Annotated in this window: 49 protein-coding genes and 1 riboswitch (1 of these 50 cut by a window edge); of the genes, 18 read left to right on the top strand and 31 right to left on the bottom strand. The window is 72.4% G+C overall.

The genetic code is table 11. From position 1 onward, the window contains the following. The 3 genes in view from ACFYOV_RS30905 to ACFYOV_RS30915 are tightly spaced (at most 18 nt apart) and all read right to left on the bottom strand, a layout consistent with a single transcriptional unit that may run on beyond the window. Positions 1 to 263: the 5' end (the start) of an SDR family oxidoreductase gene (locus ACFYOV_RS30905; protein ID WP_389093362.1), read on the bottom strand. 436 nt of this gene lie to the left of the window's left edge; only the first 263 of its 699 coding nucleotides appear in the window; its start codon is at positions 261 to 263; its stop codon lies beyond the left edge, outside the window. An 18-nt stretch (positions 264 to 281) separates the two neighbouring features. Further along, positions 282 to 821, bottom strand: a complete 540-nt coding sequence (locus ACFYOV_RS30910) for a TIGR00730 family Rossman fold protein (RefSeq protein WP_389093365.1) — start codon at positions 819 to 821, stop codon at positions 282 to 284. Then, a complete protein-coding gene (locus ACFYOV_RS30915) occupies positions 818 to 1,621 on the bottom strand; it encodes a class I SAM-dependent DNA methyltransferase (protein ID WP_389093367.1) in 804 nt (267 codons plus the stop codon). The genes ACFYOV_RS30910 and ACFYOV_RS30915 overlap by 4 nt, the downstream gene beginning before the upstream one ends. Positions 1,622 to 1,736: 115 nt before the next feature. Here ACFYOV_RS30915 and ACFYOV_RS30920 point away from each other — a divergent pair, with 115 nt between their 5' ends. Next, a complete protein-coding gene (locus tag ACFYOV_RS30920; RefSeq protein WP_389093369.1) occupies positions 1,737 to 2,060 on the top strand; it encodes a DUF427 domain-containing protein in 324 nt (107 codons plus the stop codon). A 100-nt stretch (positions 2,061 to 2,160) separates the two neighbouring features. Then, entirely contained in the window at positions 2,161 to 2,940 is a 780-nt protein-coding gene (locus ACFYOV_RS30925) for an alpha/beta fold hydrolase (RefSeq protein WP_389093372.1), read from the top strand. A 99-nt stretch (positions 2,941 to 3,039) separates the two neighbouring features. Here ACFYOV_RS30925 and ACFYOV_RS30930 read toward each other — a convergent pair whose 3' ends face one another. Both ACFYOV_RS30930 and mnmA read right to left on the bottom strand, forming a co-directional pair. Continuing rightward, positions 3,040 to 3,291: a hypothetical protein gene (locus tag ACFYOV_RS30930; protein WP_389093373.1), complete on the bottom strand. Its 252-nt coding sequence runs from the start codon at positions 3,289 to 3,291 to the stop codon at positions 3,040 to 3,042. Positions 3,292 to 3,776: 485 nt separating this feature from the next. Beyond that, positions 3,777 to 4,913 (bottom strand): tRNA 2-thiouridine(34) synthase MnmA, encoded by a 1,137-nt coding sequence (mnmA, locus tag ACFYOV_RS30935; RefSeq protein ID WP_389093376.1) that lies wholly within the window; start codon positions 4,911 to 4,913, stop codon positions 3,777 to 3,779. A gap of 60 nt (positions 4,914 to 4,973) precedes the next feature. Between mnmA and ACFYOV_RS30940 the strand changes: the two genes are divergently transcribed. Further along, entirely contained in the window at positions 4,974 to 5,642 is a 669-nt protein-coding gene (locus ACFYOV_RS30940; protein ID WP_389093378.1) for an N-acetylmuramoyl-L-alanine amidase, read from the top strand. A 17-nt stretch (positions 5,643 to 5,659) separates the two neighbouring features. On the opposite strand, the gene ACFYOV_RS30945 is transcribed toward ACFYOV_RS30940, so the two are convergent. From ACFYOV_RS30945 to ACFYOV_RS30960, 4 genes are all read right to left on the bottom strand, one after another. After that, entirely contained in the window at positions 5,660 to 6,034 is a 375-nt protein-coding gene (locus ACFYOV_RS30945) for a DUF1304 domain-containing protein (RefSeq protein ID WP_389093381.1), read from the bottom strand. 154 nt (positions 6,035 to 6,188) lie between these two features. Further along, the gene (locus ACFYOV_RS30950) at positions 6,189 to 7,358 is read right to left on the bottom strand and encodes a cysteine desulfurase family protein (RefSeq protein WP_389093382.1); all 1,170 of its coding nucleotides are present in this window, start codon (positions 7,356 to 7,358) and stop codon (positions 6,189 to 6,191) included. 67 nt (positions 7,359 to 7,425) lie between these two features. Next, a complete protein-coding gene (locus ACFYOV_RS30955) occupies positions 7,426 to 7,692 on the bottom strand; it encodes a DUF4190 domain-containing protein (protein WP_389093385.1) in 267 nt (88 codons plus the stop codon). 52 nt (positions 7,693 to 7,744) lie between these two features. Further along, positions 7,745 to 7,903: a hypothetical protein gene (locus tag ACFYOV_RS30960; protein WP_389093388.1), complete on the bottom strand. Its 159-nt coding sequence runs from the start codon at positions 7,901 to 7,903 to the stop codon at positions 7,745 to 7,747. 115 nt (positions 7,904 to 8,018) lie between these two features. On the opposite strand from ACFYOV_RS30960, the gene ACFYOV_RS30965 reads away from it, so the two are divergent. Continuing rightward, positions 8,019 to 8,657, top strand: coding sequence for a TetR family transcriptional regulator (locus tag ACFYOV_RS30965; RefSeq protein WP_389093389.1), 639 nt, complete (start codon positions 8,019 to 8,021; stop codon positions 8,655 to 8,657). Positions 8,658 to 8,742: 85 nt separating this feature from the next. Here ACFYOV_RS30965 and ACFYOV_RS30970 read toward each other — a convergent pair whose 3' ends face one another. From ACFYOV_RS30970 to ACFYOV_RS31020, 11 genes are all read right to left on the bottom strand, one after another. After that, positions 8,743 to 9,702 (bottom strand): helix-turn-helix transcriptional regulator, encoded by a 960-nt coding sequence (locus ACFYOV_RS30970; RefSeq protein WP_389093392.1) that lies wholly within the window; start codon positions 9,700 to 9,702, stop codon positions 8,743 to 8,745. Between the two features lie 133 nt (positions 9,703 to 9,835). Next, positions 9,836 to 10,696, bottom strand: a complete 861-nt coding sequence (locus ACFYOV_RS30975; RefSeq protein ID WP_389093393.1) for a thioesterase family protein — start codon at positions 10,694 to 10,696, stop codon at positions 9,836 to 9,838. A gap of 52 nt (positions 10,697 to 10,748) precedes the next feature. Further along, positions 10,749 to 11,405 carry a trimeric intracellular cation channel family protein gene (locus ACFYOV_RS30980; protein ID WP_389093396.1) on the bottom strand — a complete coding sequence of 219 codons (657 nt, stop codon included), beginning with the start codon at positions 11,403 to 11,405 and terminating at the stop codon, positions 10,749 to 10,751. Positions 11,406 to 11,468: 63 nt separating this feature from the next. Continuing rightward, positions 11,469 to 12,746, bottom strand: coding sequence for an ABC transporter ATP-binding protein (locus tag ACFYOV_RS30985; RefSeq protein ID WP_389093398.1), 1,278 nt, complete (start codon positions 12,744 to 12,746; stop codon positions 11,469 to 11,471). 23 nt (positions 12,747 to 12,769) lie between these two features. Continuing rightward, positions 12,770 to 13,867 (bottom strand): ABC transporter ATP-binding protein, encoded by a 1,098-nt coding sequence (locus tag ACFYOV_RS30990; RefSeq protein WP_389093400.1) that lies wholly within the window; start codon positions 13,865 to 13,867, stop codon positions 12,770 to 12,772. Then, entirely contained in the window at positions 13,864 to 14,862 is a 999-nt protein-coding gene (locus ACFYOV_RS30995) for an ABC transporter permease (RefSeq protein WP_389093403.1), read from the bottom strand. The genes ACFYOV_RS30990 and ACFYOV_RS30995 overlap by 4 nt, the downstream gene beginning before the upstream one ends. Positions 14,863 to 14,972: 110 nt before the next feature. After that, the gene (locus ACFYOV_RS31000; protein WP_389093405.1) at positions 14,973 to 16,766 is read right to left on the bottom strand and encodes an ABC transporter substrate-binding protein; all 1,794 of its coding nucleotides are present in this window, start codon (positions 16,764 to 16,766) and stop codon (positions 14,973 to 14,975) included. A gap of 66 nt (positions 16,767 to 16,832) precedes the next feature. Further along, positions 16,833 to 17,840, bottom strand: coding sequence for an ABC transporter permease (locus ACFYOV_RS31005; RefSeq protein WP_389093408.1), 1,008 nt, complete (start codon positions 17,838 to 17,840; stop codon positions 16,833 to 16,835). A gap of 313 nt (positions 17,841 to 18,153) precedes the next feature. Continuing rightward, positions 18,154 to 18,912, bottom strand: coding sequence for an enhanced serine sensitivity protein SseB C-terminal domain-containing protein (locus ACFYOV_RS31010; RefSeq protein ID WP_389093474.1), 759 nt, complete (start codon positions 18,910 to 18,912; stop codon positions 18,154 to 18,156). 186 nt (positions 18,913 to 19,098) lie between these two features. Then, positions 19,099 to 19,890, bottom strand: coding sequence for an enhanced serine sensitivity protein SseB (locus ACFYOV_RS31015; protein ID WP_389093410.1), 792 nt, complete (start codon positions 19,888 to 19,890; stop codon positions 19,099 to 19,101). A gap of 57 nt (positions 19,891 to 19,947) precedes the next feature. Further along, positions 19,948 to 20,637, bottom strand: a complete 690-nt coding sequence (locus ACFYOV_RS31020) for an AAA family ATPase (protein WP_389093413.1) — start codon at positions 20,635 to 20,637, stop codon at positions 19,948 to 19,950. 222 nt (positions 20,638 to 20,859) lie between these two features. After that, positions 20,860 to 20,959: riboswitch (glycine riboswitch) on the top strand. Between the two features lie 191 nt (positions 20,960 to 21,150). On the opposite strand from ACFYOV_RS31020, the gene gcvT reads away from it, so the two are divergent. From gcvT to ACFYOV_RS31045, 5 genes are all read left to right on the top strand, one after another. Then, positions 21,151 to 22,269, top strand: coding sequence for a glycine cleavage system aminomethyltransferase GcvT (gene gcvT, locus ACFYOV_RS31025; RefSeq protein WP_389093416.1), 1,119 nt, complete (start codon positions 21,151 to 21,153; stop codon positions 22,267 to 22,269). Between the two features lie 193 nt (positions 22,270 to 22,462). Beyond that, on the top strand, positions 22,463 to 22,840 hold the full coding sequence (gene gcvH / locus ACFYOV_RS31030; RefSeq protein ID WP_389093418.1) for a glycine cleavage system protein GcvH: 378 nt from the start codon (positions 22,463 to 22,465) through the stop codon (positions 22,838 to 22,840). Between the two features lie 14 nt (positions 22,841 to 22,854). Next, positions 22,855 to 24,114, top strand: coding sequence for a serine hydroxymethyltransferase (glyA, locus tag ACFYOV_RS31035; protein ID WP_389093421.1), 1,260 nt, complete (start codon positions 22,855 to 22,857; stop codon positions 24,112 to 24,114). A 184-nt stretch (positions 24,115 to 24,298) separates the two neighbouring features. Further along, positions 24,299 to 25,666 (top strand): L-serine ammonia-lyase, encoded by a 1,368-nt coding sequence (locus ACFYOV_RS31040; RefSeq protein ID WP_389093423.1) that lies wholly within the window; start codon positions 24,299 to 24,301, stop codon positions 25,664 to 25,666. A gap of 121 nt (positions 25,667 to 25,787) precedes the next feature. Continuing rightward, complete coding sequence (locus ACFYOV_RS31045; RefSeq protein ID WP_389093425.1) at positions 25,788 to 26,348, top strand: glycoside hydrolase family 25 protein; 561 nt, start codon at positions 25,788 to 25,790, stop codon at positions 26,346 to 26,348. Positions 26,349 to 26,376: 28 nt separating this feature from the next. Here the strand turns inward: ACFYOV_RS31045 and ACFYOV_RS31050 are convergent, their stop codons facing one another. Genes ACFYOV_RS31050 through ACFYOV_RS31060 form a run of 3 tightly spaced genes read right to left on the bottom strand, consistent with a single transcriptional unit; the run spans position 26,377 to position 28,851 of the window. After that, entirely contained in the window at positions 26,377 to 27,195 is an 819-nt protein-coding gene (locus ACFYOV_RS31050) for an ABC transporter permease (protein WP_389093428.1), read from the bottom strand. After that, positions 27,192 to 28,148 carry an ATP-binding cassette domain-containing protein gene (locus ACFYOV_RS31055; RefSeq protein WP_389093431.1) on the bottom strand — a complete coding sequence of 319 codons (957 nt, stop codon included), beginning with the start codon at positions 28,146 to 28,148 and terminating at the stop codon, positions 27,192 to 27,194. Before ACFYOV_RS31055 ends, ACFYOV_RS31050 begins: the two co-directional genes overlap by 4 nt. Before the next feature lie 34 nt (positions 28,149 to 28,182). Next, positions 28,183 to 28,851, bottom strand: coding sequence for a DUF4097 family beta strand repeat-containing protein (locus ACFYOV_RS31060; protein WP_389093433.1), 669 nt, complete (start codon positions 28,849 to 28,851; stop codon positions 28,183 to 28,185). Between the two features lie 221 nt (positions 28,852 to 29,072). Here ACFYOV_RS31060 and ACFYOV_RS31065 point away from each other — a divergent pair, with 221 nt between their 5' ends. After that, the gene (locus ACFYOV_RS31065; RefSeq protein WP_389093477.1) at positions 29,073 to 29,807 is read left to right on the top strand and encodes a helix-turn-helix domain-containing protein; all 735 of its coding nucleotides are present in this window, start codon (positions 29,073 to 29,075) and stop codon (positions 29,805 to 29,807) included. 18 nt (positions 29,808 to 29,825) lie between these two features. On the opposite strand, the gene ACFYOV_RS31070 is transcribed toward ACFYOV_RS31065, so the two are convergent. From ACFYOV_RS31070 to ACFYOV_RS31100, 7 genes are all read right to left on the bottom strand, one after another. Continuing rightward, entirely contained in the window at positions 29,826 to 30,509 is a 684-nt protein-coding gene (locus ACFYOV_RS31070; protein WP_389093479.1) for an NADPH-dependent F420 reductase, read from the bottom strand. Between the two features lie 181 nt (positions 30,510 to 30,690). After that, the gene (locus ACFYOV_RS31075) at positions 30,691 to 30,903 is read right to left on the bottom strand and encodes an EF-hand domain-containing protein (protein WP_389093436.1); all 213 of its coding nucleotides are present in this window, start codon (positions 30,901 to 30,903) and stop codon (positions 30,691 to 30,693) included. Positions 30,904 to 31,267: 364 nt separating this feature from the next. Beyond that, entirely contained in the window at positions 31,268 to 31,876 is a 609-nt protein-coding gene (locus ACFYOV_RS31080; protein ID WP_389093437.1) for an ATP-binding protein, read from the bottom strand. Between the two features lie 197 nt (positions 31,877 to 32,073). Next, positions 32,074 to 32,841, bottom strand: coding sequence for an enoyl-CoA hydratase/isomerase family protein (locus tag ACFYOV_RS31085; RefSeq protein ID WP_389093440.1), 768 nt, complete (start codon positions 32,839 to 32,841; stop codon positions 32,074 to 32,076). 79 nt (positions 32,842 to 32,920) lie between these two features. Continuing rightward, positions 32,921 to 34,162, bottom strand: coding sequence for an Ig-like domain-containing protein (locus ACFYOV_RS31090; protein WP_389093441.1), 1,242 nt, complete (start codon positions 34,160 to 34,162; stop codon positions 32,921 to 32,923). Between the two features lie 152 nt (positions 34,163 to 34,314). Beyond that, positions 34,315 to 34,914 carry a hypothetical protein gene (locus ACFYOV_RS31095; RefSeq protein WP_389093444.1) on the bottom strand — a complete coding sequence of 200 codons (600 nt, stop codon included), beginning with the start codon at positions 34,912 to 34,914 and terminating at the stop codon, positions 34,315 to 34,317. Positions 34,915 to 35,091: 177 nt separating this feature from the next. Beyond that, the gene (locus ACFYOV_RS31100; protein ID WP_389093446.1) at positions 35,092 to 36,312 is read right to left on the bottom strand and encodes an Ig-like domain-containing protein; all 1,221 of its coding nucleotides are present in this window, start codon (positions 36,310 to 36,312) and stop codon (positions 35,092 to 35,094) included. 186 nt (positions 36,313 to 36,498) lie between these two features. On the opposite strand from ACFYOV_RS31100, the gene glgX reads away from it, so the two are divergent. From glgX to ACFYOV_RS31135, 7 genes are all read left to right on the top strand, one after another. Next, positions 36,499 to 38,760, top strand: coding sequence for a glycogen debranching protein GlgX (glgX, locus tag ACFYOV_RS31105; RefSeq protein ID WP_389093449.1), 2,262 nt, complete (start codon positions 36,499 to 36,501; stop codon positions 38,758 to 38,760). A gap of 155 nt (positions 38,761 to 38,915) precedes the next feature. Continuing rightward, entirely contained in the window at positions 38,916 to 40,715 is a 1,800-nt protein-coding gene (locus ACFYOV_RS31110) for an ABC transporter ATP-binding protein (RefSeq protein ID WP_389093451.1), read from the top strand. Further along, complete coding sequence (locus ACFYOV_RS31115) at positions 40,712 to 42,562, top strand: ABC transporter ATP-binding protein (RefSeq protein ID WP_389093453.1); 1,851 nt, start codon at positions 40,712 to 40,714, stop codon at positions 42,560 to 42,562. Before ACFYOV_RS31110 ends, ACFYOV_RS31115 begins: the two co-directional genes overlap by 4 nt. Positions 42,563 to 42,602: 40 nt before the next feature. Continuing rightward, the gene (locus ACFYOV_RS31120) at positions 42,603 to 44,351 is read left to right on the top strand and encodes an ABC transporter transmembrane domain-containing protein (RefSeq protein WP_389093456.1); all 1,749 of its coding nucleotides are present in this window, start codon (positions 42,603 to 42,605) and stop codon (positions 44,349 to 44,351) included. Beyond that, positions 44,348 to 46,210 (top strand): ABC transporter ATP-binding protein, encoded by a 1,863-nt coding sequence (locus ACFYOV_RS31125; RefSeq protein WP_389093459.1) that lies wholly within the window; start codon positions 44,348 to 44,350, stop codon positions 46,208 to 46,210. The genes ACFYOV_RS31120 and ACFYOV_RS31125 overlap by 4 nt, the downstream gene beginning before the upstream one ends. 334 nt (positions 46,211 to 46,544) lie before the next feature. After that, positions 46,545 to 48,596 (top strand): M4 family metallopeptidase, encoded by a 2,052-nt coding sequence (locus ACFYOV_RS31130; RefSeq protein ID WP_389093461.1) that lies wholly within the window; start codon positions 46,545 to 46,547, stop codon positions 48,594 to 48,596. Between the two features lie 116 nt (positions 48,597 to 48,712). After that, positions 48,713 to 49,231 carry a DUF1990 domain-containing protein gene (locus ACFYOV_RS31135; RefSeq protein WP_389093464.1) on the top strand — a complete coding sequence of 173 codons (519 nt, stop codon included), beginning with the start codon at positions 48,713 to 48,715 and terminating at the stop codon, positions 49,229 to 49,231. A 126-nt stretch (positions 49,232 to 49,357) separates the two neighbouring features. Here ACFYOV_RS31135 and ACFYOV_RS31140 read toward each other — a convergent pair whose 3' ends face one another. Then, a complete protein-coding gene (locus ACFYOV_RS31140) occupies positions 49,358 to 51,976 on the bottom strand; it encodes a glycosyltransferase family 1 protein (protein ID WP_389093466.1) in 2,619 nt (872 codons plus the stop codon). Positions 51,977 to 52,413: 437 nt separating this feature from the next. Here ACFYOV_RS31140 and ACFYOV_RS31145 point away from each other — a divergent pair. After that, positions 52,414 to 53,118, top strand: a 705-nt coding sequence (locus ACFYOV_RS31145) for a maltotransferase domain-containing protein (protein WP_389093469.1), incomplete at its 3' end; no start/stop codon positions are given.

Here is a 53,118-nt window from a genome sequence, read left to right on the forward strand (position 1 = left end):
TCCACCACTCCGGCGACGTGCAGCAGGGAGTCCACCCGGTCCGGCAGCGACTGGTGGGAGAACGCCCAGCTGAGCCGGTCGGGATCGGCCAGGTCGCCGACGAGCGTCCGCGCCCCGGGGAACTCGGCCGCCAGTTCCTTCGCGCGGCCGGCGTCGCGCGCGTGCAGCACGAGGTCGTCCCCGCGCGCGTGCAGGCGGCGGGCGACGGCCGCGCCGATGCCGGAGCCCGCTCCGGTGATCACATGTGTAGCCATGCCCGCCATGCTCGCATCACCGCGCGGTCACGCCACGCCCCGGCTCTCCTCCAGGTACGCGAGCGCCCCCACCGGCTCCTCGGCGAAGAAGACCAGCTCGGTCAGCGGGCGGGGCAGGAATCCCTCGTCCTCCATGCGGCGGAACTGCTCCTTGAGCCCGTCGTAGAAGCCCGCGGTGTTGAGCAGGACCACCGGCTTGTCGGTGTGTCCGTGCTTCTTCAGCTCCAGGATCTCGGTCGCCTCGTCGAGGGTGCCGGTGCCGCCCACCATGATCACGACCGCGTCGGCCTTCTCCAGCAGCAGCTTCTTCCGCTCGGCGAGGTCCGTGGCGACCACCATCTCGTCGACGCCGGGGCGCGCCTTGGCCGCGAGGAACTCCACGGAGACGCCGCAGAGCCGGCCGCCCGCCTCGTGCACCCCGTCGGCGACCACCTTCATCAGACCGACGTCCGAGCCGCCCCACACCAGGGTGTGCCCGCCCTTGCCCAGCAGCCGGGCGAACTCCCGCGCGGGGCCCGTGTAGCGGTCGTCGAGGTCGGCGGCGGAGAGGAAGACGCAGATGTTCATGCGCCCACGGTACGGGCCCGGTCCGCCGTCGCCGTCAGCCGTATCTTCGACTGGCGGTGCGGCAGCCGCTCCCAGTCGTCCATGAACCGCGCCGTCAGGCCGTGCCCGGCCGCCAGGTCGACGAGCGTCTGCGTCCGGTAGTAGAAGTCCTCGTGCAGCACCTGGTGCTCCGCGCCCTCCGTGCGGTCGAAGGTGAAGTCGAAGAAACCGCCGGGCGCGAGGATCCGGCCGACGTGGGCGAAGCACTCCTCGATGACGTGCAGGGGCGAGTGGGAGAAGACGCTGTGCGCGTGCACCACGTCGAAGTGGCCGTCGGGCAGGAAGGCCAGGGTCAGGTCGTTCGTGAGCGTGAGGTACGGCATCTTGGCCTGGAGGCCCTCACGGACGAGGGTGTCCTGGGCGGCGATCAGGATGTGCGGCGAGATGTCGATGCCGTAGTAGTGACCGGGCTCCAGGTGGTCGATGAACAGGCGCCCCGCGCGGAGGTTGCCGCAGCCGATCTCCAGCATCCGGTGGTGCGGCTGGAGCCCGTGCCGCAGCAGGTAGTCGAACTGCATGCGGCCGATCCGCGCCCACTGCTCGCGCGAGGGGTTGTGGCCCACCGCCGCCTCGGCGCTGCGGGCCGCGTCGGAGGCCATCACGGCCCGGTAGTACGCGATGTGGTCGGGGTGCCGCAGCCGCAGCCAGCCGTCGCGCAGGGTGCGGCGGGCATGGGCGGGCACGCGCCGGGGGTGGCGCAGGGCGTAGCGGATCTGGTGGGCGAGACTGCTGCGGTTCCTGCCGGGTTCCCGGGCTGTCATGGGGGCCTCCTCCGGACGGGGTCCGCCGCGCGGAGGGCGAATCCCCGGCCGGCGGGAAGAACTCGGGTTCAGCGTGCGCTGTTACCGGGGAGTCCGCTACCTCGAGGAGACCGTCGTGACCGCAGGGCATCGCATCACCGTCGAGCCGAGCGACCGACACGTGCGCGTGGTGCGCGGCGAGCGCGTGCTGGCGGAGACCGACCGGGCGCTGCTGCTGCGTGAAACGGGCTGTCCCCCGCGCTACTACATCCCGCCGGAGGACGTACGGCTGGACCTGCTCACGCCCTCCGAGAGCCGCACGTACTGCCCCTTCAAGGGGACCGCGTCGTACTGGTCGCTGCCGGACGCCCCGGACCTGGTGTGGGCGTACCCGGATCCGAAGCCGGACGTGGCCGAGATCAAGGACCACCTGTGCTTCTACGAGACCGAGGTGGGCTGAGCGCGCGGACGCGCGGGGCATCGCGTAGACGGGTTGCGATCGGCGGACGCACGGCCCGCCTCACGGACGAATTCCGTGCCGTGCGGCAGTCTGCACTGGCATGGACAAGAAGATCCTTTCTCGGGACGGCACCTCCCTCGCCTACGAGAGCGCCGGGCGGGGTCCCGTGGTCGTCCTCGTGAGCGGCGCCATGTCGACGGGCGGCACGCTGGCGCCCCTGGCCGCGCCGCTCTCGGAGCGGTTCCGGGCCGTGGTGTACGACCGCCGGGGCCGCGGCGGCAGCGGGGACACCGCGCCGTACGCGGTGGAGCGGGAGGTCGAGGACCTGGCCGCGCTGATCGAGGCGCTGGGCGGGGAGGCGTCGCTGTTCGGCGTCTCCTCGGGCGGCGCGCTGGCGCTGCGGGCGGCGGCGAACGGGCTGCCGGTGCGGTCGGTCGCGGTCTACGAGACGCCGTACGCGATGTCCGAGCAGGCGCTCGCGGAGCGCGCGGAGTACACCGAGCGGCTGACCCGGGCGCTCGGTGAGGGCCGGCGCGGGGACGCGGTCGAGCTGTTCCTGCGGCTGACCGGTCTCGGGGACGCGGTGATCGAGGGCGCGCGGCAGTCCGCCATGTGGGCCGGGATGGAGTCGATCGCGCCGAGCCTCGCCCACGACGACGCGGTCATGGGCGACGGCCGGGTGCCCCGGGAACTGCTGTCGTCGATCCCGGTGCCGGTGCTGTCGATCGCGGGCGGGGCGAGCCCGGAGTGGATGCGCGAGGCCGCGCGGGCGATCGCGGAGGCGGCGCCGCGCGGCACGTACCGCTCGCTGGAGGACCAGACCCACATGGTGGAGCCGGACGTACTGGCGCCGGTGCTTGTGGAGTTCTTCAGCGCGTGAGGCCGGGGGCGGCGAGCCGGTCGGCGCGGAGCCGGTCGGCACGGGGTCGTGGCGGGCGCGGCCGGCGGCCGGGCCGGCCCCGGGGGTGGTGACCGGAGCTCATCGGCACACCTTCTCCGCGCAGCCGCCGCACGCCCCGCCGCTCGCGCAGGCGGTCGGGGCAGCGGCGGGCGGGCGCCCGGCCCGGGTCGCCGTGCGAGCCCGGCGTACGTGGTACACGGCCATGTTGGAGGTCAGTCCGGCCAGCAGGAGCCAGGCGAGCCCCATCCAGGTGCTCCGGGTGAACGACACCACGGCGGCGACCGTGGCCAGGACGCAGACGGCTGGGGCGAGGACGGCTGTACGGGACATCGAGGTGCTTCCTGTCGGCTCGTGACGTCGTACGCGCTCCGGCGGCCCGTGCGCATGCCGAACCGCCGCTCGGCGGCGGGCACAGGGCTCCGCCTCGCTCCGGCGGCACCGCCGGAAGAGGATGACCGCAGGACGCGTCCGCATCACACCAGCACCGGGGGCGGGAGGACAGCGGCCGAAGGATCCCGGCACCCCACCCCGGCCGGCCCTGCCCGCCGGGCCCTTCGGCCCTGTCGGCACGGGGCCACGACCGCCTCCGGCGGGGACCGCAGCGGTCGTCCGCGGGTCGGCGAGGACCCGATGGCGCGGTAGGACGCTGGGCGGTTTCTCGTGACCGGGCGTCCCGGGCGGGTCGGCGGCGGTGTCCGCACGTCCGCGAGCACGCGTCGGCCCGCGCCCGCGGGCCGGTCATCCGGTCGCGGGGCCCGTGACGGTGCTCCGCGTGGGCCTGCAGAACCCAGCGGGCAGCGCGGGCGGCGGTCGGTTCAGGTGGCGCCGGCGCCGGCCCGTGCCCGGACGGTGGACGCGATCGTCGCCGAGCCGACCACGCGGGTGCCGTCGTACAGGACGATCGCCTGGCCGGGAGCGACGCCGCGGACGGGTTCGGTGAAGCGCACGCGCAGCTCGCCGTCCACGACCTCCGCCGTGACCTCGGTCTCGCCGCCGTGGGCGCGCAGCTGGGCGGTGTAGGTACCGGGGCCGGTGGGTGCGGCGCCGCACCAGCGGGGCTTGATCGCGCGCAGTGCGCCGACGTCCAGCGCCTCGGCGGGGCCGACCGTGACCGTGTTGGTCACCGGGGAGATGTCGAGGACGTAGCGCGGCTTGCCGTCGGGCGCCGGGGTGCCGATCCGCAGGCCCTTGCGCTGGCCGATGGTGAAGCCGTAGGCGCCCTCGTGGGTGCCGATCCTGGTGCCGGACTCGTCGACGATGTCGCCCTCGGCCCTGCCCAGCCTGTCGGCCAGGAAGCCTTGCGTGTCGCCGTCGGCGATGAAGCAGATGTCGTGCGAGTCGGGCTTCTTGGCGACGGCGAGTCCGCGGCGCTCGGCCTCCGCCCGGATCTCGTCCTTGGTGGTGACCGTGTCGCCGAGCGGGAACAGCGCGTGGGCGAGCTGCCGGTCGTCGAGCACGCCGAGGACGTAGGACTGGTCCTTGGCCATGTCGGAGGCGCGGTGCAGCTCGCGCGTGCCGTCCTCCCGGACGATCACCTTGGCGTAGTGACCCGTGCACACGGCGTCGAAGCCGAGGGCGAGGGCCTTGTCCAGGAGCGCGGCGAACTTGATCTTCTCGTTGCAGCGCAGGCACGGGTTGGGCGTGCGCCCCGCCTCGTACTCGGCGACGAAGTCCTCGACGACGTCCTCGCGGAAGCGGTCGGCGAGGTCCCACACGTAGAACGGGATGCCGATGACGTCGGCGGCGCGCCGGGCGTCGCGCGAGTCCTCGATGGTGCAACAGCCCCGGGCGCCGGTGCGGAACGACTGCGGGTTCGCGGACAGCGCGAGGTGGACGCCTGTCACGTCGTGGCCCGCCTCGGCCGCCCGGGCGGCGGCGACGGCGGAGTCGACCCCACCGGACATGGCGGCCAGGACGCGGAGGGGGCGGGAGGGCTGCTGGGTGTCAGTCATAGCCCCTCCAGGGTACGGGGGCCCGGGAACCGGGGCGGACGGATATCCGTTCACGCTCACATGGGCGCGAGACGAGCATCCGAGGACGGGGACCGGCGCATCGGGCGGCGGGCCCTGATCGTGGGCGGGGTGGCCACCGCGGCGGGCACGGCGGTGCTCGCGCGGGACGAGCTGGCGCGCCTGTGGTGGCGTACGCCCGGGGTGGAGAAGCCGCGCAGGCCGGGCGAGGTCGACTTCGTGGGTGCCCGCTGGGTGGCGGCCTCGGACGCCAACTGGCGCCGCGCGGACCGCCCCGACGACTACGGCATCGACATGGTGGTCGTGCATGTCACGCAGGGCGACTTCGAGAGCGCGGTGAAGGCGTTCCAGGACCCCGGGCACAAGGCGGCCACGCACTACATCGTGGGGCAGGACGGGCACATCGCGCAGATGATCCGCGAGCTGGACGTGGCCTACCACGCGGGCAACCGCGACTACAACGAGCGCAGCGTCGGCATCGAGCACGAGGGGTTCGTGGACCGGCCGCAGGACTTCACGGACGCGATGTACGCGGCCTCCGCGCGGCTCACGGCCCGGATATGCGCCCGGTACAGCATCCCCGTGGACCGGGAGCACATCATCGGCCACGTCGAGGTTCCGGGCACGGACCACACCGACCCGGGCCCGCACTGGGACTGGGACCGCTACCTGCGGCTGGTGCGCCGGGCCCGGACGGCGCGGGCGGCCTGACCGGCAGCCGGCGAGGATCAGAACGGCGCGGCGGCGAGCGCCACGGCCGGTGGGAGCCCCTGACCGAGCGCACCGCGCCACAGGCGCGGGAACGAGAGGGCGAACAGCACCGCGGAGACGATCAGCAGCACGCACAGGAAGACCACGAGCGTGCGGCCCACGGTGGTGTCGCCGGTGTGCAGGGCCACCACCCCGGCGACCAGTCCCAGGGCGAGCAGGACGTTGTAGACGGCGACCCCGCAGCGCCACAGGGTCGCCTCGGCGGCGTCGGCCGTGGACGTGGTGAGGAAGCGCCGGACGGCCGGCCGCCCGTAGCAGAAGCGCTCCAGGGTGCCCACGACGAGGTGGATCAGGGCCGCGAGCAGGGCGAAGGTTTGCGTGACGGCGTTCACAGTCCGCAGTGTCGGCCGCGGCCCGGGGTCCGGCAACACCGGGACGCCGGAACACCCGTCACCCCGGACGCCCGAGCACCCCGGAACCATGGGGACCGCAGCCCCGGAGCCCCGGAACCGCGGAAACCGGACCCGGGCGCGCCGGGCGCGGCCGTCAGCTCAGGCCCGCAGCCCGGGCCCGTTCGACCGCCGGGCCGATGGCCTTGGCCAGGGCGTGCACGTCGGCCTCGGTGGAGGTGTGGCCGAGGGAGAAGCGCAGGGTGCCGCGGGCCAGGTCGGGGTCGGTGCCGGTGGCGAGCAGGACGTGGCTGGGCTGGGCGACGCCGGCGGTGCAGGCGGAGCCGGTGGAGCACTCGATGCCCTGGGCGTCGAGCAGCAGGAGCAGCGAGTCGCCCTCGCAGCCGGGGAAGGTGAAGTGGGCGTTGGCCGGCAGCCGTCCCTCCGGCGAGGGGTCGCCGCCCAGGACGGCGTCCGGGACGGCCTCGAGGACGGCGGCGACCAGGTCGTCGCGCAGGGCGCCGATCTCGCGGGCGAACCACTCGCGCTGTTCGGCGGCGAGGCGGGCGGCGACCGCGAAGGAGGCGATGGCGGGCACGTCGAGGGTGCCGGAGCGGACGTGGCGCTCCTGACCGCCGCCGTGCAGCACGGGCACCGGGGTGTACTCGCGGCCGAGGACCAGCGCGCCGATGCCGTACGGGCCGCCGATCTTGTGACCCGACACGGTCATCGCGGCGAGGCCGGACGCGGCGTAGTCCACGGGGACCTGACCGAACGCCTGGACCGCGTCGGAGTGCAGCGGCACCCCGTACTCGGCGGCGGCGTCGGCGAGTTCACGGACCGGAAGGACGGTGCCGATCTCGTTGTTGGCCCACATGACCGTGGCGAGGGCGACATCGTCGGGGTCGCGGGCGATGGCCTCGCGCAGGGCGTCGGGGTGGACCCGGCCGTGGGAGTCGACCGGAAGGTACTCGACGGTGGCGCCCTCGTGCTCGCCGAGCCAGTGGACGGCGTCGAGGACGGCATGGTGCTCGACGGGGCTGGCGAGCACCCGGGTCCGGGCCGGGTCGGCGTCGCGGCGGGCCCAGTACAGGCCCTTCACGGCGAGGTTGTCCGCCTCGGTGCCGCCGGAGGTGAAGACGACCTCGCTGGGCCGGGCGCCGAGCGCCTCGGCGAGGGTCTCGCGGGCCTCCTCGACGGTGCGGCGGGCGCGCCGGCCGGCCGCGTGCAGGGAGGAGGCGTTGCCGGTGACGCCCAGGTGCGCGTTGAGTGCCTCGACTGCCTCGGGAAGCATCGGGGTGGTCGCGGCGTGGTCGAGGTAAGCCATGGTGAGGCCGATTCTACGGGGCCTGCCTTCCGCGCCCCCGGGTGCCGGGGGCAAGGGCGACCTGGGCTCAGAAGCTCCAGGAGACGGTGTTGTCCGCCTGCATGAACGCCACCAGGACCAGCAGGTCGGCGACACCGAGGCCGAGACCCAGCAGGGCGCGGCCGCGCCGGGCGGTGCCGCGCCACAGCGCCACGCCCGCCAGCGCGATGGCGATCGGGCCGAGGAAGACGTTGAGGACCAGCAGGCCCAGCAGACCGAGGACGAACGACGCGACGGCCATGCCGTCGGTGTCGCGCAGGCCGGTGCGGCGGTTCGGCGGTGCGGTGAGGTGCATGGTGATCGGCTCCTTGCGTCGGTGCGACCGGGCGTGGGCGGCCCGGATCGGGTCAGTGCGCCGAGCCGCGGCGGTGGCGCTCCCGCAGGGCGAAGACGCCGAGCCACACGGCGATGACGACGCCCGCGGCGACGGAGAAGGACAGCGGCGCGTGGGCCACGGTGCCCAGCACGACGCCCAGCAGCAGCAGCGCGGCGACGAGGAACAGCATGAGTCGGATCCCCCAGATTTCGGTGAACGCTTGTAGGTACAGTTGTTCACTGACTACCCAGTCTAACGAGTCTCACTGCTTTCCCATCACGGGGAACAGTTGTTAACTGCATGGCATGAGTCACACCCTCGGCATCCGGCAGGCCCAGAAGCAGAAGACCCGGCAGGCGCTCCTCGACGCGGCGCTCGAGCTGCTCGAGGGACAGAGCCTGAGCAGCCTGGGCCTGCGCGAGGTCACCCGTGCCGTGGGGGTCGCCCCGACCGCCTTCTACCGGCACTTCCGCTCCACCGCGGACCTGGGTGTGGCACTGGTGGAGGAGGCGCTGGGCAGTCTCCACCCGATGATCCGGACGACGGTGTCCACGACCGGTGACGGCGAGGAACGCATCGCCCGCACCATCGAGTTGATCGCCGGTCATGTGGACGCGTACCCCGCTCACGTCCGTTTCATCGCCCGGGAGCGGCACGGCGGGGTGGGGCCGGTCCGGGACGCGATACGCGACCAACTCGCCCGGTTCGCCGAGGAGGTCGGCCAGGCCCTGGCCAAGGACCCGGTGTCCGCGGGCTGGAGCGAGGACGACCTGCTGATGCTGGCGCAGCTCTACGTCGACCAGATGCTCGGCACGGCCTCGCTGTTCCTGGAGGCGCTGGACGCCGGGGCGGAGGAGCGGGACCGGGTGACCCGGGTGGCGACCCGCCGGCTGCGGCTGATCGGCATCGGCCGCCGGTACTGGCTCGGCGGGACGACCCGGTGACGGTCACCCGCCGTACGGCACGGCCGCACGTGGGTCGTCCGCGGTACGGCCGCTCGACGGGCGTCCGCAGGAAGACCGGGGACGGTCACCCGTCGTACAGGCGGGTGACGGCCACCGCCGCGCGGGCCAGTTCCTCCCGTGCCTCCGGTGGGGCCAGTACCTCCACCCGGTCGGCGAACGAGAGCAGGTGGCGCACCTCGCCGAGGACGCCGTAGGACAGCCGCGCGGTCAGCCACTCGCTGCGGCCGTCGTCCCGCGGGAGGTCGGACAGCCAGGGCGCGTTGAGGCGCAGGAACAGGTCGAGGCGGTCGCGCCGGACCCGGACGGTGACGTCGATGCCGCCGGGACGTTCCTCGACCTGACGGCGCAATCGCTCCCAGACGTCGGCGAGTTCGACGCCCGGGCGGCGCCGCACGGGTGCGTCGAGGAGACGGGCCGCGTGCACCCGGTCGGCACGGAACAGCCGCGGTGCCCCCCGGTGATCGGCGACCAGGTACCAGACGCCCGCCTTGGCGACGAGGCCGTAGGGGTCGACGGTGTACGTCCGCGTCTCCCGTTCGCCGCCGTGCCGGTAGCGCAGTCGCAGCCGCCGGTCGGCGAAGACCGCGTCCCGCAGCGTGTCCAGGTCGGCCTCCGGACCGGGCCCGCGCTTCCACCGGGTGGCGTCCACCAGGACGCGGCGGGAGGTGGCCTCGGCCGCGGGCCGGTGCGGTGCGGGCAGCGCCGCCATCACCTTGCGCAGCGCGGAGCCGAGCGCCGCGTCGAGACCGAGGGCGGCGTGCGCGCCCCCGGCGGCGAGGACGAACAGCGCCCGGGACTCGTCGGCGGTCAGGCCCGTGACGTCCGTGCGGAACCCGGCGAGCAGTTCGATGCCGCCGTGCCGGCCGCGCTCCGCGAAGACCGGTACGCCGGCCGCCGACAGGGCGTCGACGTCGCGGTACACCGTGCGCACCGACACCTCAAGCCGCTTCGCGAGTTCACGCGCGGGCACCCGCCCCCGGGTCTGGAGGAGCAGCAGGATCGACAGCAGCCGGCCGGACTTCACGGCCCCAGGATGCTGCACCGCCGGGTTCCGCCACCACGCCCCTCACCCGGTCCGGGCCGGCGGCCGTCACGCCGGTGTCCACACCGGTGCGCGGGGGCGCGGTGGCGTGCCGTGCCCGCCCTCCGAGTGCCGCTCAGACCAGGCGTACGCGGGCGAGCTGGCGGGACTGGGCCACCAGGCGGTCCGCGCTGTCCCAGACCTCGGCGTCCTCCTCCAGGAAGCCGCCGGCCAGGTTGCGGGTGGTGATCGACACGCGCAGCGGGCCGGGTGCCGGGCGGCAGCGAACGTGCACGGTGAGCTCGACGGTGGGCACCCAGCCGGAGAGCCCGATCTCGAACGCGGTGGGCGGCAGGGCGTCCACCGCGAGCAGCAGCGAGAACGGGTCGTGGTCGCGGCCGTCGGCGAGGCCGAACCAGGCGCGCATCTCCCCCTTGCCGGAGGGGCGGCCCAGCGCCCAGCCCAGCGTCGACGGGTCGAGCTTGAGCATCAGGCGGTCGGCGATGGCGGAGCTGCCGTCGACGGGGGCGGGGCCGTCCTCGGGGCCGAGGCACCGGTCCATCGGCGGGATCGCGGGCGGCTCGGCGGTGGTACGGACGTCGTCGGGGAGAGAGCCCAGATCGCCGTACGAGGCGAGGACGCGGATCCGTTCCACTTCCCGCCCCTGTTCGTCGACCTGGATGAGGGACGCCTGCCCCGTCGACAGGGTGCGTCCGGTGCGCACGGTCTGCGTGCGGACGACCGCCGGGCCCGGCTGGGACGCGGTCAGGTAGTGCGCCGAGATGGTGAAGGGGTCCGCGTGCGGCAATGTGTCCGCGAGCGCGCGGCCCAGCACGGCCAGCAGATAGCCGCCGTTGACGGCGCTGATGATGGTCCAGCCGGCGGAGAGGTCGATGTCGTAGACGCCGGGCTCGCGCCGGGTGACGGCGGTGTCGCGGTCGAACTCGCTGTCGCCGATGAGGGCCCGGGCGGCCGGGGCGGAGGCTGCTTCTGGCATGGGTGAACAGTACAAGAACCAGCTACTAAGCGGTAGCTTTTTGCGTCGGCCGTTACTCCTCCCGGACGGTCGACCGCCGGTGCCACGCGCGGGGCGCACGCCAGTGGTAGCGCATCGCCAGCAGCCGCAGCACGAACGCCGTGACCACGGCGATTCCACTGGTCAGCGGAGTCAGCACGTCGTAGCGGATGCACAGGGCGACCAGGGTGGCGCCGACGATGGCCGGGACCGCGTACAGGTCACGGTCCCAGCGCAGCAGCGAGGGCACCTCGTTGGCCAGCACGTCGCGCAGCACACCGCCACCGACGGCGGTGGCCAGCCCCAGGCAGGCGGAGGCGGTGAGGCCGAGCCCGTGGTCGTACGCCTTGGTCGTCCCGGCGACGCAGAACAGGCCGAGTCCGGCCGCGTCGAAGACGTTCACCGCGGTCTGGATGCGCTCGACCTGCGGATGCAGGAAGAACACCAGGGTCGTGGCGAGCAGCGGGGTGACGAAGTACCCCAGGTCGGTGAAGGCGGCGGGCGGTACGGCGCCGATGACCAGGTCACGGAAGAGTCCTCCGCCCAGGGCGGTGACCTCGGCGAGGACGGCGAGGCCGAAGACGTCGAAGTTCTTGCGGACGGCCAGCAGGGCGCCGGAGATCGCGAAGACGAAGATGCCGATCAGGTCGAGCGTGTGCTGGACGGACGGGCTGAACAGTTGCTGAAGCACCCTTACATTCTTACCCAACACGAAGCCCCCGCCTTGCTTTGCAAGGCGGGGGCCAGGCGTGGCTTACTTGTTCGAGGGCCGCTCGGGTGACTCGGAGGACGTGCCGGTGACCTCGGGGGTCTCGGGGGCGTTGGTGTCCTCGGCCTGGGGCGTCGCGGCGGCGTCCTCCCGCGTGGGCTCGGCATGGCCGGAGACCTCGGCGGCCACCGCGGTCGACGTCTCCGCCGATTCCTCCAGGGCCGCCGCGCCCAGCAGCTCACCCGCCTCCTTCGCCGCCGTCAGCAGCACGGTGTCCTGCGGGGCCTGGTCCGCGAAGTTCTCCGGGTGGTGACAGGCGACACGCTGGCCGGGCCTGAGCTCCAGGAGCGGCGGCTCGGTCGTCCGGCAGATCTCCGTGGCCTTCCAGCACCGGGTGTGGAAACGGCAGCCGCTCGGCGGGGAGATCGGCGAGGGCACGTCGCCGTTGAGCAGGATGCGCTCGGTCCTGGCGGCCCTGCGCTTCGGGTCCGGGATGGGCACGGCCGACATCAGCGCCTTGGTGTACGGGTGCATCGGCTCCCGGTACAGCGCGTCGCGGTCGGCGAGTTCGACGATCTTGCCCAGGTACATCACCGCGATCCGGTCCGAGACGTGCCGGACCACCGACAGGTCGTGGGCGATGATCACGTACGTCAGGCCGAGTTCCTGCTGGAGGTCGTCGAGCAGGTTGACGACCTGGGCCTGGATGGACACGTCCAGCGCGGAGACCGGCTCGTCGGCCACGACCAGCTTGGGGCTGAGCGCGAGCGCGCGGGCGATGCCGATGCGCTGGCGCTGACCGCCGGAGAACTCGTGCGGATAGCGGTTGTAGTGCTCCGGGTTGAGGCCCACGACCGACAGGAGCCGCTGCACTTCCTTCTTGACGCCGCCCTCGGGTTCGACGCCCTGGAGCTTGAAGGGAGCGCCCACGATGGTGCCGATGGTGTGGCGCGGGTTCAGCGACGAGTAGGGGTCCTGGAAGATCATCTGCACGTCACGGCGCAGGGGCCGCATGCCGGCCACACCCAGGTGCGTGATGTCCCTGCCCTCGAACTCGATGGTGCCGCCGGTCGGTTCGAGCAGCCGGGTGATCAGTCGTCCCATGGTGGACTTGCCGCAGCCCGACTCCCCCACCACCCCGAGGGTCTCACCGGCGCGTACCTCGAAGTCGATGCCGTCGACGGCGTGCACCGCGCCCACCTGCCGCTGCAGCAGGCCCTTCTTGATCGGGAAGTGCTTCTGCAGCCCCGTCACCTTCAGAAGGACCTCGCCACCGGGGTTCCCGGCGGGGGCGGCGCCGTCGGTCTGCGCGGGAATCGTCACGGCTGCGTCCTTGGAGTTCTCGCTCACAGCTTCGGCGCAATCTCTTCGTTCCAGATACGCTCCCGCTGCTCGGCGGTCATGTGGCAGGCCGCCCAGTGGCGGCTGCCGACCTCGCTGAGCTCGGGGCGGACCGTGCGGGTGACGTTGTCCTTGGGGACGTCCGCGTAGGGGCAGCGCGGGTTGAAGGCGCACCCGGACGGGATGTTGATCAGCGAGGGCGGGGAGCCCTTGACCGGGATGAGCCGGTCCTGCTGTTCGCGGTCCAGCCGCGGCATCGAACCCAGCAGGCCCCAGGTGTAGGGGTGGCGGGGCTCGTAGAACACCTTCTCCGCCGGGCCCCGCTCGACGCAGCGGCCGCCGTACATCACCAGGATGTCGTCGGCCAGCTCGGCGACCACGCCCAGGTCGTGGGTGATGATGATGACCGCGGAACCGAACTCCTTCTGCAGGTCGCGGATCAGGTCCAGGATCTGGGCCTGGACCGTCACGTCGAGTGCGGTGGTCGGCTCGTCCGCGATGAGCAGCTCGGGGTTGTTCACCAGCGACATCGCGATCATCGCGCGCTGGCGCATGCCGCCGGAGAACTCGTGCGGGTAGCTGTCCACCCGCTTGTCCGGCTGCGGGATGCCCACCCGGTCGAGCATCTCGACCGCCCGCTTGCGGGCGGTCTTCTTGTCGACGTCGTGGTGGATCCGGTACGCCTCCACGATCTGCTGGCCGATCGTGTAGTACGGGTGCAGCGCGGACAGCGGATCCTGGAAGATCATCGCCATCTCGCGCCCGCGCAACCGCCGGACGTAGTCCGGGTCGGCGGAGAGCAGCTCGGTGCCGTCCAGCCAGATCTCGCCGGAGATGCGGGCCTTGCGCTTGCCGTACTGGCCGGCCGTGTGCAGGCCCATGATGCCGAGCGAGGTGACCGACTTGCCGGAGCCGGACTCGCCGACGATGCCGAGGGTCTTGCCCTTCTCCAGCTGGAAGCTGAGCCCGTCGACGGACTTCACCAGGCCGTCGTCGGTCGGGAAGTGCACCTTGAGGTCGCGGACCTCCAGGAAGGCGCTCGGGGCGGGCGAGGCGGCCGAGGGCTCGCCGAGGGCCGCACCGGTCTTGCTGAGTTCGGTCATGCGAGCCTCACTCGGGGATCGATCACGGCGTACAGGACGTCCACCACGAGGTTGGCGAGGAGCACCGCGAGAGAAGTGATCAGGGTGACACCCAGGATGATGGGCAGGTCCTGGTTCCTGATGGCGTTGAGCACGGCCTGGCCGAGCCCGGGCAGATTGAACGTGGACTCGGTCAGGATGGCGCCGCCGATGAGCGCGCCGAGGTCCATGCCGAGCATGGTGAGGATGGGCGTCATCGTCGAGCGCATGGCGTGCTTGCGGATGACCACCCCCTCACGCAGTCCCTTGGCGCGGGCGGTGCGGATGTAGTCCTCGCCGAGGATCTCCAGCATGGTGGCGCGGGTGATCCGGGCGTACATCGCCGCGTAGAGGAAGGCCAGGGTGATCCAGGGGAGGATCATGCCGCCGATCCAGCCGCTGAGGCTCTCCGCCAGCGGTACGTACTGGGCGTCGAGCAGGTCCAGTCCGAAGGCGAAGATCGCCAGGCTGAGCATGCCGGTGAAGTAGATGGGAAGGGACACGCCCGCGAGCGCGACGACCATCGCACCGCGGTCCCACAGCGTGCCCCGCTTCAGGGCGGAGAGCACACCCGCGGCGACACCGAAGAGCAGCCACAGCACGGCGGCGCCGAGCGCGAGTCCCAGGGTCACCGGGAACCGGTCGGTGAGCACCGGCCAGATGGCCTGCTCGCTGCGGAAGGAGTAGCCGAAGCACGGCGCGGAGCAGTTCGTGACGTCCCCTCCGGCCGCGTAGGTGCGGCCCGCGAAGATGCCCTTGAAGAACTCCCAGACCTGGACGTAGATCGGGTCGCCCAGTCCGAGCTTCTGCCGCACCGCCTCCACGGCGGCCGGGTCGGCCTGCTTGCCCACGAAGCTCGAGGCGATGTCGACGCCCGCCCACTTGGGGACGAGGAAGAAGATGCCGAAGACCACCATGATGATGACCACGAGCATCACAGCGGCGGCGAACAGCCGCCTGATGAGGTAAGCGAGCACAGCTTACGGCCCGCCGCGGGACCGCGGGCCGCCGGAGGTCGTCCGGGGCCCGCGGTCACGCCGCGCCGGCCTTCACCTGCCTTTCGTGCCGTTCGGCGGGTGTGCCGGGGTTACTTCGAGGACTTCAGGCCGAGGTTGACGAAGTCGTACATCCCGCTGTAGCCGTCCGAGGTGTAGACGTTGGCCAGCCGGTCGGAGCGCCAGTTGATGAACTTCTCGAAGACGAAGGGCAGGTAGTAGGCACCCTCCATCACCTTGTGGTTGATCTCCGTGGCGATCTTGGTCTTGCCCTCGTCGTCCAGCGTGTTGACGTAGTCGTCGAACAGGCCGTCGATGGCCTTGTCCTTGATCAGCGCGTAGTTGTTGTTGCCGCTCTCGAGGATGTACTTGCTGTTCCACAGCGGCAGGCCGTAGCCCTGGACGGACGGGAAGTCCGGGCCCCAGCCCATGATGATGATGCCGTAGCCCTTCTTCTTCACGTTGGAGGGGCTACCGATGATGCCGGAGGTCTGCGAGCCGTCGAACTGGTCGATCTCGGCCTTGATGCCGATCTTCTTCAGCGACGCCTGCAGGGACTGGGCGGTGGCCACCTCGACGGGCTTGTTGTTGCGCACCGCGATGGTGGTCTCGAAGCCGTTGGGCTGACCGCAGGCCTTCAGGGCCGCCTTCGCCTCGTCGACGTTGCCCTTCTTGTTCTCGCCGGCGATCTTGAACGGGTCGTACTTCTGGCCCTCGGCGCCCGGCACGGACGGCGGGAGCATGTTGGTGCCGATGTCACCGCCGGCGATGGGGCCGCCGCGCGCCGTCTGGAGCGAGACGTGGTCGGCGCCGAGGATGACGGCCTTGCGGCACTCGATGTTGTCGAACGGCTTCACGCTCTGCGGGAAGACCGCGTAACGGACGTAACCGGAGACCGGGTTGTCCAGGTTGGCCTTGTGCTGCTTCAGGGCGGCGGTGCGGCCCTGCGGCGACATGCCGGTCTGGTTGATGTCCAGGTCCAGGTCACCGTTGATCAGGCGCTGGTCGAGCTCGTTGGCGTTGGAGAAGAACTTGACCGTGATCTTGTCCGGGTAGGCCTTGCGGACCGGGTCCGAGGCCGGCTTCCACTCGGTGTTGCGGACCAGGGTGAGGTCCTTGCCCGGGTTGTACGACTCGAACTTGTACGGGCCCGAGGAGAAGGGGTGCAGGCCGTACTTGGACTTGGTGTCCTTGTCCTGACGGACCGGGGAGGCCGAGATGAGGGCCAGCATCTCCTCGAAGTCCGAGTTGGCCTTCGGCAGCTTGAAGACGATGGTCTTGTCGTCCGGCGTCTCGATGGCCTTCAGGCCCAGCTTGTCCGCGGACTTGTCCTTGTACGGGCCCTTGTACTCGCCCTTGGGGTCGAGCACCTCCTTGAGGTACGTCGGGCCGCCGGACAGCACGTCCTGCGCCCAGACGCGCTCGATGCCGTACTTGACGTCCTTGGAGGTGATCGGCTTGCCGTCCTCCCAGGTGACGCCGTCACGCAGGGTGTACGTGTAGGTCTTGCCGTCGTCGGAGACCTTGGCGAGACCGGTGGCGAGGTCCGGGGCGAGTTCGGCGCCGGCCTTGCCGGGCTCGGTCTTGTTCGTGACGAGCTGGCGGCTGTAGTAGCGCGCGAAGTTCCACATGAAGCCGTAGTAGCCGCGCGTGGTGTCCCACGAGTCGGCGTCCTGGGCACCACCGAACTTCAGCGTGCCGCCCTTCTTGGCCTGCGACGCCTGGGCGATCTTGTTGTTGGCGGCGTCGAAGCCGGCGGCGCCGTTCTTCGAACCGCCGTCACCGTCATCACCGCCGCCGCACGCCGCCGTGGTCAGCAGCGCCGCGACCACGGCGGCAGCGGCCATGGCCTGCTTGCGCCGCCCTGAGGTGCGTTGGGTAGTCACGATCTCGGATCCTCCGATTAGATGAATCCCCGTGTCGATGCCACGGGACGCTGTGGGTACGGCGGTTCAGCGGGAGCCCTTCGGGTCCAGCGCGTCGCGCACGCCGTCGCCGAAGAGGTTGAAAGCAAGAACGGTGATGAAGATCGCCACACCGGGGACCACCATGTACATGGGGTCCGCGTCGTAGTAGTCGATCGCGTTCGAAAGCATCTGCCCCCAGGAGGCCGTGGGCGGCTTCACGCCCACGCCCAGGAAGCTGAGTGCCGCCTCGGTGAGGATGTTGGTGGGGATCATCATCGTCGTGTACACGATGATCGGTGCGACGAGGTTCGGCAGCAGTTCCTTGAACAGGATGTAGAACCGACCGGCGCCCAGCGATCGGGCGGCCTCCACGTACTCCCGCTCACGCATCGAGAGGGTCTGGCCGCGCACCACGCGTCCGATGTACGGCCAGCCGAAGAAGCCGATGACGAGGATCATCACGAACACGCGCACGCCCGTGCCGTGCAGCCCCAGCATCTCGTTCGGCATGACGGAGACCAGGGCGATGATGAACAGCAGCTGGGGGAAGGCGAGCAGGCCGTCCATCACGCGGCTGATGAGCGAGTCGACCCAGCCGCCGAAGAAGCCGGCCAGGATGCCCAGGACGGTGCCGAGGATCACCGCCACGACAGCGGACAGGAAGCCGACCAGCAGGGAGATGCGCGCGCCGTAGAGGATGCGGGCGAGGATGTCACGGCCGTTGACCGGCTCGACACCCAGCAGGTGGTCACCGCTGATGCCGCCGAGCGATCCCGTGGGAGTGCCGAACAGCGGGTCGATGAGGTCCTCGTGATACTCGTTCGGGTCCTGACCGAGCAGGTTGGTGATCACCGGGGCCAGCAGCGCGATCACGATGAGCACGAGCACCACGACACCGCCCGAGAGGGCGAGTTTGTCCCGCTTCAGACGCTCCCAGGCGATCCGCCCCAGGGAGCGCCCCTGAACGGCCTTTCCGTCCGCGCTGGCTGCCTCGGCCTCCTCGGCCGCACTGGGGGCCGCTTCGGCGGTCGGCTCGTGCAATGGTGCCGTCATCTGGCAGGGACCCCTCTCAACCGGCGGTGACCGGCCCGGACTTGCCGCTGTAGCGGCGTCATCACTCCGTCGTACACAAGGGCGAACGCCCCTGGAGCGGGAGTCTTCAACGCTTCGACGGCGGCTTGCCAGACTTGACTGTGAATGGATGCGTAAACGTGATGCTGTCTGGGGGGTTCCGTTATGCGGACGACCGGTAACGCGGGCCGGACAGGGGCAAGTTACGACATTGCCTGCATGTCAGGATCTTTCCCGCGTTTCTACGCGTGCAGAGTCCGGTGACCGGCCGCCGAACGGACGGGGGAGGAACGACTCAGAAACGTCCCGGCGCCGGCGGGAAGCCGTAGCCCGCGGCCGGGGCCTGGGCGGAGGCGGGGGCGTGCGCCTCGCGGTCGTAGAAGGGCCGGGCGTTGGCGCGCAGCCACATGGCGACGGGGTCGTGCTCGTCGGACATCGCGACGGTGGACACCGGAAGACCGTCGGGGACGGCGCCGAGGGACTGCTGCATCATCGTGCGCACCGAGTCGACGGCCGGGGGCGAGGTGTCGTACACGTCCAGGCCGATGGCGAGGTACGGGGCGCCGAGCGCGGGCTGCACCCAGGCGCGGCGCAGCGAGCGGACGGCCGGGGTGCGGTGGGCGTTCTGCGCGAGCAGGGCGTAGAACTGCGGGATCTCGATGGCGGGTTCGGACAGCTTCAGCGGTCCGGCGGGCTGGCGGTCCAGGCCGGTGGCGATGCGCCGCAGATCGAGCCACGGGATGCCGACGCCGCCGCCGGGGGCGTGCGGGTTGAGCCAGAGGCCGTAGCGGTCGGGATACAGGGCGCGGGCGACCTCGAGGCCGTCGACGACCTCGTACGACCGGGTCCAGCCACTGGCCGAGAGTTCCTGGGCGGAGGTGACGCAGGGGGCGTAGCCGAAGCCCTCGACCTCCATGTTCCCGTACTGGGCGTCCGGGGAGCCGGCCTGGCCGTGCCAGAGCAGCATCCAGACCTGGCCGGAGGAAGGGGTCGCGAGCGCACGCAGCAACGCCTCGTAGGCGTCGTAACGCCCGGGCGTCACCTGGCGCAGCATGTGCTCGACCTGCCCGGCCGCCGCGGTGCCAGCGCTCACTTGTATCGCCCCTCCGTACAACGCCCTCGCCGAGCCAATGAACCTAGCTTAAGCCGCGCACCAGCGGGCGGACCGCTGCCGGCTCCGGGGCCGGGGCTGCGGGAGCCGCCGGGGCCGCCGGCGTCGGTCGGGGGTGCGGAGTGCCGGTCACGCGGCCCGCTGGTAGAAGGGCCGGATCCGTTCGCGCATCCACGTGGCCACCGGGTCCTGGGTGACGTCCAGGAGGACCAGGTTGACCGGCCAGGGCGCCGTGGTGCGGCCCAGGGCGCGGGAGAGGGCGTCCATGGGGGCGGCCCGGACGTCGCCCTCCAGCCGGGAGAGTTCGACGCCCACGAACAGCACCGGGTCGGCGGTCTCGATCGCGGCGAGGCAGCGGCGCGCGGTGGTCACCACGCCGATGGACTCGAACTCCGCGGAGGCCGCGGAGAGGAAGTCGACGGGGTCGTCCCTCCAGTCGGGTTCGAACAGGCGGACCCGGCCGCCGCTCGCGGCACCGTCCAGCGGGGTGCGTCCGGCCCGGCACAGCTCGGCCACGGCGGGGGGCGGCAGCGGGATGCCGACCACGCCGCCGGGGTTGACCGCGATCCCGGCCTGCGGAGGCAGCCCGCGGGCGAACTCCACGGCGGGCGCGACGGTGTACGCCATGTGGGAGCCGACGACCTGGTGGAACTGCTCCTCGGAGCTGAAGACGGGGACGTACGCCTGACCGTCGAGTTCCAGGGTGGGCAGGTCGAGCGGGCCGCTGTGCGGGCCGCCGCCGTTGGGCAGCGGTATCCACACGAAGCTGCGGCCCAGCACCTCGATGATCCGCCCGCCCGCGGTCGGGACGCCGAGGGAGGCCGAGAGGACCTCCTCCAGCTCGTTGCCGGGCCATCCGCCGTGCGGATGGGGGTGCGCCTGCGCCGGGAAGTCCACGGAATCGCCCGGGGGGAAGTCCATCTGCCTACCACCTGCCTGGAACCACTGCTGTGGCGGAAAGGCTATCGGGTGCCCGTGTCACCCTGTCCCGGCCGTACGGCCCGCGAAGGCGATCCTGCGCAACGCGTTCGCCGCCTCGCGGTCGATCAGGACCGCCGACCCGCAGGCCGCGGGCAGCTCCCCCCGCTCGACGGCCCGCAGCAGCCGGTCGCTCGCCGCGCGGTGGCGCAGGAAGGCGTAGCGCGAGACGCCGCGCCCCCGCTCGCGCTGCCCGGCGAGGGCCTCGGTCGGCGCGACGTCGAGCAGCAGCAGATGCAGCCGGGCGCCCCGGCGCCGGGCCTCGCGGGCCAGCCAGCGGCGCACCCACGCCTGCGTACCGCAGTCGTGCACGACGACGCCCTCGCCGGTGCGCAGGGCGCGGCGCAGACCGGCGTAGTGCGCGAGGCGGACGAGCGGGCGGTACACCCCGTACGGCAGGAGGCGCGGCACACGGCGCTCCCAGCGGTCGCGGGTGTCCTGGGAGTCGATCCGGGTGCCGCGCACGGTGCGCCGCATCAGGGTGGATTTGCCGCTGCCGGGCAGTCCGGTGACCACGACGACGTCGCGGGGCCCGAAGAGCAGGGCGTGCGGGCCGCGGCCGGCGCGCTCGCGCAGATCGCGGACGACGGGCGCCGGCCCGGCGCCGCGGGCCCCCCGCGCCGGGGCGGCCGGCTGCTCGGGCAGCGCCGCGCCCGTGGTGGTGGCGGCGTACGCCGGTGTCGTGTTCACCGTGATCGTCCTCCCCTGGGGCCAGGTCGTGGAGTCCCGTCCCCGCTGAGTGTAAAGAGAAGGTAATGCCGGGTGTCTCTCGTTTCGGTCCGTTTCCTGGCACAGGCCTGTCACAGCCCGCCGTGACCGACCGGGCACCCTGAGCATCCCCTGGAAAGGGTCCCCCTGCCGTGCCCCGGGAATGCGTGCAATGATGTCCGCGCCAACTGCATACCGGCCGTTTGAATCCGCGCGGGAGAGTCCCCGGCACTGTTGCCGCCGGGGCGCCGAAGGAGCAAGTCCCTCCCTTGAATCTCTCAGGCCCCGTTACCGCGCGGGCGAGGCACATCTGAAAAGCGGGCCGCTGCAGCAGTGCTCCAGCGGCCCCACCCAAGGTGCAAGCCGTGCCCCGTCCCCTGCGCGGACGGTCATGGCGAACCTCTCAGGTTCCGATGACAGATGGGGAGGAACGTCCTCGCCCTCCCCCGCCCGGCTTCCGCGCGGGGGTACCCCATCGCCTTGGGAGACCGACCGATGAGCAGTACCGAACTCCGCCGCACCGCGCTCGACGAGCTGCATCGTTCGCTCGGCGCGACGATGACCGACTTCGCCGGCTGGGACATGCCGCTGCGCTACGGCTCCGAGCGCGACGAGCACAACGCCGTGCGCACGAGGGCGGGCCTCTTCGACCTCTCGCACATGGGCGAGATCACCGTCACCGGCCCGCAGGCGGCCGCCCTGCTGGACTACGCGCTGGTGGGCAACATCGGCGGCGTCAAGCCCGGCCGCGCCCGCTACACCATGATCTGCCGCGAGGACGGCGGCATCCTGGACGACCTGATCGTCTACCGGCTCGCCGAGGCCGAGTTCATGGTGGTCGCCAACGCCTCCAACGCCCAGGTGGTGCTGGACGCGCTGCGCGAGCGCTCGGGCGGCTTCGACGCCGAGGTCCGCGACGACCGCGACGCCTACGCGCTGCTCGCCGTGCAGGGCCCCGAGGCCCCCGGCATCGTCGCCTCGCTGACCGACGCCGACCTGGACGACCTGAAGTACTACGCCGGTCTGCCCGGCACGGTCGCCGGCGTGCCCGCCCTCGTCGCCCGTACCGGCTACACCGGCGAGGACGGCTTCGAGCTGTTCGTGAAGCCCGAGCACGCGGTGGAGCTGTGGCAGGCGCTGACCAAGGCGGGCGAGGGCGTCGGCCTGGTGCCGTGCGGGCTGTCCTGCCGGGACACGCTGCGCCTGGAGGCGGGCATGCCGCTGTACGGGCACGAGCTGACCACCTCCCTGACGCCCTTCGACGCCGGTCTGGGCCGGGTGGTCAAGTTCGAGAAGGAGGGCGACTTCGTGGGCCGCGCCGCCCTCACCGAGGCCGCCGCCCGGGCCGAGCAGAACCCGCCGCGCGTCCTGGTCGGCCTGGTCGCCGAGGGCCGCCGGGTCCCGCGCGCCGGCTACGCGGTCGTCGCCGGCGGCGAGGTCGTGGGCGAGGTGACCTCCGGTGCCCCCTCCCCGACGCTGGGCCGGCCGATCGCGATGGCCTACGTCGACGCGGCGCACGCGGCGCCGGGCACGCCCGGTGTGGGCGTGGACATCCGGGGCAGTCACGAGCCGTACGAGGTCGTGGCGCTGCCCTTCTACAAGCGGCAGAAGTGACACCGTCGTAGGCGGTAAATCGACGGCCGCGGGCCGTCGGCGGCCCTGAGCGGTCGTAGGCGGCCCGTGCGCCGTCACCGGCCGTCCCGGGACACCTCCCACCCGTGAGTCGGGGCACGTCGTGCCTGCTCACATGCGCTTCCCGCAGTCCCCCATTCATCAGCAGTCCCCCGCGTACAGGAGAATTCTGGCCATGAGCAACCCCCAGCAGCTGCGTTACAGCAAGGAGCACGAGTGGCTGTCGGCCGCCGAGGACGGCGTGTCGACGGTCGGCATCACGGAGCACGCGGCCAACGCGCTCGGCGACGTCGTCTTCGTCCAGCTCCCCGAGGTCGGCGACACGGTGACCGCGGGCGAGACCTGCGGCGAACTGGAGTCGACCAAGTCGGTCAGTGACCTGTACTCCCCGGTCAGCGGTGAGATCACCGAGGTCAACGAGGACGTGGTGAACGACCCGTCGCTGGTCAACTCCGCCCCGTTCGAGGGTGGCTGGCTGTTCAAGGTGCGGGTCACCGAGGAGCCGGCCGACCTGCTGTCCGCGGACGAGTACGACGCCGAGATCGCCGGCTGAGGAGTCGTAGCAGCATGTCGCTTCTGAACACACCCCTGCACGAGCTCGACCCGGCGGTGGCCGCCGCGGTCGACGCCGAGCTGCACCGTCAGCAGTCCACCCTCGAGATGATCGCCTCGGAGAACTTCGCTCCCGTGGCGGTCATGGAGGCCCAGGGCTCGGTCCTCACCAACAAGTACGCCGAGGGCTACCCCGGCCGCCGCTACTACGGCGGCTGCGAGCACGTCGACGTGGTCGAGCAGATCGCCATCGACCGCGTCAAGGAACTCTTCGGCGCCGAGCACGCCAACGTCCAGCCGCACTCGGGCGCGCAGGCCAACGCCGCCGCGATGTTCGCGCTGCTCAAGCCGGGCGACACGATCATGGGCCTGAACCTCGCGCACGGCGGGCACCTGACCCACGGAATGAAGATCAACTTCTCCGGCAAGCTCTACGACGTCGTCGCCTACCACGTCGGCGACGACGGCCAGGTCGACATGGCCGAGGTCGAGCGGCTCGCCAAGGAGAACAAGCCGAAGCTGATCGTCGCCGGCTGGTCTGCCTACCCGCGGCAGCTGGACTTCGCCGCGTTCCGCCGGATCGCGGACGAGGTGGGCGCGTACCTCATGGTCGACATGGCGCACTTCGCCGGTCTGGTCGCGGCGGGTCTGCACCCGAACCCGGTGCCGCACGCCCACGTGGTGACGACCACCACCCACAAGACGCTGGGCGGCCCGCGCGGCGGTGTGATCCTCTCCACGGCCGAGCTGGCCAAGAAGATCAACTCCGCGGTGTTCCCCGGCCAGCAGGGCGGTCCGCTGGAGCACGTGATCGCCGCCAAGGCGGTGGCCTTCAAGGTCTGCGCCTCGGAGGAGTTCAAGGAGCGCCAGCGCCGCACCCTGGAGGGTGCCCGCATCCTGGCCGAGCGCCTGGTCGAGGACGACGTCAAGGCCGTGGGCGTGGACGTGCTGTCCGGCGGCACGGACGTGCACCTGGTCCTGGTCGACCTGCGCAACTCCGAGCTGGACGGGCAGCAGGCCGAGGACCGTCTCCACGAGGTCGGCATCACGGTCAACCGCAACGCGATCCCGAACGACCCGCGCCCGCCGATGGTCACCTCGGGCCTGCGCATCGGCACGCCCGCGCTGGCCACCCGCGGCTTCCGGGCCGAGGACTTCGCCGAGGTGGCGGACGTCATCGCCGAGACGCTCAAGCCGTCCTACGACGCGACGGCGCTCCGGGCCCGGGTCACGGCACTCGCCGAGAAGCACCCGCTGTACCCCGGTCTGAAGTAATTTCGTACGCTTTTCGTCGTACGGATGTCCGGGGCACCGCGCACACTGGACCAGTGTGCGCGGTGCCCCGCACCGTGAGCCGCGCGAGCGGCACCCCACATGTGAACCGCGTCAGCGACACCCCCTGTGAACCACCCTCCCGCCGGTGGACAGCGCCGTCCGCCGAACCCCTAGGAGTCCCCCCGTGGCCATCTCGGTCTTCGACCTGTTCTCGGTCGGCATCGGCCCGTCCAGCTCGCACACCGTCGGCCCCATGCGGGCGGCCCGCATGTTCTCCCGGCGGCTGCGCAACGAGGACCTGCTGGCCTCCGTCGCCTCCGTGCGCGCCGAGCTGTACGGCTCCCTGGGCGCCACCGGCCACGGCCACGGCACCCCCAAGGCGGTGCTGCTCGGCCTGGAGGGCGACTCGCCCCGCACGGTGGACGTGGAGACGGCCGACGAGCGCGTGGAGAGGATCAAGGCCAACGGCCGGCTGAGCCTCCTGGGCGAGCACGAGATCGCCTTCCGCTTCGACGACGACATGGTGCTGCACCGCCGCAAAGCGCTGCCGTACCACGCCAACGGCATGACCCTGTGGGCGCACGACGCCTCCGGTACGGAGCTGCTGTCCAAGACGTACTACTCGGTGGGCGGCGGATTCGTCGTCGACGAGGAGGCCGTGGGCGCGGACCGCATCAAGCTCGACGACACCGTCCTGAAGTACCCCTTCCGCACGGGCGACGAACTGCTGCGCCTCACCCGGGAGACCGGCCTGTCCATCTCCTCCCTGATGCTGGAGAACGAGCGCGCCTGGCGGACCGAGGAGGAGATCCGCGAGGGCCTGCTGGAGATCTGGCGGGTGATGCGCGAGTGCGTGGCGCGCGGCATGTCCCGCGAGGGCATCCTGCCGGGCGGCCTGAAGGTCCGCCGCCGCGCCGCGAACACCGCGCGCAAGCTGCGCTCGGAGGGCGACCCGCAGGCCCTGGCCATGGAGTGGATCACCCTGTATGCCATGGCCGTGAACGAGGAGAACGCGGCCGGCGGCCGGGTCGTCACCGCCCCGACCAACGGCGCGGCGGGCATCATCCCGGCGGTGCTGCACTACTACATCAACTTCGTGCCCGGCGCCGACGAGGACGGTGTGGTCCGCTTCCTTCTCGCGGCCGGCGCGATCGGCATGCTCTTCAAGGAGAACGCCTCCATCTCCGGCGCCGAGGTCGGCTGCCAGGGCGAGGTCGGCTCCGCCTGCTCGATGGCCGCGGGCGCCCTGGCCGAGGTCCTGGGCGGCACTCCGGAGCAGGTGGAGAACGCCGCGGAGATCGGCATGGAGCACAACCTCGGCCTGACCTGCGACCCGGTCGGGGGGCTGGTCCAGATCCCGTGCATCGAGCGCAACGGCATGGCCGCGGTGAAGGCGGTCACGGCCGCGAGGATGGCGATGCGTGGCGACGGCTCGCACAAGGTCTCCCTGGACAAGGTCATCAAGACCATGAAGGACACCGGTGCGGACATGTCGGTGAAGTACAAGGAGACGGCCCGGGGCGGACTGGCCGTGAACATCATTGAGTGCTGAATGACCGGTGCTGAGTGCCGGCTGACGATTGTTGAGCACTCAACGGGCTTTGGGGTCAAGTCCGTTGCGTCGGGGGAATAACACCAACTCCCGTCCCCACGGCACTTCACGGGAGACCCCCATGCTGCGCGGCATCGACGTGAGCTCGTACCAGCCCTCCTCGTACGACACCGACGGCCTGTCCTTCGTCTTCGTCAAGGCGACGGAGGGCCGTTCGTACACCAACCCCCGGCTCTCCGCCCAGACGAGGACCGCCCGCGAGGCCGGGCTGGCCGTCGGCTTCTACCACTTCCTCTGGCCGGGCCACCTCACGGCCCAGGCGGAGCACTTCGTGAGCGAGGTACCGGGGAAGCGGGGCGACATCCTCGCCGTCGACTGGGAGACGACGGGCGAGGGCACCCACGCGAGCAACGCGGAGAAGGACCGGTTCATCCGGAAGGTGAAGGAGCTGCGGCCGCACCACAGGGTGATCCTCTACTGCAACCGGGACTTCTGGCTCAACGTCGACACCACGTCCTACGCGGGTGACGGCCTGTGGATCGCCGACTACGTCACCGCGGGCAAGCCGCGCATCAAGGCCGCATGGCGCTTCCACCAGTACACCGACGACCCCCTCGACAAGAACGTCGCCGCCTTCTCCAGCAAGGCGGCGCTCAAGGAGTGGGCCACCCCCGGCGCCTGAGCGCGGGGGGTGGCCGTCGGTCACGCGCCTACTTCGGGTCGCGGTTGAACGTGGAGGTCGACCAGAGGTGGCCGAGCACCGCGAGACCCAGGCACCAGGCGACCGCGAGCCACCCGTTGTGGCCGATCGGGCTGTCGAGCAGCAGCCCGCGCAGCGTCTCGATGGCCGGCGTGAACGGCTGGTACTCGGCGATCGGCCGGAACCAGCCGGGCATGGTGTCGACCGGGATGAAGGCGCTGGACAGGAGCGGCAGCAGGATCATCGGCATCGCGTTGTTGCTCGCGGCCTCGGCGTTCGGGCTGACCAGGCCCATGCCGACCGCGATCCAGGTGAGTGCCAGGGCGAAGAGCACGAGCAGCCCGAGCGCCGCCAGCCACTCCAGGACCGTGGCGTCGGTGGACCGGAAGCCGATGGCCACGGCGACGGCTCCCACGAGGACCACGCTCATGACCGACTGGAGCACACTGCCGAGGACGTGCCCGACCAGCACCGACCCGCGGTGGATCGCCATCGTGCGGAAGCGGGCGACGATGCCCTCGGTCATGTCGTTGGCGACGGACACCGCGGTCCCGATCACGGTGCTGCCGATGGTCATCAGCAGCAGGCCCGGGACGATGTACGCGATGTAGTCGGAGCGGTCCGCGCCCCCGCCGCCGATGCCCGAGCCCATCACGTCGCCGAAGATGTAGACGAACAGCAACAGCAGCGTGATCGGCGTGAGCAGCAGGTTCAGGGTGAGGGACGGGTAGCGCCGGGCATGCAGCAGGTTGCGGCGCAGCATCGTCGACGAGTCGCGTACCGCGAGGGGGATCCGGCTGGGGCGGGCGGGAGCCAGGGGGGAGCTCATCGGGCAGCCTCCTCGGGCTGGTGGGCGGGGGTGGCGTCGCCGGTCAGGGCGAAGAACACGTCGTCGAGGTCGGGGGTGTGCACGGTCAGCCGGTCAGCCTCGGCTCGGGCCGCGTCGAGCCGGTCGATCAGGGAGCGCAAAGCCCGCTGGCTGCCGTCGCCGGGGACCTGGAGTACCAGCGCCTCGTCGTCACGGACGGCCTCCTGCAGGGCGGACGCGGCCGACCGGTAGACCGCCGGGTCGGTGAACCCGAGCCGGACGTGCCCGCCGGGGACCAGCCGCTTCAGCTCCTCGGCGGTGCCCGAGGCGGCGATGCTCCCGTCGTGGAGCACGGCGATGCGGTCGGCGAGCTGGTCGGCCTCCTCCAGGTACTGGGTGGTGAGGAAGACGGTGACGCCGCCCGTGACGAGTTCACGGATGATCTGCCACATGGTGTGGCGGCTGCGTGGGTCCAGACCGGTGGTCGGCTCGTCGAGGAAGATGATCCGCGGGCTGCCGACCAGGGTCATGGCGATGTCGAGGCGGCGCTTCATGCCGCCGGAGTAGGTGGAGGCGGGCTTCTTCGCGGCCGCGGTGAGGTCGAAACGCTCCAGCAGCTCGGCCGCGACCCGCCGTCCCTCACGCCGAGAGAGGTGGTGCAGGTCCGCCATCAGGAGCATGTTCTCCTCACCGGTGATCAGGCCGTCGACGGCGGAGAACTGCCCGGTGACGCCGATCGCGGCGCGCACCGCCTGCGGATCGGTGGCCAGGTCGTGGCCGCCGACGCGCAGCTCGCCGGCGTCGGCGGTGACGAGGGTGGAGAGGATCTTCACGGCGGTGGTCTTGCCGGCGCCGTTGGGGCCGAGCAGCGCGAAGACGGTGCCCTCGGGGACGGCCAGGTCGACGCCGTCGAGGACAGTCTTGTCGCCGTAGGACTTGCGCAGCCCGTGCGCCGCGATGGCCAGGTCGGTCATGACAGGTACTGCTCCTTGTCGAGGCTGGGTGGTCTCAGAGGCTGCGGGCGGTGATGTCGCCGTGGTCGGTGGTCGCCCGGATGCTCAGGCCGGCGGCGGCGCCCTCACTGTTGGCGAGCGCGTTGTGGATCCGGCCGTAGCCGGTGCCGGCGTCCAGGGAGGCGGAGACCCCGGCGGCGGCGCCGACCGACACATCGCCCATCCGGGTGCGCAGCACGACCGTGCCGCGCCCGGCCTCGGCGATGCGGATGTCGCCCTTCTGGGTGCTGATCTCAGCGGGGCCGCCCAGGCGGCCGACCGTGATGTCACCGGCATGGGCGGTGAGCCGCACGCTCGCCGCCTCGTCGAGCTTGGTCGCGCCGTACGCCCCGTCGAAGACGATGTCGCCGAACCGCCCGACGGCGCGCAGTTCGGCACCGTCCGCCCTCCCCTCGACATGGGAGCCGGTGGGCAGCCGGACGGTCACCTCGACCGATCCGGAGGGGCCCAGCAGCGTGTCCTCCGCCGAGAGCTGGATCCGCAGGACACCGTCGCCGTACTCGACCGCGGTCCGCTCGGCCGCCTTCGCGTCGCGGCCCTTGGCGGAGTTCGCGGGCAGGACCTCCACCGTGGTGTCGGCCCGGTCGGCGGCGATCAGCCGGATGCGTCCCGCGGGGACGGCGACGATGGCGGAGATCGGGGTGGGGGTGTCGAACTTCTGCATGGCGCGCTCCTTCGGTCCGGTGTTTCCGACGAGAGAAACGCTATGTTGCATTCACGGATTGGGCAACAGTGTCGTTGCATCCTATCATCATAAGCGCAGGTCACAGGCTTGAAATCGTTGCAACCGTCGGAGTTCTAACGCAACAACTCCCTCGCCATTCGTTGCAATGAGAGGAGCTGAACGCTATGGTGGAGACATCACGGACCGAGAAGGAGGCCGCAGTGCCGGGAGGCAGGCTCACCCAGCAGGAACGCCAGCAGATCGCGCTGGGACTGGCCGACGGCCTCGCCTACGCGGAGATCGCGCGGCGCCTCGACCGCCCCACTTCCACGGTCACGCGCGAGGTGATGCGCAACGGCGGCCCCACCGGTTACCGCGCCGACCTGGCGCACCGCGCCACCGAGCGCCGCGCCCACCGGCGCAGGCAGGCCGTGCCCCGGGACCCGAGCACTCCCCCGCACGCCCCCGGGCGGGACGCCGAGGCGGTGCGCGAGTACGAGGAGATGCTCACCACCGTCCTCATGGAGTCCGGCCTGACCAAGATGACGGCCCGGCTGCTGACCTGCCTCTACACCACCGACGCGGGCAGCCTCACCGCGGCCGAACTCGCCGAGCGCCTCCAGGTCAGCCGGGCGTCCGTCTCCAAGGCGGTCGGGTTCCTGGAGAGCCAGGGCCTCATCCGCCGCGAACGCGACGAACGCCGCCGTGAGCGCTACGCCGTCGACGACGACGTCATGTACCAGTCGATGATGGCCAGCGCCCGCTCCACCGCCCAACTGGGGGAGGTCGCCCGGCAGGGCGTCGGCATCCTGGGCTCCGACACCCCGGCCGCCGCACGCCTGGAGAACATCGCCCGCTTCGTCGATTTCGTCTCCGAGAGCATCATCCGCGCGGCGGACCAGGCGCGCGAGGTGCTCCACACGAAACCCGGCACGCCCTCCGGCGACTCCGCCTGAGGACGTTCCGGGACACCGCTACGCCCGGAACTCCGGCGTGCGTTCCGGGGATGCCTCGGCGAGGGCCTCGACGACGGCCCCGACCCCCGCGCGCAGGCCGTAGACGGGAGTGCCGGGCTGCTGGCGCCAGGACGCGTCGAGACCGCCGGCGTCGACCGTGTCGAAGCCGAGCTCGTCGATCAGGGCCCGGACCCTGCCCTTGGCCGCCTCGTCGTCACCGGCCACCGGGAGCGCCAGGCGGCCGGGATCACCGGCCGGGCGGGGACGGGTCAGGATGTCCTGGGCGTAGGTGCCGCTGAAGGCCTTGATCACCGGGTGACCCAGCTGGCGTTCCGTCCAGCGGCTCTCGGTGATGCCGTCGTCCTCGATCGGCGCGATCCTCCCGTCCCGCTGGGGGTAGTAGTTGCCGGTGTCGATGACGGCGACGTCCCGCGCGGCGTCGTCGAGGAGGCCGGCGGGCAGGTTCGGCACGGCCCTCAGCGGGACTGCGACGACCACGACATCCGCTCCGCGCGCCGCATCCTCGGCCCGCACCGGCGTCGCGCCGGTCTCCTCGGCCAGGTCCGTCAGCGTGTGGGGGCCGCGCGAGTTGGCGACGGAGACGTCGTGGCCGAGGGCGGTGAGCCGCCGTGTCAGGTTGCCGCCGATGTTCCCCGCGCCGATGATGCCGATCCTCATGTCCCGCTCGCCTCGCCCTTCCAGTGGTCGATGTCCGCCGCGGCTCCGTGCGCGGCCGCCGTGGTCGGCACCAACATCCTCGTGCGGTGGGCTATTCCGGGTCGGGCGGCGACCGGACGGGTCCCGGCCGTGGTGGTGGCGGGGCCGGCCGGCATGGCGAAGGGCCCGGTCCGCCGTGTGCCGACCGGGCCCCCTCGACGTGTCCCTACTTGTTCAGGTGGGCCCAGAACTCGTCGAAGGACAGGACCTTGTCGCCGTTCAGGTCGCGGGAGGCGATGACGGCCTCCGCGACCGCCTCGGTCACGTTCCAGTCACCGCCCTGGGCCAGGGCGGTCTTGAACTCGGCAGCGGTGATGACCCCGTCCCCGTCCGTATCGATCCGCTCGAACTGCTTGCGCGCTTCCTCGATGTCCGCCACCGATCCGCCCCTTTGTGTCTAGTCTTCCGGTGTTCTGCCGGACTCCCCTGGAGTCCTGATGACGCAGGTCAGATTAACCGCCCCTACGAGCCGCCCGTACGGCGGCCGGGCGGCGTCCGCGACAGGCGTGCGCAGGACGTCGGCCGGGCGCCCGGGTGGGACGGGTGGCCGAAGGTGTGCACGCACGGGTTCGGTGGCGCTCACCGGCACGTGCCGTCGTCCCTCGGCGGCCGATTCGCACTGCCGGACGGGCCTCCCGCCCACCGTGGAGGGGGCCGTGACCCGGGCCGTCCCGGGACGGTGAGGGCCCGCGTGCGGCGGGAGGAGGTGCGGGTGTGGAGACCCCGCGGAGGCGGGCGGAGCCTCAGCGGTCCGCCACGCGCATCTCGAACCACGTGGTCTTGCCGCGCGGAAGCAGGTCGACGCCCCAGCGGTCGGCGAGGGTGTCGACGAGGAAGAGGCCCCGGCCGCTGATGTCGAGTTCCTGTACCGGCATCAGACAGGGCAGGGCCCGGGAGGGGTCGCGGACCTCGACGCGGATCCAGCCGCGGCGGCGGCGCAGCCGGAGGCCGAAGACCCGGGCACCGGTGTGACGCACGGCGTTGCCGACGAGCTCGGAGACGAGCAGGACGGCGTCCTCGGTGGTCTTGGGGGTGAGGCCCCAGTGACGCAGGACGACGACCTGGGTCAGTCGGCGGGCCGTGGCGGCGGACTCGGGGCGGGACGGCAGCGGCACCTCCGACTCCGCCGGGTCACCGTACAACTCCAGTACCTTCAGGGCGCGTTCGTCCTCGACCGTCGGCGACCAGCGCGACGCGGTCGCCCGTCCGACTCCCCGCGGCTGTTCCATGCCCTCCAGCCCCGCCATGGCCCCATCATGGCTGCCGGAAGGGTTCTCCGGGGTCGTTCCAAGGGAATGCGCCCCCCTCGCGCCCCCCTTCCGCATCAGGCGTCCGGCATATGCCGACGGCACTTCGGAGCCGTCTACGGACCATCTGAGCTGCGGCAACGGCTCACGGGAAGGCAATCGACGGGCTCCCTCGACACGGCAGGCTTAAGGGTGCGTTAAGGCTCCCATAAACTGCCCCATCGAGGGACCCTGATCAGACATCGCGTCAATTGCAAGGGCCGGAGACAGAAAAATCACCGGACCCGCCACGACCCGTGGAATCAGAGGAACTTCGCCTTGCCGGGGCCCTCCTCGACGAAGCTGCGCATCCCCCGCTCACGGTCCTCGGTGGCGAACAGGCCCGCGAACCAGTTGCGTTCGACGGCGAGGCCGGTGTCGATGTCCGTCTCCAGACCCGTGTCGATCGACTCCTTGGCCGCACGCAGCGCGATCGCCGGTCCCTGCGCCAGCTTCGCGGCCCAGGCGTGGGCCTGCTCGTAGACCTCGGCAGCGGGGACCACGCGGTCCACCAGGCCGATGGCCAGCGCCTCGGCGGCCTTCACCTGACGGCCGGTGAAGATGAGGTCCTTCGCCTTGGACGGGCCGACCAGGCGCGCCAGCCGCTGGGTGCCGCCGGCCCCCGGGATGAGGCCGAGCAGGATCTCGGGCTGGCCGAGCTTGGCGTTCTCGCCGGCGATACGGTAGTCGGCACACAGCGCGAGCTCGCAGCCGCCGCCGAGCGCGTACCCGGTCACGGCGGCCACGACCGGCTTCGGGATGCGGGCCACGGCGGTGAAGGAGTCCTGGAGGGCGCGGGCGCGCAGGACCATCGCGGTGTGGTCCATCGCCTGCATCTCCTTGATGTCCGCGCCCGCCGCGAACACCCTCTCCCCGCCGTAGATCACCACGGCGCGCACGTCGTCGCGACGCGTGGCCTCCTCGGCGAGTTCCTTCAGCCGGTCCTGCGTGGCGATGTCCAGCGCGTTCATGGGCGGGCGGTCCAGGCGCAGCGTGCCGACGCCGCCTGCGACTTCGAGGTGTACGGTCATGCCAGCAGGTTAACGGCGACTAACGGCTGCGGCCCCGGTGCCGTACCTCACACCGGGGCCGCGCTGGTGGTGCCGCGTCCTACGCCTTCCACTCCTCCCAGGACATGTTCCAGCCGTTGAGGCCGTTGTCCGGGGCGATGGTGGCGTCGTCGCTGTTCTTGACGATCACGACGTCGCCGAGCATGGAGTTGTCGAAGAACCAGGCGGCCGGGGCCTTCTTGTCCCAGCCGCCGCGCACGTCGCGCAGGCCGACGCAGCCGTGGCTGGCGTTGCGGTTGCCGAAGGCGTCGCCGCCCCAGTAGTTGCCGTGGATGAAGGTGCCGGACGTGCTCAGGCGCATGGCGTGCGGGACGTCCTTGATGTCGTACTCGCCGCCGTAGCCGACCGTGTCGCCGTTCATGCGGGTCACGGTGAGCTTCTCGCTGATGACCATCTGGCCGTTCCAGGTCTCGTAGCCGGGGGCACCGGTGGTGACCGGAACGGTCTTGACGAGCTTCCCGTCGCGGGTGACCTTCATCGTGAGCTTCTTGGCGTCGACGACGGACACCTGGCTGCGGCCGATGGTGAAGGAGATCCTCTTGTCCTGCTCGCCGTAGACGCCGGGGCGGCCCTCCACGCCGTCGAGGTTGAGGTCGACGGTGACCTTGGTGCCGGCCTTCCAGTACTTCTCGGGGCGGAAGTCGAGGCGGTCGTTGCCGAACCAGTGGCCCTCGACCTCGACGGCCGGCTCGGTCGTGATGCGGATGGCCTTCTCGACGTCGTCCGGGTTGGTGATGCCCCGGGTGAAGCGGACGGAGAACGGCATCCCGACGCCGACCTTCGAGCCGTCCTCGGGGGTGAAGCTGCCGATGAAGGTGTTGCGGGGCGTCAGGGTGGTGAAGCCGGAGTCCTCGGCGGCCGTGCGGCCCTCGGAGTCCTTGGCGACCGCGTGCACGGTGTACCGGGTGGAGGCGGCCAGGTGGGTGGACGGCGTCCAGGTGGCGCCGTCACCGGAGATCTCGCCCTCTATGCGCTCGCCGTCGGGGTCCTTGACGACGACCTCGGTCAGCTTGCCCCTGGTGGCGCCGACCTTCAGCACGCCGCTGGTCCCGACGGACTTCGCGCCGTCCTCGGGTGCGATGGCGATGACCGCCTCCGACTGCTTGCTCTGCGCCGCGGAGGAATCCCTGCCCTTGCCGTCGCCCTTGCCGGAGCCGGAGTCCTTTCCCCCGCCGCCGCAGGCGGTGACCGCCAGCATCACGCCGAGTGCCAGCGCCGCCAGTTTCCTTCCGCCTCGCCGCCACGCGTCCACCGACGCCCCCCGTATCGGCCCCACGTTCAACTTGCTCTCCCCTCGGCGGGCCTGGCCGACCCGCACCCCAGCGCGCCCCTCGCGCGCTCCGGCGCATAGTAACCAGATGGTCAGACTGGTTGACGTCGCGCGTTTGTCACCGTTCCGTCCCAACCGCGCCCTCTCGCGTTCGGTTGCCGGTGCTACCCGTCAGCGCCCCGGTCCCGGGACGGATCCAGTCCGAACAGGGAGCCGGTGGCGGCCGCCAGTTCGTGCGCGCAGCCGTCGGCCGTCGCGGCCGGGACGGCGCTCCTGCGCAGGGCACCCGTGACGGCGTCCTCCAGGAGGGCGAGCCGGGCGACGAGCAGCCGCGGCCCCGCCGGTCCGCGCCGGTCACCGTCAGCCACGGTGATCAGGGTCTCGTGCGCCCGCCGCTGCAGAGCGGCGAGGGACTGCCAGACGTCGGTGGCCCGCCCGGGGGCGCGTGGTTCGGCCAGCGCCTCGTGCAGCCGACGGCCCAGATCCGCGTGCCAGGCGGCCATCTCCCCGGACACCTCCGCGCGGAGGCCGTCCAGGCACATCAGGAGGACGGCCGCACCCGTGGCGACGCCCACCCGCACCGGACGCCTGGCCGCCGCCCGTGGCGGTCCGGCGTTCGCGCCCAGATGGTTCCGCAGGACGACGGGCATGACCTCGGCGGCCGCGTGCTCCGAGGGGTCCGCGGGCACCAGCACGGAGCGCACCGGGGTGAGGCCGTGCGCGGCCCGCTCGGCGGCCGCGTGGCAAGCGTGGTCGGTGGGCAAGGGACGCACTGCTCCTTTCGCCGGTGCCCGCGGCACCGGCCGGTCGCGTGTGTTCGGGTAACACGACCGGGGAGCGGGCCCGGTTCACCTCGGGGCGCGGTACTCCTCCCGATCCGGGCGCGGGAACTCCTCCCGTCCGGGCGCGGCTGGGCCGCCGTCGGCCGTTCGGCCGACGGGTCACTTCACGGCGCTGCCCGCCTTCCACTCCTTCCAGCCCATGTTCCAGCCGCCGAGCCCGTTGTCCGGGGCGACCTTCCGGTCCTTGCTGTTGATCACCTCAACGACGTCTCCGACCAGGCTGCGGTCGAAGAACCAGCCCGCCGGGGTGTCCGGACCGCCACCCTTCACGTCGCGCAGGCCGATGCAGCCGTGGCTGACGTTGGTGCGGCCGAAGACGTCGTCCGGGGCCCAGTAGTTGCCGTGCAGGAAGGTGCCGGAGTCGGTCAGGCGGATGGCGTGCGGGACGTCCGGGATGTCGTACTCGCCGCCGAAGCCCACCGTGCGGCTGTCCATCCGGGTGACCTCGAGCATCTCGGTGATCACCATCCTGCCGTTGTAGGTGGTGGTCTTCGGTGCGCCCGCCGTCACCGGCACCGTGGCCAGCAGCTCTCCGTCCCGCCTGACCTGCATGGTGTGCCGGGACGCGTCGACCCGGGAGACCTGGCTGCGGCCGACGGTGAAGGTGAAGGTGCGGTGCTGGAGGCCGTACACCCCCGGCGCCCCCTCGACGTCGCGCAGGCGCAGCTCGACGGTGACCCGGGTGCCCGGTTTCCAGTAGTGCTCGGGGCGGAAGTCGAGGCGGGAGCGCCCGAACCAGTGCGGGCGGATCTCCACGGGCGGGCGCGCCGTGACGCGGACCGCGCGTTCGACCGCCGCGCGGTGCGCGATCTCACGGTTGAACGCCAGGGAGACGATCATCCCGGTACCGACCGTGGAGCGGTTCTCCGGGGCGACGTAGCCGATGTAGCGCTTGTCGGGGACGTACGTGGTGAAGGTGGTGTGGCGGGCGGAGCGGCGCCCCGAGCCGTCCCGGGCCACCGCGTCGACCGTGTACCTGGCGGCCAGCGCCAACCGGTCGTCGTCCGGCTTCCAGGTCCTGCCGTCGGCGGAGATCTGCCCCGGCACCCGGGTCTCCCGCGCGTCCTGCGACCTGACCACCTTCACCGACTCCAGCCGCCCCCGCTGCACCCGCACGCGCAGCGCGTGCCCGGGGCGCACGTTCCTGGCGCCGTCCGCGGGGGTGACCCGGACGACGTCCTCGGTGGCCGGAGCTCCGAACACCCCGGCCACCGGCCCGTCCGGGGTGCAGCCGGCGGCCCCGGCCAGCAGTCCTGCCCATGTCACTACGGCGGCCAGTGCGGCCCTCGCGCGCCGTGCGCGCCCTTGTACGTGCCTCACGCGGTACCCAACGACGGGCCCGCGCGTGGGGAAACGACCATGCCGCCTCCCGGGGAAACGTGAGTGCGAGGCACGCTGTGGGCAGAACAGTGGGGAGGACGACGCGCCGGGGAGCCGCGGCCCGGGCCGACACACGGGCCGGTCTCTCCGTCCCCCGTCGTTCCACGAGCCGCGGGAGGCTGAAAGGTGTCCAGCGCAGCCGAGCAGGAGGCGGTGGCCGGGGAGCGGGCCACCGGGAACGGGGCACGCCCGGCCGTCGTCGTGGGCGGCGCCCGGGCGGCGGCGCAGCCGCTCGCGGTGCCGGTGCGGCCGGGCACGCCGACGCCGCTGGGCGCCCGGTTCCGGGTGGGCCCGGACGGGGTGGCGGGGACGAACTTCGCGTTGTGGGCGGGTGGAGCGGAGGGTGTCGAGCTGTGCCTGTTCGACGAGCGGGGCCGGGAGACGCGGGCCCGGCTCACCGAGCTGACGCACGAGATATGGCACGGCTTCGTGCCGGGGGTGAGGCCGGGCCAGCGCTACGGCTACCGGGTGCACGGCCGCTGGGACCCCTGGACCGGCGCCCGCTGGAACCCGGCCAAGCTGCTGCTCGACCCGTACGCCCGCGCGGTGGACGGCGACTTCGCCGGCGGCGGTCTGGCGCCCGAGGTGTACGGACACGTGCGCGACTGGCCGGAGCAGCACGTGGCGGACACGGTGCGCGACGACCGGGACTCCGCGCCGTACGTGCCGAAGGGCGTCGTGGTCCATGACGACGACGACTGGTCCGACGACCGCCGGCCGAAGACGCCCTGGGCGGACTCGGTGATCTACGAGCTGCACGTCAAGGGGTTCACCCGGCGGCATCCCGGCATCCCCGAGGAGCTGCGCGGCACTTACGCGGGCCTTGCGCACCCGGCGGCGATCGAGCACCTGGTGAAGCTGGGCGTGACGGCCGTGGAGCTGCTGCCGGTGCACCAGTTCGCGCACGAGGACCACCTGCTGCGCCGGGGCCTGCGCAACTACTGGGGCTACAACTCCGTCGGCTACTTCGCCCCGCACGCCGGCTACGCGGCCTCCGGCACGGCGGGGCAGCAGGTCGGCGAGTTCAAGCGGATGGTGCGCGCCCTGCACGCGGCCGGCATCGAGGTCGTCCTCGACGTGGTCTACAACCACACCGCCGAGGCGGGGGAACTCGGCCCGACGCTCTCCCTGAAGGGCATCGACAACCGCGGCTACTACCGCCTCCAGCCGGACGCCCGTCGCTACGCCGACTACACCGGCTGCGGCAACACCCTGCACGTGGTGCAGCCGCACGTGCTGCGCCTGATCACCGACTCGCTGCGCTATTGGGTCACCGAGATGGGCGTGGACGGCTTCCGCTTCGACCTGGCGGCGGCGTTGGCCCGCTCGATGCACGACGTCGACATGCTCTCCCCGTTCCTCGCGGTGATCGCCCAGGACCCGGTGCTGCGCCGGGTGAAGCTGATCGCCGAACCGTGGGACGTGGGCAGCGGCGGCTACCAGGTGGGCGCGTTCCCGCCGCTGTGGACGGAGTGGAACGACCGGTACCGCAACGCCGTGCGCGACTTCTGGCGGCACGCGCTGCCCGACGTGCGCGAGATGGGCTACCGGCTCTCGGGCTCCAGCGACCTGTACGCCTGGGGCGGGCGGCGCCCCTACGCCTCGGTCAACTTCGTGACGGCGCACGACGGTTTCACGCTGCGCGACGTGGTGTCGTACGAGCGCAAGCACAACGAGGCCAACGGCGAGGGCAACCGGGACGGCTCGGACGACAACCGCTCCTGGAACTGCGGTGCCGAGGGCGATACCGACGACGAGGGCGTGCTCACGCTGCGGCGGCGCCAGCTGCGGAACCTGATGACCACGCTGCTCCTGTCGACGGGGGTGCCGATGCTGGTCGCGGGCGACGAGATGGGCCGCACCCAGGGCGGCAACAACAACGCCTACTGCCAGGACAACGAGATCGGCTGGGTGGACTGGGGTCTGCTCGACGACCCCGGGTGGCGGAACCTGTTCGAGCTGACCTCCCGGCTGATCGCGCTGCGCCACCGCCACCCGGTCCTGCGCCGCCGCGCCTTCTTCTCGGGCCGCGCCCACTCCGCCGACGGGCTGCGCGACCTGGCGTGGTTCACCCCCGAGGGCACGGAGATGACGCAGGGCGACTGGTTCGCGCCCGCCGCCACGCTCGGCATGTACCTCTCCGGGCGGGACATCCCGGGCCGCGACGAGCGGGGTGCGCAGGTCCTCGACGACAGCTTTCTCGCGGTCCTGCACGCCGGCGCCGCCCCGGTGCCCTTCACCCTGCCGGGGCCGCCGTGGGCCGACCGGTACGAGGTCCTCGTCGACACGGGGCGGGAGGAGCAGGCCGCGGCACCGGGCGTGGAGCACCCCGCCGGCACACGGATCACGGTGCCGGGGCGGACGGTCCTGCTGCTGCGGGTGCGGTGAGCGGGGCCGCCGGACGATCGGCCGCCGGAGTGACGCGGCTGCCGGGACCCGCGCGGGCGACCGCGCGAACGCGCAGGTCGTAGGACCTTCGGCGGAGGCGGGTCCGGCCGAAACTCGGTGGGAAGTGTCCGTGGTCGTCCGTAGGCTCACTGCTGATGGCCACGACACCTCCTCCCCCCGAAACCCGTTCCACCGTGCGCACGTTGCTGCGGCTGTGGCCGTACGTGCGGCCCGTGCGGGCGCGTCTGTTCACCGCCGCGTTCGTCGCGGTCCTGGCGTCCTGCATCGGCCTGGTCATCCCGCTCGTGCTGAAGTGGCTGGTGGACGGGCCGGTCGCCGACCGGGACCCGGCGGGGGTGTGGCTCGGCGCGCTGTACCTGCTGCTGCTCGGGCTCGCGGAGGCGCTGCTGTTCGGGTTCCGGCGGTGGCTGGTGGCGCGCCCGCTGTCGCACGTCGAGGCGGAGATGCGGGCGGATCTGTACCGGCACCTCCAGCGGCTTCCGGTGGCCTTCCACGACCGGTGGCCCTCCGGGCAGTTGCTGTCCCGGGGCACCACGGATCTGATGCTGCTGCGCATGTTCCTCGCCTTCCCGCTGACCTTCCTGCTGGTCAACGGGGTGACGATCCTGCTCGGCGTGATCATCATGCTGGTCCAGGACTGGACCCTGGGCCTGGTGATCCTGGTGCCGGCCGTGCCGGTGATGGTCACCTGCGTGGTGTTCGAGAAGCGGTACTCCAGGGCGTCGCGGCTCGCCCAGGACCAGGTCGGTGACCTGACGACGGTGGTCGAGGAGAGCGTGCTCGGCATCCGGATCATCAAGGGGTTCGGCCGGCACCGCAGCCAGGCCCGGGCGTTCCGGGAGCTGTCGGGGGAGTTGCGCGGGACGGAACTGCACAAGGCGCGGCTGCTGGCCACGATCCTGGGCGTCATCGTGACCCTGCCGGAGCTGGCCATCGGCGCGGCCCTGGTGCTCGGGACGATCCGGGTGGCCGACGGGGACCTGTCGGCGGGCACCCTGGTGGCGTTCCTGTCGACGGCGCTGGCGCTGCGCTGGCCGGTGGACTCGATCGGCTTCCTGCTGGCGATGAGCCAGGAGGCCGCCACGGCGACCGAACGGTACTTCGAAGTGATGGACGCCGAGGAGGAGGATCCGGTCCCCGGCGCCGTACGGACTCCCCCACCGGCCGCCGAGGGCGAGGGCGGGCTGCGCTTCCACGACGTCACCTTCCGCTTCCCGGACGCGCCCGACGACTCCCCTCCTGTGCTGGACGGCGTCGACCTGCACATCCGGCCCGGCGAGTCCCTGGCCCTGGTCGGCGCGACCGGCAGCGGCAAGACCACGCTCACCGCGCTGGTCCCGCGGCTGCACGAGGTGACCTCGGGACGGATCACCCTCGACGGTGTCGACATCGGGGCGATGTCCCGCGAGGAGCTGCGTTCCCGGGTGGCCGTCGCCTTCGAGGAGCCCACGCTGTTCTCGGCGAGCGTCGGGGAGAACGTGCTGATGGGCGCCGGGGCCGCCGCCGGGAAGGGGGAGCTGGAGCGGGCGCTCGGCGTGGCCCAGGCCGACTTCGTGCACGCGCTGCCGCAGGGCGTGGACACCCAGGTCGGCGAGCAGGGCCTCAGCCTGTCCGGCGGGCAGCGCCAGCGCCTCGCGCTGGCCCGGGCCGTGGTCGGGCGGCCCGACTTCCTGGTGCTGGACGACCCGCTGTCCGCGCTCGACGTGCACACGGAGGCGGCGGTGGAGGCCGCGCTGCGCCGGGTGCTCGCCGACACCACCGCCCTGATCGTGGCCCACCGCCCGTTCACGGTGCTGCTCGCCGACCGCGTCGCGCTGCTGTCCGGCGGCCGGATCACGGCGGTCGGCACTCATCACGAACTGCTGCGCACCCACCCGGAGTACGCCCACCTCATGGCCGGTGACCCGGCGGCGGAACAGGAGGACCAGCGATGACGGCGGCCACCACCGCGCCCGCCCCGGACCGGGACGACGACCGCACCCCGGACACCGGCGACCCCTTCGACCGGGACGTGCTGCCCGCTCCCCCGGACGCCACCGGCAGGCTGCTGCGCTCCCTGCTCGCGCCGCTGCGGGGCAGGGTCGCCGTCACGGCGCTCCTGCTGCTGCTCCAGCAGGCGGCGGTGCAGGCGGGCCCGCTGCTGGTGGCGTACGCGATCGACCGCGCGGTGCCCGCGTTCCGCGCGGACGACCGGGGGCCGCTGATCGCGGTGGCCGTGGGCTACCTGCTGTGCGCGGTGGCCGCCGGGGCGCTGCAATACGCGTTCGTCGCCGCGTCCGCCCGGGTCAGCCAGGACGTGCTGCTGGATCTGCGCGGCCGTATCTTCCGGCACGCGCAGGCGCTCAGCGTCGACTTCCACGAGCGCTACACCTCGGGCCGGCTGATCTCCCGCTCCACCTCGGACGTGGAATCCCTGCGCGAGCTGCTGGAGGAGGGCCTCCAGGAGCTCGTCATGGTGGTGCTCTCCTGCGTCTACATCTCGGTGCTGCTGCTCTGGCTGGACCTGGGGCTCGGTGCCGTGGCGGTGGCGTCGTTCGTTCCCCTGTACGGGCTGGTGCGGCTGTACCAGCGGCGCGCCGGGCGGGTGTACCGGCAACGGTCGACCGCCATCGCCGCGGTGATCGTGAAGTTCGTCGAGACGATGAACGGCATCCGGCCGGTGCGCGCCTTCCGTCGCGAGCACGCCAACGACGCCGGCTTCCGGGTGCTCAACCGGCGGCACGCGCGGACCAACGGCGACGCGCTGCTCGAGATGGCCCGCTACGTCGTCGGCTCGCGGGTGATCGCCAACACGACCGTCGCCCTGATCGTGCTGTGGGGCGCCTACCGGGTGGCGGACGCGTCGCTGGCGCTCGGTGTGCTGGCGGCGGCGGTGCTGTACCTGCGGCGGCTGTACGACCCGATCGACCGGCTGGGGATGTTCCTCAACTCCTACCAGTCGGCGGCGGCCTCGCTGGAGAAGATCGCCGGGCTGCTGGCGCAGACGCCGTCCGTGCCGGAACCGGCCGCGCCCCGGGAACTCCCGCCGCCCCGGTCCGGTACACCGGGCCGCGAGGTGGTGTTCGAGGGCGTCCGCTTCGCCTACCGCACGGGCGGCGAGGTGCTGCCGCGCTTCGACCTCACCCTGCCGGCCGGGCAGACCGTCGCGGTCGTAGGCTCCACCGGCGCGGGCAAGTCGACGCTGGCCAAGCTGCTCGCCCGCTTCTACGACCCGACCGAGGGCCGGGTGCTCCTGGACGGCGTGGACCTGCGCGACCTCGCGGGCGCCGACCTGCGGCGCGGGGTGGTGATGGTGACGCAGGAGGCGTTCCTGTTCTCGGGCACGGTCGCCGAGAACATCTCCATCGGCCGGCCCGACGCGACCCGTGAGGAGATCGAGCAGGCGGCGAAGGAGATCGGCGCGCACGACTTCATCGCCGCCCTGCCCGACGGCTACGACACCGACGTCCGCAAGCGCGGCGGCCGCATCTCGGCCGGGCAGCGCCAGCTCGTGGCGTTCGCGAGGGCGCTGCTGGCCGACCCGGCGGTGCTGATCCTGGACGAGGCGACCAGTTCGCTGGACATCCCCGGGGAGCGGGCGGTGCAGCGGGCCATGGCGACGGTGCTGAGGGGGCGTACGGCGGTGGTGATCGCGCACCGACTGTCGACCGTGGAGATCGCGGACCGGGTGCTGGTGATGGAGCGCGGCCGGATCGTGGAGGACGGCGGCCCGGCCGAACTGATCGCCGGCACCGGCCGGTTCGCGGTTCTGCACCGGGCCTGGCGGGACAGTCTGGTGTGAGCGGACGCGGGGGAAAGGGCGGACACGGGGGGCTCATCAGGTGATCGACGCGTACGAGGATCCCGGCACGCCCGACTGCCGGAGCGGGGCGCGCTACCTGTGGTGGCTGGTGCAGCGCCAGCCGGGGCGGTGCGCGGCGGGGGCGGTGTTCGCCACCGTGTGGATGGTGCTGCTGGCGGCGACGCCGTACCTGATGTCGCGGGCCGTGGACGACGGGCTCGGGCCGGGCGACATGGGCGCGCTGGCGGGCTGGACCGGCGCGCTGTTCGCGGCGGGCTCGCTGAACGCCTGGCTGAGCATCATGCGGCACCGCACGATGACCCGGGTGCGGATGGACGCCAACTTCCGCACGGTGAAGGTGGTGGTGGGACAGGTGGTGCGGCTCGGGGCGTCGCTGTCGCGCCGGACCGCGGCCGGGGAGATCGTCACCATCGGCGTGGGCGACGTGCAGATGATCAGTCAGTCGCTCACCGCCGTGGGACCCGGCGTCGGCGCGGTCGTGGCGTACGCGGTGGTGGCCGGACTGCTGCTGTCGGTGTCGCCGCTGCTGGCGGTCGTGGTGCTGCTCGGGGTGCCGGTGATCGCCCTCGTGGTCGGGCCGCTGGCCGGGCGGCTGCGGGGCGCGGAGAGCGAGTACCGGGAGCGGCAGGGGGTGCTGACCGCGCGGATCGGCGACCTGGCGGGCGGACTGCGGGTACTGAGCGGGCTGGGCGGCAAGCGGCTGGTCGCCGACGCCTTCCGGCGGGACTCGCGGCGGCTGCTGGAGCAGGGGTACCGGGTCGGAGCCGTGACCAGCTGGTTCCAGGCGCTCGGCGCGGGGCTTCCGACGCTGTTCCTCGCCGGGGTGACCTGGATCGCGGCGCGGCTGGCCGCCGAGGGGCGGATCACCGTGGGGGAACTGGTCTCGGTGTACGGCTATGTGGCCGTGCTGGTGTGGCCGGTGGCGTTCCTGGTCGAGTGCGGCTACCAGCTGAGCCGGGGCGTGGTGGCCGCGCGCCGGGTCACCGGGCTGCTGCGGCTGGAGCCCCCGGCGGACACCGCCACCGCCGACCCGCCGGCCGAACCGGCCGCGCTGTACGACCCCGACTCCGGGGTGCGCGTCCGGCCGGGCCGGCTGACCGCGCTCGCCGCCGCGCACCCCGCCGACGCGGTCGCGGTGGTGGAGCGGCTGGGCCGGTACGTGCCGTCCGCCGCCACCTGGGGCGGGACCCGGCTGGACGGGATCGCGCTCCCCGTGGTGCGGGAGCGGATCCTGGTCGCGGACCACGAGGCCGCCCTCTTCGCCGGGCCGCTGCGCGAGGTCGTGTCCGGCCGGTCGGACGCCGGCGACGCCGCCGTCCTGCGTGCGCTGCGCACGGCCGCCGCGGACGACGTGGTTTGGGCCCTGCCCGCGGGTCTGGACTCGGCGGTGTCGGCACAGGGCCGCAGCCTCTCCGGCGGCCAGCGCCAGCGCGTCCGGCTGGCGCGGGCCCTGCTCGCCGACCCGGAGGTGCTGCTGGCCGTGGAGCCCACCTCGGCGCTCGACGCCCACACCGAGGCGGCCGTCGCCGACCGGCTCCGCGCGGCCCGCCGGGGCCGCACGACCGTCCTGGTCACCACCTCCCCCCTCGTGCTGGACCGCGCGGACGAGGTGGTCGTGCTGGTGGACGGCAAGGTCGCGGCCACGGGAAGCCACCGTCGTCTTCTCGCCGCCGAGCCCGCCTACCGGGCCCTGGTGGCCCGGGACACCGACGACACCGACGAGAGCCCCGACAGCGCCGGGGCGGACGCCGAGGAGGCCGTGCGATGAGCGGGGGACGGCTGCCCGTCGCCGAGCCCGCCGAGGTGCGCCGGGCCGCCGCGGCACTGGTGCGGGCGGACGCGCGGGTCTTCGCGGCCGTGCTGACGCTGAACGCGCTGGCCGCCGTGGCGGGGTTGGCCGGGCCCTGGCTGCTGGGGCGCATCGTCGACGAGGTGCGCGGCGGGGGCGGGGTGGCCGTCGTCGACCGGCTGGCGCCGGTGATCCTGCTGTGCGCGATCACCCAGCTGCTGCTGGCCCGCTGGGCCCGGTACGTGGGGCACCGCTTCGGCGAACGGACGCTGGCCCGGGTGCGGGAGCGGTTCGTGGACCGGGCGCTGGCGCTGCCCTCGTCGGTGGTGGAGCGGGCCGGCACCGGTGATCTGACCGCCCGCGGCACTGCCGACGTGACGACCGTCGGCACCACGCTGCGCGACGCGGGGCCGGCGCTGCTGGTCAACGGCCTCCAGTCGCTGTTCGTGGCGGGCGCCGTCTTCGTGGTGGATCCGCTGCTGGGCCTGATCGGAGTGCTGGGGCTCACGCCGATCGCGATCGTGCTGCGCTGGTATCTGCGCCGGGCCCGCGACGGCTACCTCGCCGAGGGGGCGGCGACCTCGGACGTCGCGGAGATCCTCGCGGCGACGGCGGCGGGGGCGCGCACGGTGGAGGCGTTCCGGCTCGAGGAGCGGCGGATCCGGGCCAGCCGGGAGGCGCTGGAGACCTCCCTGCGCACCCGCCTGCACACCCTGTTCCTGCGCTCGGTGTTCTTCCCGGTGGTGGAGGTGGCGTACCACGCGCCGGTGGCCGGCGTGCTGCTGATCGGCGGCGCGCTGCACGAGCGGGGCGCCGTGAGCCTGGGGGCGGTGGTGGCCGCCGCGCTGTATCTGCTGCAGCTGAGCGGGCCGCTGGACGAGGTCCTGGTGCGGGTCGAACAACTCCAGAGCAGCGGCGCCTCCTTCGCCCGGGTGGAGGGGCTGGCGCGGGCCCCGCGGGCGGCGGACCGGGACGGCTGTCCGGATCCGGCGGGCGACCGCATCGACGTGACCGGTGTGCGCTACGCCTACGACGGGGGCGGCGAGGTGCTGCGCGGGGTCGACCTGACGGTGACACCGGGGGAACGGCTCGCCGTGGTGGGCCCTTCCGGAGCGGGCAAGACCACGCTGAGCCGGCTGCTGGCGGGCGTGGACGCGCCGGGGGCCGGGACGGTGACCGTGGGCGGGGTGCCGGTGGCCGCACTGGACCCGGAGCGGCTGCGGCGCCAGGTCGTGCTGGTCACCCAGGAGCACCACGTCTTCCTCGGCTCGGTCCGGGACAACCTGCGCATCGCCGAACCGGACGCGGACGAGGGGCGATTGTGGGCGGCGCTGGCCGCGGTCGGCGCCGCGGGCTGGGTGCGGGAGCTGCCGCGGGGCCTGGACACCGAGGTGGGCGAGGGCGGTTGGGCGACCGACGGCTCGCAGGCCCAGCAACTCGCCCTGGCCCGGGTGGTGCTGGCGGACCCGCACACGCTGATCCTGGACGAGGCCACCGCGCTGCTCGACCCGACGACCGCCCGGCAGACCGAGCGGGCGCTGGCCGCCGTCCTGGAGGGGCGGACCGTCATCGCCGTGGCGCACCGGCTGCACACGGCGCACGACGCGGACCGGGTGGCCGTGATGGAGGACGGGCGGCTCACCGAACTCGGCACGCACGACGACCTGGTGGCGGCCGGCGGGGCCTACGCGGCGCTGTGGCACTCGTGGCACGGGGACGGGACGGGGAGCCGCAAGGAGGCGGAAAGCCGGGACGAAACGGGGAGCCGGGCGGGGGCGGAAAGCCGGGACGGGGCCGGGGACGCCAGCACCGACGGGGGCCGGCCGGGCCCTCGCTGACGCAGACGTCCCCTGCTCACACAAGGACTGACGCCCCGTTGTGTCCACCGGCCCGCGGGCCTCGGTGGCCGCTCCGTATATCGAACCCGAACGCCCGGACAACGAACGGTTTCCGGCCAAAGTTGTGACGCGCTCCTGACAAGTGACGCGATCACCTGCCACTCTTCCCACGGCCGCTGCACGGCAACCCCACGACACCCGTCACCGCCCGCCGCGGCCGGAGCTCCAGCACAGCACGTGGTTCTGCGTACCGCCCCCGTTCTGCCCGGCCGGCCCACCCGCCGGCTGGTCTCCCCTGGCCGCGCGACCCGCGGCCGCGCAGAAGGAGTCAGTGTTGAGAAGCAGTTCCTCCCACAGACACACCCCCCGCAGCACACACCGCCGCGCCGCGGCCGTCGCCCTCGCCGGGGTCGCCGCCCTGGTCGCCACGGCCGTGCAGTCCGGCAGCGCCACCGCCGCCCCGCAGCAGGCACCGTCGGCCGCGAGCGAGGCGAAGCCCGGTGCGGAGTCGGTCCGGCTCACCCCCGCCCAGCGCGCCGCGCTGATCCGCGAGGCGAACGCCACCAAGGCGGAGACGGCCAAGGACCTGGGCCTGGGTGCCAAGGAGAAGCTCGTCGTCCGTGACGTCCTCAGGGACCGCGACGGCACCGTGCACGTCCGCTACGAGCGCACCTACGACGGACTGCCCGTGCTCGGCGGCGACCTCATCGTCCAGGGCGACAAGGCCGGCGAGGCCGACAGGGTCGTCAAGGCCACCCGCACGGCGGTGAAGCCCGCGACCACCGCGGCGAAGGTGCCGGCCGCGAAGGCCGAGCGGCAGGCGCTGTCCGCCGCGAAGGCGGAGGACGCCAAGAGCCCCGACGTCGACCGCGCCCCGCGCAAGGTGATCTGGGCGGCGAAGGGCACGCCGACCGTGGCCTACGAGACGGTCGTCGGCGGACTCCAGCACGACGGGACGCCGCAGGAACTGCACGTCGTCACCGACGCCACGACGGGCGAGAAGCTGTACGAGTGGGAGGCCGTCCACACCGGGACCGGCAACACGGTCTACAGCGGCACCGTCACCCTGACCACCACCCAGTCGGGTTCCACGTACAACCTCACCGACGGGGCACGCGGCGGCCACAAGACGTACAACCTGAACCGCGGCACCTCCGGCACCGGCACGCTGTTCTCCGGCTCCGACGACGTGTGGGGCAACGGCAGCCCCTCCAACCTGGAGTCGGCCGCCGCGGACGCCCACTACGGGGCCGCGCTGACCTGGGACTACTACAAGAACGTGCACGGCCGCAGTGGTATCCGCGGTGACGGCGTGGGCGCGTACTCCCGGGTCCACTACGGCAACAACTACGTCAACGCCTTCTGGTCCGACAGCTGCTTCTGCATGACCTACGGCGACGGCTCGGGCAACGCGAACCCGCTGACGTCGATCGACGTGGCCGCGCACGAGATGACCCACGGTCTCACCTCCAACACCGCGGGCCTCAACTACAGCGGGGAGTCCGGCGGCCTCAACGAGGCGACCAGCGACATCTTCGGCTCCACCGTGGAGTTCTACGCGAACAACTCCTCCGACGTCGGTGACTACCTCATCGGCGAGGAGATCAACATCAACGGCGACGGCACACCGCTGCGCTACATGGACAAGCCGAGCCGGGACGGTTCCTCCAAGGACGCCTGGTACTCGGGCATCGGCTCGATCGACGTGCACTACTCCTCGGGCCCCGCGAACCACTTCTTCTACCTGCTGAGCGAGGGCAGCGGCACCAAGACCATCAACGGTGTCACCTACGACTCGCCCACCTCGGACGGCCTCCCGGTGACCGGCATCGGCCGCGCCAAGGCGGAGAAGATCTGGTTCCGCGCGCTGACCACCAAGTTCACCTCGACCACCAACTACGCGGGCGCCCGCACCGGCACCCTCGCGGCAGCCGGTGAGCTGTACGGCACGACCAGCGCCGAGTACAAGGCGGTCCAGGACGCGTGGGCGGGCGTGAACGTCGGCACGCGCTCCGACGGCGGCGGTGGCGGGGGCGGCACGTCCTTCGAGAACACCGCCGACGTGTCGATCCCGGACAACGGCGCCGCCGTGACCTCCTCGATCACCGTGTCCGGGCGGGCCGGCAACGCCCCGTCCAACCTCCAGGTCTCGGTGGACATCGTGCACACCTGGCGCGGTGACCTGGTCGTCGACCTGCTCGCCCCGGACGGCACGGCGTACCGCCTGAAGAACTACAGCTCCTCCGACTCGGCGGACAACGTCAAGGAGACCTACACGGTCAACGCGTCCTCCGAGACCGCCAACGGCACGTGGAAGCTGCGCGTGCAGGACCAGGCCTCGCAGGACACGGGCTACATCAACGGCTGGAAGCTCACCTTCCCGTAGACCCTGCGGGACGGGCGCGGCCGGCAGTGCGACGGGCGCCGGCCCGGGGACGCGCGTCCCCGGGCCGGCGCCCCGCCGTGTCCGCCGCCCGGGGGACCGCCCTACCCTTGGGTCCCATGTCTTCGGCGGACTTCACCTACGACCACGTCGGCGCGACCCGTGAAGAGGGCTTCTGCCCCGAGGGATTCCACCCGATGCACGTCCGGACGCGCCTCGGCGAGGGCCAGGAGGTCTTCCGCCGGGCGGCGGAGGCGGTCTTCACGTGGGAGATGCACCGGGCGGTCGGCGTCGGTCTCGACGCCGGCGCCGAGCGGGCCGCCCCCGGCGTCGACGTCACCGTCACCCTCGCCGGACTGGTCAAGGCACCCTGCCGGGTCGTCTGGGCGGTGGAGGAACCCCGCAGGGCCGGCTGGGCCTACGGCACGCTCGCCGGTCACCCGGAGTGCGGCGAGGAGTCCTTCGTCGTGGACCGCACGGGCGACGGCACGGTGTGGCTCACCGTCTCCGCGTTCAGCAGGGCGGCCCGCTGGTACGCCCGCGCCGGCGGCCCCGCCACCCGGACCCTCCAGCACGCCTACGCCCGGCGGTGCGGCACGGTCCTGCGCCGCCTGGCCACGCGGGACGCCGAGGACTGACCGCCCAACCACCGGCCGGACCCGTGATCCGGACGGCCCCGGCCGGCACAGACCGGGCGGTGGTTCCCGCCACCCCTCCCGGAGCGGCGCGAACCACCGCCCGGGGAGCGCGTCCCCCGTCGGCCCTCACCGCATCAGCAGGCCCGCCGCCTCCGCCAGGTCCTCCGACGGGACCGTCACCAGGCCCGGTTCCGCGCCCGAGGCCAGCGCGGGATGGGAGGGGAGGATGCGGACCGTGTAGCCGAACGGGCCGGTGCGGTCCAGGGCGAGGGGGCCCTCGTAGACCCAGCGGCCCTCGTGGTCGGGGGCGCCCGCCGGTTTCAGCGGGACGGCCGTGCCGCCGGTGATGCGGTCCTCCTCGTCCACCCGGCCGGAGACCGCCTGGACCTCCACGTCGTCCGGGCCGAGGTCGCCGAGCCCCACCCGGACCCGCAGCCCCAGGGTCGTGCCGAGCTCCGCCGTGTCCGTCGTGGCGGACGTCTCCACGTGGTCCACGGTCACCCCGGGCCACGCGGCGCGCACCCGGGCCTTCCACTCGGCGAGAGAGCGCGCCGCGTCCGGGTCCATCGCGCGGTGGGCAAGCGCGGCCGGCGCGTAGAGGCGCTCGACGTACTCGCGGACCATGCGCCCGGCCAGCACCTTCGGCCCGAGCAGGCTCAGCGTCCGGCGGACCATCTCGATCCACCGGTCGGGCAACCCGCCCTCCCCGCGCTCGTAGAAGCGGGGCGTCACCCGCTGCTCCAGCAGGTCGTACAGGGCAGCGGCCTCTATGGCGTCGCGCCGGTCCGGGTCCGTGCCCGCGCCGTCCGCCGTGGGGATCGCCCAGCCGAAGTCGGGCTGGAACCACTCGTCCCACCAGCCGTCCAGCACCGACAGGTTCAGGCAGCCGTTGAGCGCCGCCTTCATCCCGCTGGTGCCGCACGCCTCCAGCGGCCGCAGGGGGTTGTTCAGCCAGATGTCGCAGCCGGGGTAGAGCTTCTGCGCCATCGCCATGCCGTAGTCCGGCAGGAACACGATCCGGTGCCGCACCCGCGGGTCGTCCGCGAACCGGACCAGCTCCTGGATCAGCCGCTTGCCGCTGTCGTCCGCCGGGTGCGCCTTGCCCGCGACCACGATCTGCACCGGCCGCTCCGGGTGCAGGAGCAGGTCCATCAGCCGGTCCTTGTCGCGCAGCATCAGCGTCAGCCGCTTGTACGACGGGACGCGCCGCGCGAACCCGATGGTCAGCACGTCGGGGTCGAGCACGCTGTCGATCCAGCCCAGCTCGGCCGTCCCGGCGCCGCGCTGCCGCCAGGACGCGCGCAGCCGCTCGCGCACCTCCGTCACCAGCAGCTTGCGCAGCGAGCGGCGCAGCTCCCAGATGTCCTGGTCGGGGATGTCCGCGACGGAGTCCCAGCGGTCGGAGTCGCCGACGCTCAGCGCCTCCTCGGTCCGCTGGGCGCCGATCTGCCGGGCGCCGAGCCGGAACACCTCGGGGGCGACCCAGGTGGGTGCGTGCACCCCGTTGGTCACGGACGTGATGGGCACCTCCTCGGGGTCGAATCCGGGCCACAGTCCGGCGAACATCTCGCGGCTGACCTGGCCGTGCAGCAGGGACACCCCGTTGGCGCGCTGGGCGAGGCGCAGGCCCATCACGGCCATGTTGAACAGGTTGGGTTCGCCGCCGGGGTAGGTCTCCATGCCGAGCCGCAGGATGTGCTCGACGTCCATGTGGGGCAGTTCCGCGCCGGGGCCGAAGTGGCGGGCCACCAGCTCGCGGTCGAAGCGGTCGATGCCGGCCGGGACCGGGGTGTGCGTGGTGAATACGGTGCCCGCCCGCACCGCCTCCAGCGCGGAGTCGAAGTCCAGGTCTTGCGAGCGCAGTTCGGCGATGCGCTCCAGGCCGAGGAAACCGGCGTGGCCCTCGTTGGTGTGGAACACCTCGGGTTCGGGGTGCCCGGTGAGCCGGCAGTACGTGCGCACCGCCCGGACCCCTCCTATGCCGAGCAGCATTTCCTGGAGCAGACGGTGCTCGCTGCCGCCGCCGTAGAGCCGGTCGGTGACACCGCGCTCGCCGAGATCGTTCTCCTCGACGTCGGAGTCCAGCAGGAGCAGCGGGATCCGGCCGACCTGGGCGAGCCAGACGCGGGCGCGCAGCGACCGGCCGCCGGGCAGGGCGAGGGCCACCTGGGAGAGGGTTCCGTGGGGTTCCTCGAGCGGGACGACGGGCAGTTCGTTGGGGTCGAGGACGGGATAGTGCTCCTGCTGCCAGCCGTCGCGGGAGAGCGACTGGCGGAAGTATCCGTGGCGGTAGAGCAGCCCGACCCCGATGAGCGGGGCGCCGAGGTCGCTGGCCGCCTTGAGGTGGTCGCCGGCAAGGATGCCGAGGCCGCCGGAGTACTGCGGCAGCGCGGCCGTGATGCCGAACTCCGGGGAGAAGTAGGCGACGGCGGCGGGCAGCCGGTCGGTCTGGGCCTGGTACCACCGGTCACCGGTCATGTACTCGCGCAGATCGCCGGCGACCGTGTCGAGGCGGTCGAGGAAGTCGCGGTCCCCGGCCAGCTCCTCCAGCCGCCCGGGGGTCACACTGCCCAGCAGGCGTACGGGGTCGCCGCCGGACGCGGCCCAGCGGCCGGGGTCGACGCGGCGGAACAGGTCGCGGGTCCCGGCGTGCCATGACCAGCGCAGATTGCGGGCCAGGTCGCTCAGGGGCCGGAGGGGTTCGGGGAGAACGGGTCGGACGGTGAATCGACGGATCGCCTTCACATTCCACCTCGGCGCGTTCGTGAAAGGACGCGGTGTGCGTCCGGGCATTCCTGCCGACAGTACCGGCGCGGGCGACACCCCCGCTGGAAGCTGGCCGACCTCGCTCCCCCGGTACCCGGCTCAAACGTTTCCTCTCACGGCCGACATGGCCGGATTCCGCCACGGCGGCCGACCTGCCCCGCTTCCCGCCCCGCACTCCGCCCACGTCACCACGGAAAGGACACGGTCGCACACGGCGGGCGACCCCCGGCGCCGACGGAAACCGGGCCCTGGCCGGACTTGTGTGTCGACATACGGGTGAGTAGTTAACAAAGGGCCGGATTGCCCACCCGAATAGGGTGGGAAGGCTCCTGCGGGTACTCCCCACAGGAACACCACGCAGGACCCACCTCCCCACAGACATCCGCCCACCCACGTTGACGCGGACAGGAGCGGTCATGCCCGCCAAGCACCACTCGTCATCACCCCCGACCCGAGGCGCCGGGACGCCGTCGAAGCGCGGCACCGCGGCCGCCTCCGCCCGCCCCGTCCAGGCCGGCCCACCGGCCCGGGCCCCCGAGCCACCCGCCTCCCGGCAGGAGACCTCCGTGGGGCGCATACCCGTCCTGGACGTCCGGCCGATGGTCCGGCAGGGACGGCGGCCCGCCAAGGCCGTCCCCGGCGAGACGTTCGAGATCTCGGCCACCGTGTTCCGCGAGGGGCACGACGCGGTGGCCGCCAATGTCGTACTGAGAGATCCCCAGGGCCGTCCGGGGCCCTTCACGCCCATGCGGCAGCTGGCTCCCGGCACCGACCGGTGGGGGGCGACCGTCACCGCGGGCGAGCCCGGCCTGTGGACCTACACCGTGGAGGCGTGGGGTGATCCGGTCACCACCTGGCGGCACCACGCACAGATCAAGATCCCGGCGGGCATGGACACGGAGGTGGTCCTGGAGGAGGGCGCCCGGCTGTACGAGCGTGCGGCCACCGACGTGCCGGAGGCGGGCCCGAGAGACGTGCTCCTCGCGGCCGTGGACGCGCTGCGCGACGAGAGCCGTCCGGCGGCGTCCCGGCTGGCGGCGGCGTTGACGCCGGAGGTGGACGCGGTGCTGGCGCGGTATCCGCTGCGGGAGCTGGTGACCGGCAGTGAGCCGTTGCCGCTG

The sequence above is a fragment of the Streptomyces sp. NPDC005931 genome, assembly GCF_042871235.1.
Lineage (GTDB): Bacteria > Actinomycetota > Actinomycetes > Streptomycetales > Streptomycetaceae > Streptomyces.

Coding starts and splice junctions, on each gene's coding strand:
- ACFYOV_RS30910 (WP_389093365.1), bottom strand. CDS start 821: ATGAACATCTGCGTCTTCCTCTCCGCCGCCGACCTCGACGACCGCTAC.
- ACFYOV_RS30915 (WP_389093367.1), bottom strand. CDS start 1,621: ATGACAGCCCGGGAACCCGGCAGGAACCGCAGCAGTCTCGCCCACCAG.
- ACFYOV_RS30925 (WP_389093372.1), top strand. CDS start 2,161: ATGGACAAGAAGATCCTTTCTCGGGACGGCACCTCCCTCGCCTACGAG.
- ACFYOV_RS30930 (WP_389093373.1), bottom strand. CDS start 3,291: ATGTCCCGTACAGCCGTCCTCGCCCCAGCCGTCTGCGTCCTGGCCACG.
- mnmA (WP_389093376.1), bottom strand. CDS start 4,913: ATGACTGACACCCAGCAGCCCTCCCGCCCCCTCCGCGTCCTGGCCGCC.
- ACFYOV_RS30940 (WP_389093378.1), top strand. CDS start 4,974: ATGGGCGCGAGACGAGCATCCGAGGACGGGGACCGGCGCATCGGGCGG.
- ACFYOV_RS30950 (WP_389093382.1), bottom strand. CDS start 7,358: ATGGCTTACCTCGACCACGCCGCGACCACCCCGATGCTTCCCGAGGCA.
- ACFYOV_RS30955 (WP_389093385.1), bottom strand. CDS start 7,692: ATGCACCTCACCGCACCGCCGAACCGCCGCACCGGCCTGCGCGACACC.
- ACFYOV_RS30960 (WP_389093388.1), bottom strand. CDS start 7,903: ATGCTGTTCCTCGTCGCCGCGCTGCTGCTGCTGGGCGTCGTGCTGGGC.
- ACFYOV_RS30965 (WP_389093389.1), top strand. CDS start 8,019: ATGAGTCACACCCTCGGCATCCGGCAGGCCCAGAAGCAGAAGACCCGG.
- ACFYOV_RS30975 (WP_389093393.1), bottom strand. CDS start 10,696: ATGCCAGAAGCAGCCTCCGCCCCGGCCGCCCGGGCCCTCATCGGCGAC.
- ACFYOV_RS30990 (WP_389093400.1), bottom strand. CDS start 13,867: ATGACCGAACTCAGCAAGACCGGTGCGGCCCTCGGCGAGCCCTCGGCC.
- ACFYOV_RS31005 (WP_389093408.1), bottom strand. CDS start 17,840: ATGACGGCACCATTGCACGAGCCGACCGCCGAAGCGGCCCCCAGTGCG.
- ACFYOV_RS31010 (WP_389093474.1), bottom strand. CDS start 18,912: ATGCTGCGCCAGGTGACGCCCGGGCGTTACGACGCCTACGAGGCGTTG.
- ACFYOV_RS31015 (WP_389093410.1), bottom strand. CDS start 19,890: ATGGACTTCCCCCCGGGCGATTCCGTGGACTTCCCGGCGCAGGCGCAC.
- gcvT (WP_389093416.1), top strand. CDS start 21,151: ATGAGCAGTACCGAACTCCGCCGCACCGCGCTCGACGAGCTGCATCGT.
- gcvH (WP_389093418.1), top strand. CDS start 22,463: ATGAGCAACCCCCAGCAGCTGCGTTACAGCAAGGAGCACGAGTGGCTG.
- glyA (WP_389093421.1), top strand. CDS start 22,855: ATGTCGCTTCTGAACACACCCCTGCACGAGCTCGACCCGGCGGTGGCC.
- ACFYOV_RS31045 (WP_389093425.1), top strand. CDS start 25,788: ATGCTGCGCGGCATCGACGTGAGCTCGTACCAGCCCTCCTCGTACGAC.
- ACFYOV_RS31050 (WP_389093428.1), bottom strand. CDS start 27,195: ATGAGCTCCCCCCTGGCTCCCGCCCGCCCCAGCCGGATCCCCCTCGCG.
- ACFYOV_RS31055 (WP_389093431.1), bottom strand. CDS start 28,148: ATGACCGACCTGGCCATCGCGGCGCACGGGCTGCGCAAGTCCTACGGC.
- ACFYOV_RS31060 (WP_389093433.1), bottom strand. CDS start 28,851: ATGCAGAAGTTCGACACCCCCACCCCGATCTCCGCCATCGTCGCCGTC.
- ACFYOV_RS31085 (WP_389093440.1), bottom strand. CDS start 32,841: ATGACCGTACACCTCGAAGTCGCAGGCGGCGTCGGCACGCTGCGCCTG.
- ACFYOV_RS31110 (WP_389093451.1), top strand. CDS start 38,916: ATGGCCACGACACCTCCTCCCCCCGAAACCCGTTCCACCGTGCGCACG.
- ACFYOV_RS31115 (WP_389093453.1), top strand. CDS start 40,712: ATGACGGCGGCCACCACCGCGCCCGCCCCGGACCGGGACGACGACCGC.
- ACFYOV_RS31125 (WP_389093459.1), top strand. CDS start 44,348: ATGAGCGGGGGACGGCTGCCCGTCGCCGAGCCCGCCGAGGTGCGCCGG.
- ACFYOV_RS31135 (WP_389093464.1), top strand. CDS start 48,713: ATGTCTTCGGCGGACTTCACCTACGACCACGTCGGCGCGACCCGTGAA.